Source organism: Flavobacterium salmonis (genome assembly GCF_903819435.1).
GTDB lineage: Bacteria > Bacteroidota > Bacteroidia > Flavobacteriales > Flavobacteriaceae > Flavobacterium > Flavobacterium chungangense.
The window spans coordinates 230,687-288,109 of sequence record NZ_CAIJDP010000062.1; the positions used below are offsets into that span (position 1 = coordinate 230,687).

At 34.2% G+C, this 57,423-nt stretch carries 55 protein-coding genes and 1 tRNA gene (2 of these 56 only partly in view); 27 read left to right on the forward strand and 29 right to left on the reverse strand.

What is annotated here, in order from left to right; genetic code table 11:
* The 4 genes from FLACHUCJ7_RS08380 to FLACHUCJ7_RS08395 all read left to right on the forward strand — a co-directional run.
* A protein-coding gene (locus FLACHUCJ7_RS08380) for a T9SS-dependent choice-of-anchor J family protein (protein ID WP_180908580.1) crosses the window boundary here: on the forward strand, positions 1–1,063 show its 3' portion. Its footprint begins 3,821 nt before the window's first position; only the last 1,063 of its 4,884 coding nucleotides appear in the window; its start codon lies off the left edge, out of view; it ends in the stop codon at positions 1,061–1,063.
* A gap of 49 nt (positions 1,064–1,112) precedes the next feature.
* Complete coding sequence (gene mtgA, locus FLACHUCJ7_RS08385) at positions 1,113–1,880, forward strand: monofunctional biosynthetic peptidoglycan transglycosylase (protein ID WP_180908581.1); 768 nt, start codon at positions 1,113–1,115, stop codon at positions 1,878–1,880.
* Positions 1,867–2,826, forward strand: coding sequence for a lipid A deacylase LpxR family protein (locus tag FLACHUCJ7_RS08390; protein WP_230408805.1), 960 nt, complete (start codon positions 1,867–1,869; stop codon positions 2,824–2,826). The genes mtgA and FLACHUCJ7_RS08390 overlap by 14 nt, the downstream gene beginning before the upstream one ends.
* Positions 2,827–2,934: 108 nt before the next feature.
* Positions 2,935–3,264, forward strand: a complete 330-nt coding sequence (locus tag FLACHUCJ7_RS08395) for a YegP family protein (RefSeq protein WP_031455185.1) — start codon at positions 2,935–2,937, stop codon at positions 3,262–3,264.
* Positions 3,265–3,502: 238 nt separating this feature from the next.
* Here FLACHUCJ7_RS08395 and FLACHUCJ7_RS08400 read toward each other — a convergent pair whose 3' ends face one another.
* A complete protein-coding gene (locus FLACHUCJ7_RS08400; RefSeq protein WP_031455186.1) occupies positions 3,503–4,066 on the reverse strand; it encodes a DUF6642 family protein in 564 nt (187 codons plus the stop codon).
* Between the two features lie 177 nt (positions 4,067–4,243).
* On the opposite strand from FLACHUCJ7_RS08400, the gene FLACHUCJ7_RS08405 reads away from it, so the two are divergent.
* The gene (locus FLACHUCJ7_RS08405) at positions 4,244–4,417 is read left to right on the forward strand and encodes a hypothetical protein (protein ID WP_180908582.1); all 174 of its coding nucleotides are present in this window, start codon (positions 4,244–4,246) and stop codon (positions 4,415–4,417) included.
* A gap of 51 nt (positions 4,418–4,468) precedes the next feature.
* Here FLACHUCJ7_RS08405 and FLACHUCJ7_RS08410 read toward each other — a convergent pair.
* Positions 4,469–4,542, reverse strand: a tRNA-Ala gene (locus tag FLACHUCJ7_RS08410).
* 104 nt (positions 4,543–4,646) lie between these two features.
* Between FLACHUCJ7_RS08410 and FLACHUCJ7_RS08415 the strand changes: the two genes are divergently transcribed.
* The 3 genes from FLACHUCJ7_RS08415 (at position 4,647) to FLACHUCJ7_RS08425 (ending at position 6,889) form a co-directional block, all read left to right on the forward strand.
* The gene (locus tag FLACHUCJ7_RS08415) at positions 4,647–5,411 is read left to right on the forward strand and encodes an enoyl-CoA hydratase/isomerase family protein (protein WP_078229162.1); all 765 of its coding nucleotides are present in this window, start codon (positions 4,647–4,649) and stop codon (positions 5,409–5,411) included.
* A gap of 172 nt (positions 5,412–5,583) precedes the next feature.
* A complete protein-coding gene (locus tag FLACHUCJ7_RS08420) occupies positions 5,584–6,036 on the forward strand; it encodes a 6-pyruvoyl trahydropterin synthase family protein (RefSeq protein WP_031455188.1) in 453 nt (150 codons plus the stop codon).
* A 109-nt stretch (positions 6,037–6,145) separates the two neighbouring features.
* Positions 6,146–6,889, forward strand: a complete 744-nt coding sequence (locus tag FLACHUCJ7_RS08425) for a UDP-2,3-diacylglucosamine diphosphatase (protein ID WP_078229163.1) — start codon at positions 6,146–6,148, stop codon at positions 6,887–6,889.
* On the opposite strand, the gene FLACHUCJ7_RS08430 is transcribed toward FLACHUCJ7_RS08425, so the two are convergent.
* From FLACHUCJ7_RS08430 to recJ, 5 genes are all read right to left on the reverse strand, one after another.
* On the reverse strand, positions 6,890–7,864 hold the full coding sequence (locus FLACHUCJ7_RS08430) for a cytochrome c3 family protein (protein ID WP_223255512.1): 975 nt from the start codon (positions 7,862–7,864) through the stop codon (positions 6,890–6,892).
* Between the two features lie 312 nt (positions 7,865–8,176).
* The gene (locus tag FLACHUCJ7_RS08435; protein ID WP_180908583.1) at positions 8,177–8,533 is read right to left on the reverse strand and encodes a hypothetical protein; all 357 of its coding nucleotides are present in this window, start codon (positions 8,531–8,533) and stop codon (positions 8,177–8,179) included.
* 157 nt (positions 8,534–8,690) lie between these two features.
* Entirely contained in the window at positions 8,691–9,605 is a 915-nt protein-coding gene (locus FLACHUCJ7_RS08440; protein WP_180908584.1) for an alpha/beta fold hydrolase, read from the reverse strand.
* Positions 9,605–10,885, reverse strand: coding sequence for an MFS transporter (locus tag FLACHUCJ7_RS08445; RefSeq protein WP_180908585.1), 1,281 nt, complete (start codon positions 10,883–10,885; stop codon positions 9,605–9,607). The genes FLACHUCJ7_RS08440 and FLACHUCJ7_RS08445 overlap by 1 nt, the downstream gene beginning before the upstream one ends.
* The gene (recJ, locus tag FLACHUCJ7_RS08450; protein WP_180908586.1) at positions 10,875–12,575 is read right to left on the reverse strand and encodes a single-stranded-DNA-specific exonuclease RecJ; all 1,701 of its coding nucleotides are present in this window, start codon (positions 12,573–12,575) and stop codon (positions 10,875–10,877) included. Before recJ ends, FLACHUCJ7_RS08445 begins: the two co-directional genes overlap by 11 nt.
* Before the next feature lie 231 nt (positions 12,576–12,806).
* Here recJ and ade point away from each other — a divergent pair, with 231 nt between their 5' ends.
* Positions 12,807–14,429, forward strand: a complete 1,623-nt coding sequence (gene ade / locus FLACHUCJ7_RS08455) for an adenine deaminase (RefSeq protein WP_180908587.1) — start codon at positions 12,807–12,809, stop codon at positions 14,427–14,429.
* A gap of 70 nt (positions 14,430–14,499) precedes the next feature.
* Here ade and FLACHUCJ7_RS08460 read toward each other — a convergent pair whose 3' ends face one another.
* The 3 genes from FLACHUCJ7_RS08460 to FLACHUCJ7_RS08470 form a co-directional block, all read right to left on the reverse strand.
* Positions 14,500–14,847, reverse strand: a complete 348-nt coding sequence (locus tag FLACHUCJ7_RS08460; protein WP_180908588.1) for a HopJ type III effector protein — start codon at positions 14,845–14,847, stop codon at positions 14,500–14,502.
* 93 nt (positions 14,848–14,940) lie between these two features.
* Complete coding sequence (rsmI, locus tag FLACHUCJ7_RS08465; protein ID WP_180908589.1) at positions 14,941–15,660, reverse strand: 16S rRNA (cytidine(1402)-2'-O)-methyltransferase; 720 nt, start codon at positions 15,658–15,660, stop codon at positions 14,941–14,943.
* A gap of 38 nt (positions 15,661–15,698) precedes the next feature.
* On the reverse strand, positions 15,699–16,718 hold the full coding sequence (locus tag FLACHUCJ7_RS08470; protein ID WP_180908590.1) for a hypothetical protein: 1,020 nt from the start codon (positions 16,716–16,718) through the stop codon (positions 15,699–15,701).
* Between the two features lie 229 nt (positions 16,719–16,947).
* Here FLACHUCJ7_RS08470 and FLACHUCJ7_RS08475 point away from each other — a divergent pair, with 229 nt between their 5' ends.
* Positions 16,948–17,538 (forward strand): thymidine kinase, encoded by a 591-nt coding sequence (locus FLACHUCJ7_RS08475; protein ID WP_031455200.1) that lies wholly within the window; start codon positions 16,948–16,950, stop codon positions 17,536–17,538.
* 36 nt (positions 17,539–17,574) lie between these two features.
* Positions 17,575–17,994 (forward strand): hypothetical protein, encoded by a 420-nt coding sequence (locus tag FLACHUCJ7_RS08480; RefSeq protein ID WP_180908591.1) that lies wholly within the window; start codon positions 17,575–17,577, stop codon positions 17,992–17,994.
* 66 nt (positions 17,995–18,060) lie between these two features.
* On the opposite strand, the gene rpoN is transcribed toward FLACHUCJ7_RS08480, so the two are convergent.
* From rpoN to FLACHUCJ7_RS08500, 4 genes are all read right to left on the reverse strand, one after another.
* Positions 18,061–19,521 carry an RNA polymerase factor sigma-54 gene (gene rpoN / locus FLACHUCJ7_RS08485; protein ID WP_180908592.1) on the reverse strand — a complete coding sequence of 487 codons (1,461 nt, stop codon included), beginning with the start codon at positions 19,519–19,521 and terminating at the stop codon, positions 18,061–18,063.
* 94 nt (positions 19,522–19,615) lie between these two features.
* Positions 19,616–21,061: an asparagine--tRNA ligase gene (gene asnS, locus FLACHUCJ7_RS08490; protein WP_180908593.1), complete on the reverse strand. Its 1,446-nt coding sequence runs from the start codon at positions 21,059–21,061 to the stop codon at positions 19,616–19,618.
* Positions 21,062–21,269: 208 nt separating this feature from the next.
* A complete protein-coding gene (locus FLACHUCJ7_RS08495) occupies positions 21,270–21,686 on the reverse strand; it encodes an FEKKY domain-containing protein (RefSeq protein ID WP_078229173.1) in 417 nt (138 codons plus the stop codon).
* A 27-nt stretch (positions 21,687–21,713) separates the two neighbouring features.
* Positions 21,714–24,098, reverse strand: coding sequence for an efflux RND transporter permease subunit (locus FLACHUCJ7_RS08500; protein WP_180908594.1), 2,385 nt, complete (start codon positions 24,096–24,098; stop codon positions 21,714–21,716).
* A 178-nt stretch (positions 24,099–24,276) separates the two neighbouring features.
* On the opposite strand from FLACHUCJ7_RS08500, the gene FLACHUCJ7_RS08505 reads away from it, so the two are divergent.
* The 4 genes from FLACHUCJ7_RS08505 to FLACHUCJ7_RS08520 all read left to right on the forward strand — a co-directional run bounded on the left by FLACHUCJ7_RS08505 (position 24,277) and on the right by FLACHUCJ7_RS08520 (position 28,477).
* Complete coding sequence (locus FLACHUCJ7_RS08505) at positions 24,277–24,606, forward strand: DMT family transporter (protein WP_078229175.1); 330 nt, start codon at positions 24,277–24,279, stop codon at positions 24,604–24,606.
* 45 nt (positions 24,607–24,651) lie between these two features.
* Complete coding sequence (locus FLACHUCJ7_RS08510; protein WP_180908595.1) at positions 24,652–25,413, forward strand: sensor histidine kinase; 762 nt, start codon at positions 24,652–24,654, stop codon at positions 25,411–25,413.
* Positions 25,376–26,095, forward strand: a complete 720-nt coding sequence (locus FLACHUCJ7_RS08515; RefSeq protein ID WP_180908596.1) for a LytR/AlgR family response regulator transcription factor — start codon at positions 25,376–25,378, stop codon at positions 26,093–26,095. The genes FLACHUCJ7_RS08510 and FLACHUCJ7_RS08515 overlap by 38 nt, the downstream gene beginning before the upstream one ends.
* Positions 26,096–26,206: 111 nt before the next feature.
* Positions 26,207–28,477: a cation:proton antiporter gene (locus FLACHUCJ7_RS08520; RefSeq protein ID WP_180908597.1), complete on the forward strand. Its 2,271-nt coding sequence runs from the start codon at positions 26,207–26,209 to the stop codon at positions 28,475–28,477.
* A gap of 155 nt (positions 28,478–28,632) precedes the next feature.
* Here the strand turns inward: FLACHUCJ7_RS08520 and FLACHUCJ7_RS08525 are convergent, their stop codons facing one another.
* The 3 genes from FLACHUCJ7_RS08525 to pyrH all read right to left on the reverse strand — a co-directional run bounded on the left by FLACHUCJ7_RS08525 (position 28,633) and on the right by pyrH (position 32,668).
* Positions 28,633–31,128: a DUF5686 family protein gene (locus FLACHUCJ7_RS08525; RefSeq protein ID WP_180908598.1), complete on the reverse strand. Its 2,496-nt coding sequence runs from the start codon at positions 31,126–31,128 to the stop codon at positions 28,633–28,635.
* A 118-nt stretch (positions 31,129–31,246) separates the two neighbouring features.
* Positions 31,247–31,810, reverse strand: a complete 564-nt coding sequence (gene frr / locus FLACHUCJ7_RS08530) for a ribosome recycling factor (protein WP_078229180.1) — start codon at positions 31,808–31,810, stop codon at positions 31,247–31,249.
* 150 nt (positions 31,811–31,960) lie between these two features.
* The gene (gene pyrH, locus FLACHUCJ7_RS08535) at positions 31,961–32,668 is read right to left on the reverse strand and encodes a UMP kinase (protein ID WP_180908658.1); all 708 of its coding nucleotides are present in this window, start codon (positions 32,666–32,668) and stop codon (positions 31,961–31,963) included.
* A 205-nt stretch (positions 32,669–32,873) separates the two neighbouring features.
* Between pyrH and FLACHUCJ7_RS08540 the strand changes: the two genes are divergently transcribed.
* Both FLACHUCJ7_RS08540 and FLACHUCJ7_RS08545 read left to right on the forward strand, forming a co-directional pair.
* Positions 32,874–34,097, forward strand: a complete 1,224-nt coding sequence (locus tag FLACHUCJ7_RS08540; RefSeq protein WP_180908599.1) for a DUF4272 domain-containing protein — start codon at positions 32,874–32,876, stop codon at positions 34,095–34,097.
* Positions 34,098–34,236: 139 nt separating this feature from the next.
* Positions 34,237–34,854, forward strand: a complete 618-nt coding sequence (locus FLACHUCJ7_RS08545) for a thioredoxin family protein (RefSeq protein ID WP_180908600.1) — start codon at positions 34,237–34,239, stop codon at positions 34,852–34,854.
* Between the two features lie 368 nt (positions 34,855–35,222).
* Here FLACHUCJ7_RS08545 and truB read toward each other — a convergent pair whose 3' ends face one another.
* From truB to FLACHUCJ7_RS08565, 4 genes are all read right to left on the reverse strand, one after another.
* Entirely contained in the window at positions 35,223–35,915 is a 693-nt protein-coding gene (gene truB / locus FLACHUCJ7_RS08550) for a tRNA pseudouridine(55) synthase TruB (protein ID WP_180908659.1), read from the reverse strand.
* Complete coding sequence (locus tag FLACHUCJ7_RS08555; protein ID WP_180908601.1) at positions 35,915–36,724, reverse strand: undecaprenyl-diphosphate phosphatase; 810 nt, start codon at positions 36,722–36,724, stop codon at positions 35,915–35,917. Before FLACHUCJ7_RS08555 ends, truB begins: the two co-directional genes overlap by 1 nt.
* Positions 36,725–36,826: 102 nt before the next feature.
* Entirely contained in the window at positions 36,827–37,084 is a 258-nt protein-coding gene (locus FLACHUCJ7_RS08560) for a DUF3098 domain-containing protein (protein ID WP_031455218.1), read from the reverse strand.
* Positions 37,085–37,142: 58 nt separating this feature from the next.
* The gene (locus FLACHUCJ7_RS08565; RefSeq protein WP_031455219.1) at positions 37,143–38,018 is read right to left on the reverse strand and encodes a cell division protein FtsX; all 876 of its coding nucleotides are present in this window, start codon (positions 38,016–38,018) and stop codon (positions 37,143–37,145) included.
* Between the two features lie 408 nt (positions 38,019–38,426).
* Between FLACHUCJ7_RS08565 and FLACHUCJ7_RS08570 the strand changes: the two genes are divergently transcribed.
* The 5 genes from FLACHUCJ7_RS08570 to FLACHUCJ7_RS08590 all read left to right on the forward strand — a co-directional run bounded on the left by FLACHUCJ7_RS08570 (position 38,427) and on the right by FLACHUCJ7_RS08590 (position 44,840).
* Complete coding sequence (locus FLACHUCJ7_RS08570) at positions 38,427–41,495, forward strand: leucine--tRNA ligase (protein ID WP_180908602.1); 3,069 nt, start codon at positions 38,427–38,429, stop codon at positions 41,493–41,495.
* Positions 41,496–41,964: 469 nt separating this feature from the next.
* A complete protein-coding gene (locus FLACHUCJ7_RS08575) occupies positions 41,965–42,810 on the forward strand; it encodes an alpha/beta fold hydrolase (RefSeq protein ID WP_180908603.1) in 846 nt (281 codons plus the stop codon).
* Between the two features lies 1 nt (position 42,811).
* Complete coding sequence (locus tag FLACHUCJ7_RS08580) at positions 42,812–43,285, forward strand: RNA polymerase sigma factor (protein ID WP_180908604.1); 474 nt, start codon at positions 42,812–42,814, stop codon at positions 43,283–43,285.
* The gene (locus tag FLACHUCJ7_RS08585; protein WP_180908605.1) at positions 43,272–43,862 is read left to right on the forward strand and encodes a hypothetical protein; all 591 of its coding nucleotides are present in this window, start codon (positions 43,272–43,274) and stop codon (positions 43,860–43,862) included. Before FLACHUCJ7_RS08580 ends, FLACHUCJ7_RS08585 begins: the two co-directional genes overlap by 14 nt.
* 291 nt (positions 43,863–44,153) lie before the next feature.
* Positions 44,154–44,840: a zinc metallopeptidase gene (locus FLACHUCJ7_RS08590; RefSeq protein ID WP_180908606.1), complete on the forward strand. Its 687-nt coding sequence runs from the start codon at positions 44,154–44,156 to the stop codon at positions 44,838–44,840.
* A gap of 117 nt (positions 44,841–44,957) precedes the next feature.
* Here FLACHUCJ7_RS08590 and FLACHUCJ7_RS08595 read toward each other — a convergent pair whose 3' ends face one another.
* From FLACHUCJ7_RS08595 to FLACHUCJ7_RS08605, 3 genes are all read right to left on the reverse strand, one after another.
* Positions 44,958–45,428: an Lrp/AsnC family transcriptional regulator gene (locus FLACHUCJ7_RS08595; RefSeq protein ID WP_007811264.1), complete on the reverse strand. Its 471-nt coding sequence runs from the start codon at positions 45,426–45,428 to the stop codon at positions 44,958–44,960.
* Between the two features lie 136 nt (positions 45,429–45,564).
* Complete coding sequence (locus tag FLACHUCJ7_RS08600; RefSeq protein ID WP_078229267.1) at positions 45,565–46,311, reverse strand: uroporphyrinogen-III synthase; 747 nt, start codon at positions 46,309–46,311, stop codon at positions 45,565–45,567.
* Positions 46,312–46,325: 14 nt separating this feature from the next.
* Complete coding sequence (locus FLACHUCJ7_RS08605; protein ID WP_180908607.1) at positions 46,326–47,009, reverse strand: DUF4271 domain-containing protein; 684 nt, start codon at positions 47,007–47,009, stop codon at positions 46,326–46,328.
* 106 nt (positions 47,010–47,115) lie between these two features.
* Between FLACHUCJ7_RS08605 and FLACHUCJ7_RS08610 the strand changes: the two genes are divergently transcribed.
* From FLACHUCJ7_RS08610 to FLACHUCJ7_RS08620, 3 genes are read left to right on the forward strand one after another with little or no spacing between them, the layout of a single operon-like run.
* Positions 47,116–47,841 (forward strand): polyprenol monophosphomannose synthase, encoded by a 726-nt coding sequence (locus FLACHUCJ7_RS08610; protein WP_180908608.1) that lies wholly within the window; start codon positions 47,116–47,118, stop codon positions 47,839–47,841.
* A 10-nt stretch (positions 47,842–47,851) separates the two neighbouring features.
* On the forward strand, positions 47,852–49,192 hold the full coding sequence (locus FLACHUCJ7_RS08615) for a dihydroorotase (RefSeq protein ID WP_180908609.1): 1,341 nt from the start codon (positions 47,852–47,854) through the stop codon (positions 49,190–49,192).
* A 6-nt stretch (positions 49,193–49,198) separates the two neighbouring features.
* Positions 49,199–49,714, forward strand: coding sequence for a DUF4296 domain-containing protein (locus FLACHUCJ7_RS08620; protein ID WP_078229192.1), 516 nt, complete (start codon positions 49,199–49,201; stop codon positions 49,712–49,714).
* On the opposite strand, the gene FLACHUCJ7_RS08625 is transcribed toward FLACHUCJ7_RS08620, so the two are convergent.
* The gene (locus FLACHUCJ7_RS08625) at positions 49,709–50,710 is read right to left on the reverse strand and encodes an NAD-dependent epimerase/dehydratase family protein (protein WP_180908610.1); all 1,002 of its coding nucleotides are present in this window, start codon (positions 50,708–50,710) and stop codon (positions 49,709–49,711) included. The two genes, FLACHUCJ7_RS08620 and FLACHUCJ7_RS08625, sit on opposite strands and share 6 nt — an antisense overlap.
* A 186-nt stretch (positions 50,711–50,896) precedes the next feature.
* Here FLACHUCJ7_RS08625 and tyrS point away from each other — a divergent pair, with 186 nt between their 5' ends.
* Positions 50,897–52,201 carry a tyrosine--tRNA ligase gene (tyrS, locus tag FLACHUCJ7_RS08630; protein ID WP_180908611.1) on the forward strand — a complete coding sequence of 435 codons (1,305 nt, stop codon included), beginning with the start codon at positions 50,897–50,899 and terminating at the stop codon, positions 52,199–52,201.
* Positions 52,202–52,338: 137 nt separating this feature from the next.
* Positions 52,339–52,683: a hypothetical protein gene (locus FLACHUCJ7_RS08635; protein WP_180908612.1), complete on the forward strand. Its 345-nt coding sequence runs from the start codon at positions 52,339–52,341 to the stop codon at positions 52,681–52,683.
* On the opposite strand, the gene FLACHUCJ7_RS08640 is transcribed toward FLACHUCJ7_RS08635, so the two are convergent.
* The 4 genes from FLACHUCJ7_RS08640 to FLACHUCJ7_RS08655 form a co-directional block, all read right to left on the reverse strand.
* The gene (locus FLACHUCJ7_RS08640) at positions 52,680–53,660 is read right to left on the reverse strand and encodes a LuxE/PaaK family acyltransferase (RefSeq protein WP_180908613.1); all 981 of its coding nucleotides are present in this window, start codon (positions 53,658–53,660) and stop codon (positions 52,680–52,682) included. The genes FLACHUCJ7_RS08635 and FLACHUCJ7_RS08640 overlap by 4 nt on opposite strands.
* A gap of 92 nt (positions 53,661–53,752) precedes the next feature.
* A complete protein-coding gene (locus tag FLACHUCJ7_RS08645) occupies positions 53,753–54,088 on the reverse strand; it encodes a T9SS type A sorting domain-containing protein (protein ID WP_180908614.1) in 336 nt (111 codons plus the stop codon).
* Positions 54,089–54,195: 107 nt separating this feature from the next.
* Positions 54,196–55,446 carry a hypothetical protein gene (locus FLACHUCJ7_RS08650; protein ID WP_180908615.1) on the reverse strand — a complete coding sequence of 417 codons (1,251 nt, stop codon included), beginning with the start codon at positions 55,444–55,446 and terminating at the stop codon, positions 54,196–54,198.
* A gap of 133 nt (positions 55,447–55,579) precedes the next feature.
* Positions 55,580–57,423 carry the 3' portion of a TonB-dependent receptor gene (locus FLACHUCJ7_RS08655; RefSeq protein ID WP_180908616.1) on the reverse strand. 973 nt of this gene lie beyond the right edge of the window, so only the last 1,844 of its 2,817 coding nucleotides appear in the window; its start codon lies off the right edge, out of view; the stop codon is at positions 55,580–55,582.

Here is a 57,423-nt window from a genome sequence, read left to right on the forward strand (position 1 = left end):
TTTAAAAGCCAGAAATAGTTACGAATACAGAACGCAAGGAGTCGGTCTTTCTGTGGGTAGAGGACAGAACGACTACAATATGGAGACAAATATATCAACATCGGGCTCAGGTAGACTTACAGAATATAATTATACTGATCTTTCCTATTACTTTACTCCTATGATTTCTGGTGATTACAGTTTTTTGATGAATTTTTCAAACTCCGGTGCTCCTAATTTAGTGGCAGATAAATTTGAATTAAAGGAGGGGTATAAAGCAGCTGTAGATGGAAATAAAGCATTAACTTTTTATGATTTTCAAAATGAAATTTCAGATGATGTAATTTTAGAAGAGACTACAAATTCTTATATCGATGTTGAATCTGATAGTCAATCCATCAATAATAAAATTGTTGTGATGAAAGGGAATAGCAGTTCTGATGAGTGGGTAACTGCTTCAAATAACTCTGTTTCCGGGAAAACAGCAGAAAATTCAGTTTCGGTTTGGGAATTAAACCAAAGGAGCATTACAAAAGTTAACACAAAAGTAGATGCTACAAAAGCTACTTCCTTGTTTATGAGTTTTATGTTGAAACAGACTTTTGTTAACAGTAATACCGAATCGATGTTTAGGGTTGTTGTAAACGGTAACGTTTTAGGTGAAATAATAAAACCCGAAAAAAATAGTGGAGATAATTTTGAAAAATATTTGTTTGACTTAACTCCGTATGTAGGTTCAGAAATTAGAATTTCACTGCAGCATATCGGAAAATCTTATTTAGGTGATAATGCCTATTTAGACAATCTTAGCTTTGCTAAAACGGTTGAAAGTTTATCGGTTGATAAAAATATAACGACAGATTTTAAATATTATCCAAATCCAGTAGAAAATATTTTAAATATAGAAAGTAATTCAATAATTTCGAATTTAGAAGTTTATGATGTAAACGGACAATTGCTTTTTGAGAATAAATATTCAGATTCAAAAATATCGGTCGATTTTAAACGATTTTCAGCTGGTTTGTATTTAATTGTTTTAAAAAGTGAAGAAAAGAAAGAAATTTTTAAAGTGATAAAAAAATAATTGTAAGCTCTAGTTTGGATGGTGCAATTAATAAATAGAATTCAATATAATGGCAACCAAAAAACCAATACAAAAAAAAGCAACCACAGGTAAATCTAAACCGGTTTCTAAAAAGTCAAATCGTAATTTAGTGCAAAAAATAAAATGGTTTTTCATCAAAGCTGCTTTATGGTTTTTCGGGGTTTCGATTGCGTCAGTTGTTATTTTCAAATATGTCCCGGTGTTCTTTACACCACTTATGGTAATCCGGGTAATTGAAAATAAAATGGCAGATAAAGAAGTGTATTTTGATCATAATTGGGAACCAATTGAAAAAATTTCGAAGAATCTTCAAAAAGCAGTGATCGCCAGTGAAGACGGAACTTTTTTGTATCACAACGGATTCGATTTTAAGGCACTTCAAAAGGCATATAAAAGCAATGAACGTGGCCGTAGAATTCGTGGAGGAAGTACTATTTCACAGCAAACAGCCAAAAACGTTTTTCTTTGGCAGGGAAAGAGTTATTTTCGTAAAGGTCTGGAAGCTTATTTTACAGTTCTAATTGAACTCATCTGGGGCAAAGAACGTATCATGGAGGTTTATCTGAACAGTATCGAAATGGGAGATGGAGTTTATGGAGCTTATGCAGCAACAGAATATTGGTACCGCCGTGATGCCTCAAGCTTAACACCAATGCAGGCTGCAGGAATTGCAGCAATTCTTCCAAATCCGAGAAAATTTAAAGCGACAGGTTCATCAAGTTATATTGTTAGAAGAAAAGAAAGAATTGTTCGTGAGATGCGTGCCGTTGGAAAAATCAATTATGATGGGAAGTAAAAAAGCTTTTTTTGCATTCCTGATAATGGGTACATCCTTAACTTTTGGGCAAGGAAAAACAAAAGAAATTGGGCTTATTACAGATAACGATTTGTATACTTCGTCTAAAAATGACATGTATTATACCAATGGACTGGAACTTTTTTATCGTTTTTTGTCAAAAAACAGTAATGAGAAAATCAATAAAAAAATTACTGAACTCAGAATCGGGCAATACATTTATAATCCTAGATTTATTAATGAGGAAGCGGTTACGATAAATGATCGGCCTTTTACGGGGTATCTTTTTGCAGAAGTTGGACGCAGCTTTTTTTATCAAAGTGAATCAGTTTTAAAAACAGATTTTCAGCTGGGCTATATGGGACCTAATGCTTTTGGTGAAGAAACACAAAAAAGTTTTCATCATATCATAGGGTATAAAAAAGTGTATGGCTGGGAAAATCAACTCCATAATGCTTTGGCTGTACAAGCACATATTGTATATTCTAAAAAATTATTCGCCGGTAAGCATAATGATTTTATAGATTTTCATTTTCAGTCAGAAGCGAATTTGGGGACTATTTTTACAGGGGTTTCTACGGGATTTTTAGCCCGGTTTGGTTTTAAGAAGCTACTGCCGGTTTACGATTCTAATTTGCATGATGCATCAGTAAGTTTTGAACCACAGTATACTATTCGGGAGTTTTATTTTTATGCAATTCCAAGCGTGAATTATCAGTTTTATGATGCCACGATTCAGGGCAGTATGTTTAATGACTCAAGCCCCTTGACTTTTGATTTGGAACCCTTGCGTTTTAATGCTGAGGCAGGTTTTAAGTATCGTTATAATAATCTTAATTTATCTTACTCCTTTATTTATCGTGGAAGAGAATTAAAAGATCCTGTTCACAATACCAATACAGGTTATTTTTACGGATCGATTCGTTTAGGTATTTTACTAAAGTAGTTTATAAATTCAATAATTTATGGGAAACCATAAAATCCTATTTCTAAGTTTTGTAATTTTATAGAAGTACAATAAGAATATTTCTAAACTTAAACCAAAAAAATCAGCATGGGAAAATTTGTAATTACCAAGAGAGCCAACGGAGAATTTCAATTTAATCTAAAGGCCGGCAACGGTCAGACCATTTTAACAAGCGAAGGTTATTCAACAAAGGCAGCTTGTTTAAACGGAATAGAATCTGTAAAAACGAATTCGCAGGATGATTCAAAGTATGATAAAAAAGAGTCATCAAGCGGAAAACCGTATTTTAATTTAAAAGCATCAAACGGTCAAATCATCGGCGCAAGCGAAATGTACGAAAGCATTGCAGCCAGAGATAACGGTATTGCCTCTGTAAAAACTAATGCTCCGGAAGCTACAACTGATGATCAGGCTTAGGTTTGAATTTGAAACAATATAATTGAAAGCTCTCGTAAATGAACTGCCCCCAAAAAGTTAGACACTATTTGGGGCTTTTTTATTGTAAATGTCTAAAGTTTCTTGAAAAATCGAGAATCTCTAACTTAGCCCTGATGGGAGCGGTATCCTTTTTATGGCTTTTTTAGACAGAAAAAGATATAGCGGACAGCAGGACAAAATTTCTATTTGAAAACTTAAATAAACTGCTCCTAAATAGTTAATAATACATTCTAAAATCGAGTAGTTTACAAAGATCGTAATGCTTTTCGTAAAGAGTCTCTACAATTTCAATAAGATCGTCTTCTTCCTGGCATAATTTAAAAAAAGCTTTGTCGACAGAACCGGTACTGGTAAATTTATTAGACTCTGTTCCGTAGCCGGAAATAGCTCTTGCGCCGGTAATATCCAAAAAATATTGCGCTTCCTCTTCGTTTAAATCCAGTATTTTTGAATTGGCAAAATGTAGAATCTTCCCCTTCATTTTTCCTTCGAAGATTTCGGCAATTTCTTCTAAACTATAATAGTAGTCATGAAGGCAAATATTGTTGGGTTCGCCTTTCATCACGAGATAGATTATTTCGTAATCTTTAAAATTATGGTCGTCATATAACAAAGTATTCAGGCTTTCTTCAAGTCCTTCGATCGTGTCACAAGTTTTATAAATGCTCGAAATACCCTGATTAAAAGCCATTTTTTCAAGACTTTTAACCACTTCAGTAGCCGTGTTGTTTTCTATATCTGAAACGCCTTCAAGGCAAAAAATAAATTTATCAGAATCCATGACGATTAATTTATGCAGTCAAAATACAATTTGTACTTTTAATCTTTGATAGCAATTTAATTATAATTGCCCAGATATAAAAGGCAACAAAAAACAGTTTAACACAATTATAATGTTTAACCTTTAGGTAATATAATGAAGTTTTAAAAACATTATTTTTATTTAAAAATTAAAGTAATGGAAATCAATTGGATAGTTTTAGGTATTGTAGCAGTAGTCGTTTTTGTTTTGATTGTGTTTATAAGTAAAAAAAATCAAAAAGAGAAAAAGAAATTAATGGAACTTTTAAATAATGACTTTAAAAAAGCGGATGAAGACGAACCGGATTTTGACAATGTTAGCGAAAGATGATTTTCTTAAAAGTAAAAAACCGTACTACAGTCGAGTAATACGGTTTTTTTGTGGAGAATATCGGATTCGAACCGACCACCTCTTGCCTGCCAGGCAAGCGCTCTAGCCAAATGAGCTAATCCCCCATAGCGAAAGCAAATAAAGTCAATTAATTTTCAAAAAACAAATTTAAGAGAGTTTCAGGCAAAATATTTTTCAAAACCGTAACTTTACTTTTAAAACTAATTTTATGAGTTCAGAAAATAGCAATGGAAGTTTAGAAACTTCCTTTCAAAATAAGGTAGCAACCATTCAGTTTGGACACCCGGCAAGCAATTCTTTTCCACGTGAATTATTGGATCGATTGACAGCCGAAATTAATTTGTTAAGCAGAAACGAAACCATTGCTGTAATTGTCCTGCAAAGCGAAGGTTCGAAAGTATTTTGTTCAGGCGCCTCCTTTGACGAACTTCTGACCGTACAAAATGAAGAACAGGGAACCGAATTTTTCTCCGGTTTTGCTCATTTGCTCAATGCAATGCGAAATTGTACAAAACTTATTATTGGCCGTGTTCAGGGAAAAGCCGTAGGGGGTGGTGTCGGAATTATTGCCACCTGCGATTATGTTCTGGCAACGCCGGAAAGTGCTGTGAAACTTTCGGAATTAGCTATCGGAATTGGCCCGTTTGTGATTGAACCGGCCGTTTCCCGTAAAATTGGAAAAACAGCAATGACCGAAATGACTTTGGCTGCACACGAATGGAAACCGGCAAGCTGGGCCTTACAAAACGGACTTTTTGCGTCGCTTCATAACGCGGAAGATCTGGATACAGAAGTTCAAAATTTTGCTCAAAAACTAAGTTCATACAATCCTGAGGCTTTATTCGAAATGAAGAAAATTATTTGGGAAGGTACAGAGCAATGGGAATCCATTCTAATCGAGCGTGCTAAAATTACCGGAAAACTGGTTTTGTCAGATTTTACGAAAAAGGCTTTATTGCAATTTAAGAAGTAGTTTTTTCAGAAGCAATTTCCTGCTGTCTGCTATATCTTTTGTGCCGAACCCCGGCACAAAAGGTAATTGCAAGAGCAATTCGACCATCAGGGCTAAAACCCTAAATAAGACCTTTTTCTATTAAAAGACTTTTTCTCGCTTGTATTTGCTAAATTTGCAGAAAAAACAACCGATGAGTAATATCAGAATTACAAAACAATTTAGCTTCGAAACCGGACACGCTTTATACGGCTACGACGGAAAATGTAAAAACGTTCACGGACACAGTTATAAATTATCGGTAACGGTTATTGGTTCGCCAATTACAGACCGGTCAAATGTAAAATTCGGAATGGTAATCGATTTTTCGGATCTAAAGAAAATTGTAAAAGAAGAAATTGTCGATCAGTTTGACCATGCCACTGTATTTAACGAAACTACCCCACATATCGAATTGGCAAACGAACTGAAAAATCGTGGGCATCATGTAATTCTTGTCGATTATCAGCCAACCAGTGAAAATATGGTAATTGATTTTGCAGCCAGAATTGTAGCAAGATTACCTTCAGGAATTAAACTTTTCTCACTAAAACTTCAGGAAACCGACTCTTCATTTGCAGAATGGTACGCTTCTGATAATCTTTAAAATTCCAATTCTTAATTTCCAAATTCCAACCCTTCGACTTCGTTCAGAATGAAAATAGGACTGAATTATAAAATCTAAGAAGTCTAAGATCTAACAATCTAAAATCTAAATGAAAAAAATATATTTTGCTTCTGACCAGCATTTTGGAGCGCCGACTCCTGAATTGAGTTTGCCTCGTGAAAAGAAATTTGTAGCGTGGCTTGATGAGGTAAAAGAAGATGCAGAAGCTATTTTTTTATTAGGTGATTTATTCGATTTTTGGTTCGAATATAAAATGGTTGTTCCAAAAGGGTTTGTTCGTATTCTTGGAAAGCTGGCCGAAATTCGTGATAGCGGAATCCCAATTTTTTTCTTTGTTGGAAACCATGATTTATGGATGAATGATTATTTTGAAACCGAATTGAATATTCCGGTTTATCATGATAATAAAGAATTTACCTTTAACGGAAAGACTTTCTTAATTGGTCACGGCGACGGAAAAGGTCCCGGAGACAAAGGCTATAAGCGAATGAAAAAGGTCTTTACAAATCCGTTTTCTAAATGGTTTTTCCGTTGGCTGCATCCTGATGTTGGTGTGCGTTTGGCGCAATATTTATCAGTTAAAAACAAATTGATTTCCGGAGATGATGATGTTAAGTTTTTAGGTGAAGAGAACGAATGGCTGGTTTTGTACGCCAAACGTAAACTCGAAACCAAACATTATAATTATTTCATCTTCGGACACCGTCACCTACCTATGATTATTCCGGTTGGTAAAGACTCTGAATATGTAAATTTAGGCGATTGGATTGGCTATTTTACCTATGGTGTTTTTGATGGTGAAAAATTTGAACTTCAAAAGTTTGAGAAATAATTATTTTTTAGCTGCCGCATAAATAGCTATTTTGTGTGTTCTTAACGAGTAACTGGTAACAGCTGAACTATTTGATTGCTGAAAATGAATTGCTTTTGAATCTTGTTTTGGCATATGACATTCCACACAATTATTCGTTAACCTCAATTTTGAGATTGTTTTTAGGGTTACAGCATTGTGTTGTGCGTTTTGATGACAGCTCATACAAATTTTAGAATAAGACATGTAGCTTTTCGGTGAGTCCTGATGAGGATTATGGCAGGTAATACAATCCATAGTCTGGCTTTTCTGAAAACATTTGCTTCGAGAAAGCAAACCTAATTGATTACCATGGACATCATAATTTAAAGTGTCTTTTGAGCGTTGGTTCTCTTTAAAATAATCAGAAAGACTTTCTCCGGGTTTAAATTGAAATCTTGATTTTAGTTTAGTGTGATCACCACCTGAATGGCATAGTCCGCAAGCATCTATTCTTTGCTGCCTGTTTAGATTTCTAAAAGATACCATATTTTTAGTTTTCTTTAAATCAGGAAATTTTAAATGCGTCTGAACATGTTTTTTTGCCGGTCCATGGCAACGTTCGCAATCTATTCCGTAAAGTAAAGTGTTTTTGTTCATAAAGTCATCGACTTCCATCCCCATAAAAGTATAGGTTTCGGTGCTGGCTGTAGTCACATATTTGCTTGCGATATTGGAGCTGTGACATGCAAAACATTCTTTTATTATTTTTCTGTTAAAATCAGGTTTGGTGGCTGAATAATTAGGACTTGTTGCCCAGTTGTTTATAGATTTATAATAAGAAATCGGTAGCTCATAAAATCGGTGGTTTTTCCAGTAACCGCTGGTTTGTGCATGTTTGAACCCGAAAATAACGTCAAAGGGATATGCTTTAATTTCTTTACCGCTTTTGTATAATACCTGATAAAAGGAATCATTACGCTCCTCCATGACTACTTTAGTATTCTTGTCATACACAAAAGTATTTTTGCCATTTGCAAAATATCCTAGAATGTTTTCTTTAGTAGCAGGTAATGAGGCTTTAAAATGACCACTGTGAATAGCTGTTTGGTGTTGCTTTTGATGACACTGAACACAACTTTCAGAGCTTGCATAATCTGTTCCGCGAGGCTCTGTATAATCGTCCGATTCATTTTTGCAACCTGTTAAAAATATGCCGAAAATAAAAATGGTAAAAACAATACGTGCTTTCTTTATAATTTAAATTTACTTTTTTTAAATAAATATATTTAAATTGTAAAAAAATAACTGTTAAAAAAATGATACTTCTTAATTTAAGCCTGCCCCATATACATATTCATCCAGATCTAATCGAAATAAAGTTCCTTCGACCAAGTCCTTTATTGATTTTATTTCTTTCATCGAAACTGCTAAATCTACTTGTGGCAGAGGGGTTTTGAGTAAAAATTTATGGCAGCTGTTTTTTAGCTGACAGGATTCACAGCAAGTATTTTCAATAAGACTGTCGTCAATCAAATCACAAAACTGATTCAATTCGGCAACAGAAAGATAAAATCCGGTCTCTCTAAAAACCAATTGTACTTTATCTAATATCGTTTTGTTTTCCTTTTTCCAGTAAAAGGCAACTCCAAAGTTATTATGGTATATCTGTTCAATATCTTTCATCTATAAATCCTTTATTCAAACAAATATAAATATTATTTATATTAATTCTAAATAAAGAATCTTAAAAATTGTTATTTTTTTTTGATTCCATAAGTAAAAATTAGTCCAGAGATTCATTCGTTATAAAAATTTTAATATCATTCGCAAAATATTAAAGCTAATGGAACCATTTTTTTACTTGATTTATAAATTCATCTTGTTGATCTACAAATAAATAGTGAGAACAATTTTCAATAAAAGCAAAATGATTGCTACCGGTTATATTTTTAAGCGAAGTAATTTGTACCAATGAAAAAATGCCGTCATCTTTTCCGTAAATTCCAAAAACAGGAATACGGTTAGTTTTGATTTTTTTCAAAAAAGGCCGGCTGTCAATATTGTTTTGTTTTTCGTTTTGATAAAAAAGCAATGTTGCATTTTTATTTCGGATGTTTGTTTTGAAAAATTCTCCTGTTTCATATTCAGTGTATAAATTTTTAGAATAATCCGTAGGTTTTGGCATTTTGAAAAAATTGTTTTCTCCTGCAAGTTCAAAACATCCTTTTCGATATGCTGCAGACTTTTTGTCTAAATTTTCAACATAACTTATTCTCTTCAGTTGTTCAGCATCATTACTGTATTTTTTTTGAAGTGTATTTAAAATATGGTTATACGTTTCCTGCTGCGAAAATAAACCACCGGCAAGAACCAAAGCACTAACATGCTGTGGGTATTTATTAGTGTAAAGCGTCGCTACCAAACCACCAAAACTATGACTTAATAAAATAGCCTTTTTTAAATGATATTTTTTATAAATTGAATTTAAATCCTGAAATGCTTCATCGTAAGTAAACTTTGCATTTGGATCTGCAGATCTTCCTTCGCCTCTTCTGTCATAAATAATTACATAAAAACCAGTATCTGCCAGTTTTTGTGCTGTTGTTGCTTCAAACAAAGTTGCATTGCCTCCTGGACCTCCATGTATAAAAATTACTGCTTTGTTTGTTTGATTTCCGTATGTCTTAATATAAAGATTTTGTCCCTTTGCGAAAAGAGATATTGCTAAAAATAATGCTGTTAGTAATGATTTCATTATTCCATATTCTGATGATCTTCCATATCTTTTTGAAGATCTAAATTTCTAAAGGTTGGTGAAGCCGCTCCGAAGCCTAAAACGGTTAATAATGTCATACTTCCTCCAAAAATTACAGAAATCACGGGTGTCATTAATTTAGCTGTCAAACCGCTTTCAAAGGCACCTAACTCATTTGATGAACCAACAAACATTGAGTTTACGGCCGCTACACGCCCACGCATGTGATCGGGAGTTTTAAGCTGCAGAATAGTCTGGCGAATTACTACTGAAATTCCATCAGCAACTCCGCTCAAAAATAAGGCTGCGACTGAAAGCCAGAAAATAGTAGAGATTCCGAATAAAATTATACACAATCCGAAAACAAAAATGGCGATTAAAAGTTTCATTCCGGCTTTCTTATACAAAGGAACATAGGCAGAAATTAACATGGTAATAAAAGCACCAATAGCCGGAGCTGCCCTTAATACTCCAAATCCTTCTGGTCCTACTTTTAAAATATCCTGAGCAAAAACAGGTAATAAAGCAACTGCACCACCAAACAGAACCGCAACCATATCTAATGAAAGTACACCAAGGATGGTTTTATTGTTAAACACAAATTTGATTCCTTCTTTCAGGCTCTCCATTAACGGTTCACCAATTTTTGGATTTAAAATCGGTTTTTTCTCTATTTGTGATAAAGCAATTAAAGAGAAAACAGAAAATCCAACAACTGTACACATAGACCAGTGAACTCCAATGAAATTAATTGAAAAACCCGCTACAGCCGGTCCTAAAACTGCTCCGATCTGCCAGACAGAACTGCTCCAGGTAGCAGCATTTGGATATGCTTTTTTAGGTACGATTAATGACAAGAGAGAGAAAATTGTTGGTCCAAGAAAAGCACGAACCAGTCCTCCTAAAAAAACCAGGGCATAAATAGAATATAAAATTGTATCTGATGAGAATCCGTCTACAACTTTTGGCCAGGTTAGTAAAAAGAGCCCGAAGCTAATCACAGAGAATCCGAGGATACATTTTACCAATAATCCTTTTTTCTCACGCTGGTCGACCATGTGTCCGGCAAATAATGCCATCGAAACGGCGGGTATAACTTCCATCAATCCAATAAGTCCTAACGAAAGTGGATTCTTAGTTAAACTGTATACTTCCCATTCAATCACAATAAACTGCATGGACCAGGCAAAAACCATGGCAAAACGCAATAATAAAAAAACATTAAATTCTCTATAACGTAACGCCTGATACGGGTCGTTTTTCTTCTCTTTATTCTTCATTTGTTCTAATATCTTTAAGCATAAGCTGAGTTGAAACAGTATCATTCCACTCATTTTCAGCCAGCGAATAGGCTAACTGAAAAGTATTTTGATTTTTTGTGATTTCTATTTTTTTTCCAAGTCCAAAACCTATTGCGGCAATTCCGTCTGAATTATTCTGTTTTACAAAAAGTCTCAAATGTTCATCATCTGCACCCAGAGTTTTAGCATAACCAGTATCTTTTACGTTTTGGGTTATAAAAACCGGGGTCATATTTTGCGGACCAAAAGGTTCGAATTGTTTTAAAATCCGAATTAGTTTGGGCGTAATATCCGAAAAATTGATTTCGGCATCAATTTCAATTTCCGGAGTTCTCATTTCAGGCAGAATAGTTTCTTCTACACATTTCTCAAAAGCGGTTTTGAAAGCCACATAATTTTCTGCTTTCAAAGTCATTCCTGCTGCGTACATGTGGCCTCCAAATTGCTCCAGATGTTCCGCACAGGCATCTAAGGCATTGTAAACATCAAAACCTTTTACAGATCGGGCAGAGGCTGCATATTTATCGCCACTTTTGGTAAAAACTAAAGTCGGACGATAATACGTTTCAATTAACCTTGAAGCTACAATTCCGATTACGCCTTTGTGCCAGTCTTCCTGAAAAACAACAGTTGAAAATCGTTCTTCTTCCTGATTTTCTATAATTTGCTGAAACGCTTCTTTCGTGATTTTTTTGTCTAAATCTTTTCGATCCGAATTGTATTGTTCGATTTCAGAAGCAAATTGCTGTGCCTGCTCAAAATTGAATTCGGTTAGCAATTCAACCGCATGATTGCCGTGCTTAATTCTTCCTGCGGCATTTATTCTGGGAGAAATGATAAAAACAACATCGGTAATGTCTAAAGTTTTCTTTTTTATCTGATGCACCAAAGCTTTAATTCCCGGTCTCGGATCGCTATTGATCACCTGCAATCCGAAATAAGCCAAAACTCTGTTTTCTCCCGTAATAGGGACAATATCTGCAGCAATTGCGGTAGCAACTAAATCAAGATACGAAACCAGATCTTCAATGGTTTCATTTCGATTCTGTCCTAAAGCCTGAATCAATTTAAAACCAACGCCGCAGCCGCACAATTCATCGTAAGGATAAGAGCAGTCTTCTCTTTTTGGATCTAAAATTGCAACTGCATCCGGTAGAAATTCTCCGGGTCTGTGGTGATCACAAATGATAAAATCGATGTTTTTTTCTTTCGCGTAGGCGATATGATCGATTGATTTTATTCCACAGTCTAAAGCGATAATCAGTGAAAATCCGTTGTCTTCTGCAAAGTCAATTCCTTTAAACGAAATTCCGTACCCTTCATCATAACGATCAGGAATGTAAGTGGCAATATTTGGATAATGCGATTTTAGATAAGAAGAAACCAAAGAAACGGCCGTTGTACCATCTACATCATAATCACCAAATACCAAAATATTTTCCTGATTTTCAATTGCTGATTCTATTCGGGCAACCGCTTTGTCCATATCTTTCATCAGAAACGGATCGTGGAGATGTTCTAATGAAGGACGAAAGAAATTTTTAGCGTCTTCAAAAGTTTCAATTCCACGCTGAATCAAAAGTGTTGCTACAAAATCTTCTACATTTAAAGCGGCTGCAAGATGTTTTACCTTTGCTTCTGAAGGTTTTGATTTGATGGTCCAGCGCATAAATAATTATGAATTGAAAATTAAGAATTAGGGTTTTATGTGAGAGAACAAATTTAGTTTAAAATAGCGAATCATTTTAATCTTCTTCAATGCAAATTTTAATCAAATATAAACACCTTAAGTGATCTTATATGGTTATCTGTCTTAATAAGCTATATTAAGGTCATTTGAGAAAAGAAAAAACGAAAATTTGTTATTACTTTTGATTATATCATTTTTAAAACAAACAAAATGAAAATTCAGGGGCAAATTATTGATATCCGGAACCGACGTATTTATGCTGGGGAAATCACTGTCGAAAACAAAAAAATCATTTCGATAATGGAGAAAAACCACAATGTGAAAAATTACATTATGCCTGGATTTATTGACGCCCATATTCATATCGAAAGTTCGATGCTCGTTCCTTCCGAGTTTGCAAAAATAGCCGTACTTCACGGAACAGTTGCCACCATTTCTGACCCACACGAAATCGCAAATGTTTTAGGAACGGCAGGCGTTTATTATATGATTGAAAACAGCAAAAAAGTACCGTTGAAATTTCATTTTGGTGCACCGTCTTGTGTTCCTGCTACTTCTTTCGAAAGTGCTGGCGCTATCATAGATTCAGATGGGATTAAGGAATTATTGGCTTCTCCCGACATTTATTATTTGGCAGAAATGATGAATTATCCGGGTGTTTTATTAAATGAAGAAGAAGTTTTAAAGAAAATTCAATGGGCGAAACATTTCAACAAACCCGTTGATGGTCATGCGCCGGGATTAAGAGGTGAAGCGGTTCAAAAATATATTTCAGCCGGGATTTCTACCGACCACGAATGCTTTACTTTTGAAGAAGCCGAAGAAAAATTATCTCTGGGAATGAAGGTTATTATTCGGGAAGGAAGTGCTGCCAAAAATTTCGAAGCACTCATCGATTTACTTCCAAAATATTTCGAAAACATGATGTTTTGTTCAGACGATAAACATCCTGATGATTTAATCATAAACCATATTAATTCGCTTTGCGCACGTGCAGTTGCGAAAGGAATTGACATTTTTAAAGTCTTACAGGCAGCTTGTGTGAATCCTGTGAATCATTATAAAATGGATGTAGGTTTGTTGAAAGTAAACGATGCTGCAGATTTTATCGTAGTCGAAGATTTAGTTGATTTCAAAGTGAAACAAACTTACATCAATGGCGAATTAGTTGCCGAAGATGGTGAGTCTTTCATAAAACATACTCCATTTGAAACGCCCAATAATTTCAATATCACTTCTAAAGAAATAAGCGATTTTAAAGTTTCGGGTTCGGGTTCAAAAATCAGAGTAATTGAAGCTTTGGAAGGACAATTAATTACCAATGAAATTCACCATCAATCCTTAATCGTTGATGGAAAAATCGTTTCAGATACCGAAAATGATATTCTGAAAATGGCTGTTGTGAATCGTTATCAGGATACCAAGCCTGCTATTGCCTTCATTAAGAATTTTGGTCTGAAAAAAGGCGCTATCGCCAGTTCTGTAGCACACGATTGTCATAATATTGTTGTATTGGGAACTTCTGACGAAGAAATTTGTAATGCTGTTAATCTGATTATTAAAAATACCGGTGGAGTTTGTGCCGTAAATGGTTCTGAAAGCAAAATGCTACCGTTGCCTGTTGCCGGAATTATGAGTGACAAAAATGGTTGGGAAACAGGAAAATTATACCAGGAAATTGATGCAATGGCAAAAGAATTAGGAAGCAATCTGAAAGCGCCTTTTATGACGCTTTCGTTTATGGCTTTACTGGTTATTCCCGATTTAAAGTTATCTGATAAAGGATTATTTAGCGGAAATAGTTTTTCATTTGTTGATTTGGAAATTATTTAACCATAAAGGTTAAGAAGTAACTTATTTTCTCAGTAGTAGTGAAAATTCGTTTTATCTGTGGCCAAAATAGTTAAGATTTCAAAGTCAAAGCATCTCCTTCAAACTGGATTCCATCCCAGCCTAAATTGATGAAATTTCTAATGTTTTGATGGTTTGTTCCGTTTGGATCACCTAAAACTTCTTCAAAATAAAAAGCGCCGAAGCATGCTAAAGTTTCTTCTTTGCTTAACTTTTGCAATTTTGCAAAAGAAAACAATTTGCAGGAACCTGAATTTTCACCGGCTGCGTTATGTTGTGTTCCGTTTTGAAAAGCGGTTGGAGTAAAGTTATAGTTCTCTTCAATTACTGCAATAGTTTCAGGAAATGTGATTTGTGTGGGTGTTTGTTTTACTTTTTCTAAAAAGGCTTGGATGCTCATGATTGGGATTTGTTTACTGCTTTAGTTTGTTTGCAACTGATTAAATGATTTCAAGGATTTCTAATCTGTTAAATCTATGGTTGAAATAATTTTTTATTCTTCATCATCCTTAGAAAATTTACTTTTCTTAGGTTCTTTGATTATTGTTTTTCCGGCAACCACCACAACAATTTCTCCTCTTGGAGCTGTTTTTTCAAAATGCGCTAAAACTTCTTTAGCAGTTCCTCGTACATTTTCTTCATGCAATTTTGATAATTCACGCGAGACGCAAACTTGTCTGTCTTCTCCAAAATATTGAATAAATTCGGCTAAAGTTTTGACTAATTTATGTGGCGAAACGTACAAAATCATCGTTCTGGTTTCTTCGGCTAAAGCCAAAAAACGGGTTTGACGCCCTTTTTTATCAGGCAGAAAACCTTCAAAAACAAATTTGTCGTTTGGAAGTCCGCTGTTTACTAAAGCGGGAACAAAAGCTGTTGCTCCAGGAAGACATTCTACTTCAATTTTATTTTCAACGCAGGCGCGGGTCAGTAAAAATCCGGGATCTGAAATGGCCGGAGTTCCGGCATCTGAAATTAAGGCGATGGTTTCACCTGCTTTCAGACGGGCGATTAGATTTTCGGTTGTTTTGTGTTCGTTGTGCATATGATGGCTGTGCATGTGCGTGCCAATTTCAAAATGCTTCAGGAGTTTACCGCTCGTTCTGGTGTCTTCGGCCAAAATCAGATCGACTTCTTTCAAAATGCGAATGGCTCTGAAAGTCATGTCTTCAAGATTGCCAATTGGTGTTGGAACGATATATAATTTAGACATAGTTTATTTGTGAAATGTAAAATGTGAAACGAAAAGGGTTATGAAAATTTCTTCTCAATAATTCCAAGAAAACGTTCTTCATAATCTTCTTTTCCCTGCCAGTCGCTGTAATCAGGTTTTACCATGGTTTCGATAAATTCTTTTGCTTCACTAAAACTGTCGAATGTCAATAACTGATTCAAAACACGGCTGTAATCTTCGGTATTATTTCCGAAAAGATTTTTGGTAAAGGCGATGCGATCATTTAGATCAATATGAAAACCTTTAGCCAGTTTTTCGTTTAACGGAACAGTTTTAGGTTTTACTGGTTCTGCAATTGTAGCCTGAACAGGTGCTTGCTTCTCTTGAAATTCATTTATTGATGCTGTAGGTGCAGGAGCGACATTTTTAAAATCATCTACCTTGACAAATTGTGCATCGGCATAATTAACACCCAGAATATCTTCAAACGAAATCGAAACAGCATCTGATTTTTCAGGAGTTGCTGCTTTTGGTTCTTCTGCTATTATTTCTTCTTTTTCTAATTCAAAAGCAGGTTTAAAATCTGGAATTGGTTTTAAATCGTTTACAGTTTTAAACGAAAGTCCTTCTGCAGGTTCTGTTTCCTTTTTGGTTTCAAAAATCGGTTCTTCAATTTTTTCAGCAATTTCCTCGACTACTTCTACAGGTACATCAATTATGATTTCTTGTTTTTTAGTCATTACTTCCGGAACTTCAGCAACTATTTCTGCCGGTGTTTTTTCAATGATTTCAGGTTCAGGAATAGTTTCGGCTTCAATTACAGTTTCTTCAACGGCAGTCGGAAGTGTTTCTTCAGCCTTTATTTCAGCCGGAAGATTTTCTTCTTTTTCAAAAACAGTTTCAACTTGAGATTCTATTTCACTATAACCGATAGTTGGTTTTAAATCGTCGAAATTCTCTTCGACAAATTTTAAAACCGCTAATTTTTCGTATAATTTCTGTGTTTCAAGATATAATTGATTGATATCGGATTTGTTTTTAAGTTTTAAAATTCGATGTGCAATGCTGATTAAATCGGCTTCCAATTTTTTTTTCATAACTGTTGAAATTATAGTGAATAGGGTATTTTAGTATATTTTGAATGTCTTTTTAATTCGCGAAAGAAATTCGCCTGATATTTATTTTCTGTTAATAAACGTGAGCGAATCTTCAGTTTGATAAAAATTCTCTATTTTTGAAAAAGTGTAAAACAACAATTTTCACATCGATTTATTACCAGTACAAAGTAATAAAAACTATTCATTTTTAAAGGTAGAAAAATACAAAATGTTTCTCGAAAATACAGTAAATCACAAAGAACAATTTGGTTGGATTGAAGTTATTTGTGGATCAATGTTTTCGGGTAAGACCGAGGAGTTAATCCGCAGATTAAAACGTGCTCAATTTGCCAAACAAAAAGTAGAAATCTTCAAACCTGCTATTGATACCCGCTATCATGATGAAATGGTAGTATCTCATGATTCCAATGAAATTCGCTCAACTCCAGTTCCGGCTGCTGCTAATATTGCAATATTAGCTCAGGGCTGCGATGTTATCGGTATTGATGAGGCTCAGTTTTTTGATGATGAAATTATTACAGTTTGTAACGATCTTGCGAATCAGGGAATTCGTGTGATTGTTGCCGGTCTGGATATGGATTTTAAAGGAAACCCTTTCGGACCAATGCCCGGACTTATGGCAACTGCAGAGTATGTAACCAAAGTTCACGCAGTTTGTACCAGAACCGGAAACCTTGCCAATTACAGCTTCCGTAAAACCGATAATGATAAATTGGTAATGTTGGGTGAAACAGAAGAATACGAACCCTTGAGCCGTGCAGCATACTTTAATGCAATGAAAAAAAGTCAGGAGAAATAATGAAGCCCTAATGTTTTATGCCTTAACACTACTAACATGAGAAAACAGAATATTTTATTTTTAGCAATCCTTGTAATTGCAATGGGCATAGCGGGTTATTTTTATTTTTTTATTGCTGAAAATACTGAAGAGATAAATATTGAAGCAACCCAATTGGTAGAAAAGTACAATAAAAATTGCCCGTTGACTATTCAGGAAGGAATTCGTTTAGATAGCGTAAGTTTACATGAAGAAAGGATTGTTAAGTACAATTTGACTTTGTTGAATGTTGTAAAAGAAACGGCTGAAGTAGATATAATAAAAAAGGAAATTGAAAAAAGTCTGATCAGTACAGCAAAAGAAAATACGGGATTTCAGGTTTTCAGGGATAATGATTATACTTTGGCGTATAGTTACAGTGATAAAAATAAAGCATTTTTGTTTGATGTGAAGATATTTCCGGATCAGTATAAATAAGCTTTTAATCTAAATAAAAACCCGACACAAATTTAAATTCTGTCGGGTTTTCTATTTTATAAAAAATTAAATCTTCTTTCTCATTCGGGCAACCGGAATATCAAGCTGTTCCCGGTATTTTGCAATAGTTCTTCTTGCAATTGGATACCCTTTTTCTTTTAAGATTTCAGCCAGTTGATCGTCTGGAAGCGGTTTCTTTTTATCTTCTTCTTCAATGGTATTTTTAAGAATTTTTTTGATTTCTAAAGTGGAAACATCTTCTCCCTGATCATTTTTCATTGCCTCAGAGAAAAATTCCTTAATTAGTTTTGTCCCGTATGGTGTTTCGACATATTTGCTGTTGGCTACACGCGAAATCGTTGAAATATCCAAACCAACCATATCGGCAATGTCTTTTAAGATCATGGGTTTTAGTTTGGTTTCGTCGCCGTCCAGAAAAAATTCTTCCTGATAATGCATAATCGCATTCATGGTCACAAAGAGTGTTTCCTGACGCTGTCTGATCGCATCGATAAACCATTTAGCCGAATCCAGTTTTTGTTTGATAAACTGAACCGCATCTTTCTGTGCCGTCGATTTATCACGAGAATCTTTATACGTCTGCATCATTTCCTGATAATCCTTAGAAACGTGCAGGGAAGGAGCATTTCGTCCGTTTAAAGTTAGTTCCAGTTCGCCATCAACAATTCTGATCGCAAAATCCGGAACTACATTTTCTGTAACTTTATTATTCCCTGTAAATGAACCGCCCGGTTTAGGATTCAGTCTTTCGATTTCGTGAATTGCTTTTTTAAGCTGTTCGTTAGAAACGCTGTATTTCTGTAATAATTTGTCGTAATGTTTCTTCGTAAAAGCATCAAACTGATTCTCTATAATATCAATCGCCAAATCAACATATTCTGTTGGTGTTTTATGTTTTAACTGAAGCAATAAACATTCTTGTAAATCACGTGCTCCAACCCCCGAAGGTTCTAATTCGTGAATAACATGCAGCATTTTTTCGACCATTGTTTCATCAGTGTAAATTCCCTGAGTAAAAGCCATATCGTCTACAATATCCGGAATGCTTCTGCGAATGTAACCCATATCGTCAATACTTCCAACGAGGAATTCAGCGATTTCGCGCTCTTCATCATTCAAAATAAAAGTATTCAGCTGATTGATCAAATCCTGATGAAAACTTATTGGCGAAGCAAAAGGTGTTTCACGTTCTTCTTCGTCTCCATAATTATTAACCTGAGTCTTGTAATCAGGCGTATCGTCGTCACTTAAGTATTCGTCAATGTTAATGTCTTCCGCTTCGATTCTGTCAGATTCCGCATCATCATAATCGTCGTAGTCTTCATTGGCAAATTCATCGGCTTCATATTCATCTTCCTGTCCTGCCTCTAAAGCCGGATTTTCGTTCATTTCTTCCAATAAACGTTGTTCAAAAGCTTGCGTAGGCAATTGAATTAACTTCATCAGCTGAATTTGCTGTGGAGATAATTTTTGGGATAATTTTAAATTTAAAAATTGCTTTAGCATTATTATGTTTAATCGTTTATTTGTTTAATTGTCAATTTGTCAATTCGTGAAAATCGGTTAACCGAATGAACGATTAACCGATTAAATTTATTTCTTAAAATTCCGCGCTTCCAGGAGTTCTAGGGAAAGGAATTACGTCTCTAATGTTTGTCATTCCAGTTACAAACAATACCAGACGTTCAAATCCTAAACCGAAACCTGCGTGTGTTGCGGAACCAAATCTTCTGGTGTCTAAGTACCAGTATAATTCTTCTTCGTCGATTTCTAAGGCTTTCATTTTTTCAACCAAAACATCGTAACGCTCTTCTCTTTCAGAACCTCCGACGATTTCTCCAATTCCAGGGAAAAGGATGTCCATTGCACGAACCGTTTCTCTTCCTGGTTCGGTGTTGTCGTTCAAACGCATGTAAAACGCTTTAATGTTTGCCGGGTAATCAAATAAAATTACCGGACATTTAAAGTGTTTTTCTACTAAATAACGCTCGTGTTCTGACTGTAAATCAGCGCCCCATTCGTTGATTAAATATTGGAATTTCTTCTTTTTATTTGGAGTTGAATCTCTTAAAATATCAATTGCTTCCGTGTACGAAACACGTTTGAAGTTATTCTCCAAAACGAAGTTCAATTTCTCCAACAAAGCCATTTCGCTTCTGTCTGCCTGTGGTTTTGATTTTTCTTCTTCAAGAAGTCTTCCTTCTAAGAATTTCAAATCGTCTCCACAATTGTCTAAAGCATATTTAATTACGTACTGAATAAAATCTTCAGCCAAATCCATGTTGTCATCCAAATCGTTGAAAGCAACTTCCGGCTCGATCATCCAAAATTCTGCCAAGTGACGGGAAGTATTTGAATTTTCTGCTCTAAAAGTGGGTCCAAAAGTATAAATCTGACCCAAAGCCATTGCAAAAGTTTCTCCTTCTAATTGTCCCGAAACCGTTAAGTTAGTATGTTTTCCGAAGAAATCTTTTTTGAAATCAATGTTTCCTTCTTCATTTTTTGGAAGATTATCCAAAGGCAATGAAGTTACCTGAAACATTTCTCCGGCACCTTCCGCATCAGCTCCGGTAATGATTGGTGTGTTTACATAAACAAAACCTTTATCCTGAAAATATTTGTGAACTGCAAATGACAATACAGAACGCACACGCATAATCGCACCAAAAGCATTTGTACGTACGCGCAAGTGAGCATTTTCACGTAAAAATTCTAAAGAGTGTTTTTTAGGCTGCATCGGGAATTTCTCCGCATCAGAATCTCCTAAAATTTCAAGTTTGTTAACCTGAATTTCGTATTTCTGACCCGCACCTTTACTTTCAACCAAAGTTCCAAAAACAGAAACCGCAGCTCCGGTCGTGATTCTTTTTAAAGTTTCTTCCGGTGTATTTTCAAAATCAACAACACATTGTATATTATTAATGGTAGAACCGTCATTTAGCGCAATAAACTGATTATTTCTAAAAGTTCTCACCCATCCTTTTGCATTAACCTCCTGAAGCGTCGTCGTACTGTTTAATAAGTCTTTAACTTTTGTGTGTCTCATTTTTATATATAATGTTGAAATTAAATTATTTGTTGCGTAATAACTGCAAATATAAACGATAATTATTAAAATTAGAAGCTGTTTCCCGCTATCCGCTATATCTTTTTAGGCAGATCATTTACGATAAACAAGATATTCCCGATTGCCTGAAAAGGATGTCGCTTCTATCGGGGGCTAGGGACTCGTTTTCAAAAGAATCAATTATTTTTCATTTTTGTATGGCCTTCTTAAATTTCTTAAATCCGGAAATATCTTTTCTTATTTCTTTCATCCATTTTTTTCCATATTTTAAATATAGAAATTCGAAGACTACTTGATTATAAATACTTTCAACGGCTTCACTTGGAGCTATGCAGCCATAATTGAAAAAGTATATCTTAAATTTTCTTTCAAATTCTTGGTCTGATGGCGAAATAAGTTGATTCATTCCTCCTCTTAAAAGTAAAAAGGGTGTGTGATTTTCTATATCAGATTTAGCTAATTTTCGAATTTCATCATCTCCATCTGCAAATTCTACTTTGCTGGCTCCACTTAAGTTTAATTGTTCGTCGCTCAATATGTTTTCTTGCCCATACGAAAGGATAGAAAATAAAATGCAGAATGATAATATTGTTTTTTTTATCATGTAAATGACATTAACTTATAATCCGTGCTAATTCGTGAAATTCGTGTTTCCTTCAAATCCTTCCAAATCCTCTTTCTTAGCTTTCTTCTTCTCAAAAGTCAAAACCAAAGCCGGTAAAACCAATAAATTGGCAAACATCGCAAACGCCAGTGTGCAGGAAATCAATGCACCAAGCGCTATTGTACCGCTAAAACTGGAAAGCGTGAAAGTAGCAAATCCTAAAATTAAAACTACAGAAGTATAAAAAGTACTAATTCCGGTTTCTCTCAAGGCACTGAAAACAGATTTTTTTACTTTCCCGTTGCTTTGAATTAAATCATGTTTGTACTTCGCCATAAATTGAATCGCATTATCAACCGAAATTCCAAATGCAATACTGAATACTAAAATCGTTGAAGGCTTAAGCGGAATTCCAAAATAACCCATTAATCCGGATGTAATGCAAAGCGGTAAAACATTCGTAATTACCGATGCAAAAACCATTTTGAACGATCGGAACAAATACAACATCAAAATAGCAATCACTAAAATCGCAAAAATCAGCGATTCAATTAAGTTGTCAACCAGATATGATGTTCCTTTTTGGAAAACCAAGGCTTTTCCGGTAACAGTAACTTCGTAACGGTCTTTTGGGAAAATCTCATCAATTTTTGAATGTAATTTTTTCTCGACTTTCGCCATTTCATCCGTACCAATATCTTTCATGAAAGTCGTGATTCTGGCATATTGTCCTGTCGAATCAACATAGGCTTTCATTAAATTGTCTTTGCTGTTTTTAGTCGCATTTTTAGCATAACCCAAAATAAAGGTCTGTTCCTGCGAAGTTGGTAATTGATAATATTCAGGATTTCCGTTATAGAAAGCCTGCTTTGAATATTTAACCAAATTCACAATCGAAACAGGTTTTGCCAATTCAGGCATTTCTGCAATTGTATTTTGCAGTTCATCCATTTTACGAATAGTTGAAGCCTTCATGACACCTTTTTTCTTTTTGGTGTCAATCATGATTTCAAGCGGCATGACACCGTTGAACTCTTTTTCGTAGAATAAAATATCTTTAAAAAAAGAAGCGCTTTTTGGCATTTCACCAATTAAACTCCCAGAAACCTTCATTTGAGCAACTCCAATAACACTGAAGACCAAAAGCAAGCCGTAAATCGTATAAATTACTTTTCGTTTGTTTCTGACCACATTTTCTACAAAATCCAATAAAGTCGAAATGTAGGTTTTCGTTAAATGATATAAATGTTTTTCTCCCGGAACAGGCATGAAACTGTACACAATCGGTACAATTAAAAGCGTCAATAAATAGACAGAAATCACGTTAATCGAAGTTACCAGACCAAATTCAAAAAGCAAATCATTTCCGGTAATCATAAACGTAGCAAAACCAATCGCCGTAGTTAAATTCGTCATTAAGGTCGAAACTCCAATTTTCGAAATAATACGCTGTAAAGCCTTTGCCTGATTGTTATGCAGTTTAATTTCCTGCTGGTATTTATTGATCAGGAAAATGCAATTCGTGATTCCGATTACAATAATTAAGGGTGGAATGATTGCCGTTAAAACTGTAATTTTATAATGAAATAATCCAAGCGTTCCAAACGACCAGATTACACCTACAATCAAAATACAGATTGAAATAAGCGTTGCTCTAAACGAACGGAAAAAGAAAAAGAAAATCAGCGAAACGGTTAGCAACGCCGCACCAATAAAAAGCCCGATTTCGCCTTTCATGTTATCAGCATTGATCGTTCTGATGTATGGCATTCCGGAAACACGCAAATCGATTCCGGTAGTTTTTTCGAATTTATCGATTTTTGGAACCAGGTTTTCCAAAATAAAAGTCTTTCTTTCGGCGGTATTAACCAGCGCTTTATTCATGTAAATGGCCGAACGGACGCTTCCGCTTTGTTTGTTAAAAAGCAATCCTTCGTAAAAAGGTAAATTATTAAACAAATCGTGCTGAACCGTTTTTAAATATTCCGGATCAACTGTTTTACTTTGATCAATAAAGGGATTAAGAACGAATTTTTCATTCACCGTGTCTTTCTCTAACTTTTTTAAATCATTTAGAGAAACCACCAAATCCACTTCTTTAGATTTTTTTAAACCTGTCATCAATTCGTTCCAGGCCGCGTAATTTTTTGGCGTAAAGAATTCTTTATCCTGAAACCCAATTACAATCAGGTTTCCTTCTTCACCAAATTTATCCAGAAATTTTTGATACTCTTTGTTTGCAATGTGATCTTTTGGAAGCAAATTGGCTTCGGTATAAGTCATCGATAGGTTTCTCCATTGAAAAGCGAGGAAAATTGTAACTGCAATAACAAAAACCAATATAATAATTCTATTTTTAAGTATGATTCGGGCTAATTTTTCCCAGAATCCAACTTGTATAGTGTTTTTCATAAAATTTGTAAAATGGATGCAAATGTAATGAAAAGTGCTATAAATGATTAATAAAGAGCTTTGTTTTTGCGATTTGTTAACATTAATTAACAGTATGTTTTTTTACGATATTCATTGTTTTCTGTCATTTGTATAATAGCTTTTCTCATCTTTGTATTCAATTTTAAAAAGAATAAAAATGAATTGGATTTTATTAATCATTGCCGGACTTTTTGAAGTGGGTTTTGCCTCTTGTTTAGGCAAAGCCAAAGAAACGACAGGGATTATTTCAACCTATTGGATGGTTGGTTTTTTTGTTTGCCTTTCAATAAGTATGCTTTTGCTTTATAAAGCCACACAGGTTTTGCCAATAGGTACTGCTTATGCTGTCTGGACAGGAATTGGTGCTGTTGGAACCGTTTTAGTTGGAATTTTGATTTTTAAAGAACCGGCAACTTTCTGGAGAATATTTTTTCTTTCAACATTGATTGCTTCAATTATTGGGTTGAAGTTTGTTTCCAGTCATTAAAAAATTTATACAGACTAATCAGAATATAAATAAGTAATAAACAACATGGAGGAAAACAACACCATCACATTTATTTTTTTAGCGATTATTTTATTGCTGATTGTCATCATTGGTTTCATGGTGTATCAATTAATGCAGTCTAAAAAAGCAAAAGAAGATGCTGAAGAAAGTTTTTATGCGCTGGAAAGAAAAGTGAATGACCTGCAATTGGAGACTTTGGAGTCCAAACTGAATCCGCATTTGTTTAAGAATATTTTAAATTCTATTCAGTCGCATGCATATCAGACTTATTTTGCTTTGGATAAACTGGCGAATGTTCTGGATTATATTTTATACGAAAGCAAAAAGAAATTTGTCACGGCGAAAGAAGAGATTGATTTTGCATTGAATCTAATCGAAATCAACAAAATTAAAATCAGCCCGCTTTTTGAGCTAAAGATCAAAACGAATATCAACAAAGAAGATAAATTATACGATCAGCCTTTATTAGCACCGCTAATTTCAATAGATTTAATCGAAAATGCTTTTAAACATGCTGATCTGCAGAGTGCCGATGCTTTTATTTCGGTAGTTTTTGAGTTTAGAGACAATGCTTTTTTTATGACGGTTTCGAATAAAATATCGGATAAAAAAGTACTGAAAAAAGAACGAGGCGGTTTAGGAAATACAACTTTGGAACACCGTTTAAGAATCATCTACAAAAACAACTTCAAACTCGAAAGGTTTACAGAAAACGATATTTATATTGCACATTTAAAAATAGATTTACTTGAATACAAAACTGAAATGCTTGCTACTGGACGATGAGTTACCAGGATTAACGTACCTGAAAATGCTTTGCGAACAAATTCCCGAAATTGAAATCGTAAAAACATTTAATAATCCGGAAAAACTGCTTGCCGAAATTTCGGATCTCGATTTTGATTTATTAATATCAGACATCGAAATGCCCGGAATTGACGGTTTGCATCTGGCAGAAATGATTCAGAATAAATTAGTGATTTTTTGCACAGCATACAAAGATTATGCGGCCGAAGCTTTTAATATTGATGCCGTAGATTATATTACAAAACCGGTAAAACTGGAGCGATTGCAAAAAGCAATTTCAAAAGCTTTTGAGCGATTCAATAAACCCGAAACAGCTAAAAAATTCATTCAGCTGAATACCGACAAGGGAAAAACTTTGTTGTATTTTAATCAGATTCAGTACATTAAAACAGCTATCAGCGACAGTCGTGACAAAACAGTTATTTTGACAGATGGAAGTTTTTTGAATTTAAAAAACGTAAAATTTGATACACTTTTAAAAGAATTGCCGGAAACTGATTTTTGTCGAATTAATAAAAAAGAAATTGTAGCGGTAAAAGCAATAAAATTTTTTAATCATAACGAGATTGTGTTGCATCATTTAGAAAAGAATGACAAAAACAGTACATTAATTCTGAGTGAAACGTATCGTTCTGACTTTTTGAAAAAGGTCAAAATCTAACTTATTACAAAGTTTTTCGGACTTGTTACATAAATTGAAAATTAGCTGTAAATTTACTTTTTCACAACCTTTGCAGTACTGATATTTGCCCCATAATTTAAAATACGGGTTATGAATAATATTAAAAATTCTTTATTCTACGTTACTGTTATTGGTGGTTTTACTGCTCTGATATATTGGGTAATTTCAAAAGGTGCTTCACTTGAAGCAGGCCGTGGAATCATTCATAAAAAAATCGAAAGCAATCATTGGAATGACTTTTTAAATTCAATGATTGAGAACCTGCAGCATCCTCTGGCAATTTTACTGGCTCAAATTGTAACTATTATTTTAGCAGCACGGTTATTTGGCTGGATTTTCAGAAAAATTGGGCAGCCATCAGTAATAGGAGAAATGATTGCCGGAATTGTTTTAGGACCCTCTTTGGTCGGAATGTATTTTCCGGAATTTTCAGCAGCTTTGTTTCCAAAAGAATCTTTAGGAAATCTGCAATTCTTAAGTCAGATTGGTTTAATACTTTTCATGTTCGTAATCGGAATGGAGCTGGATTTGAAAGTGCTAAAAAATAAAGCACATGAGTCTGTGGTAATCAGTCACGCCAGTATTGTCATTCCGTTTGCTTTAGGACTAAGTTTAGCTTATTTCATTTACGGTACTTTTGCGCCTGAAGGCGTAGAATTTGCTTCTTTTGGTTTGTTTATGGGTATTGCGATGAGTATCACGGCCTTTCCCGTTCTGGCCAGAATTGTTCAGGAACGGGGCATGCAAAAAACAAAACTCGGAACCATTGCCATAACCTGTGCCGCTGCCGATGATATTACGGCCTGGTGTATTCTGGCAGTTGTAATTGCAATTGTAAAAGCGGGTTCCTTTACAAGTGCTTTATATGTTATAGGACTGGCTATTTTGTATGTGATTGTCATGCTTAAGGTAGTGAGACCATTCCTGAAACGAGTAGGCGATTTAAATTCGACCCGCGAAAGTCTGAACAAACCTGTAGTTGCTATTTTCTTCATAACACTTTTGTTTTCTTCATACGCATCAGAATTAATTGGGATTCATGCTTTGTTTGGAGCATTTTTAGCCGGAGCCATTATGCCGGAAAACAATAAATTCAGAAATATTTTTATTGAAAAAGTCGAAGACGTTTCTATCATCGTTTTATTGCCTTTATTCTTTGTGTTTACTGGTTTACGTACACAGATTGGTTTGCTTAACGATCCCTATTTATGGAAAGTCACGGCTGTAATTATTGCAGTTGCAGTTGTTGGAAAATTCTTTGGAAGTGCTTTTGCAGCAAAATTCGTTGGACAAAACTGGAAAGACAGTTTGGCTATTGGAGCCTTAATGAATACACGTGGATTAATGGAATTGGTCGTTTTAAATATTGGTTATGACCTGGGAGTTTTATCAACGGAGATTTTTACGATGATGGTTATTATGGCTTTGGTTACTACTTTTATGACTGGCCCGGCCTTAGATTTTATTGGTTATATTTTTAAGGATAAACCAACAATAGTACCTCAGGAAATTGGAAACAAAAGCAAGTACAAAATTCTCCTTTCGTTTGCAACTCCGGAAAGAGGGAAAAAACTTTTGCAAATCGCCAATAGTTTGGTGAAAAAACAATCGGATAACTCGATTGTAACGGCAATGCACTTGTCTTTAAGTACCGAAATTCACTCTTTTGATGTCAAAGACCATGAACGTAAAATGCTGTTTCCGGTTATCGAAGAATCTGAGCGTTTGAACCAGAATATGGTAAGCGTTTTTAAAGTAACAAATGATATTGATACCGAAATTATAGACACTGCAAATCAGGGAGAATATGATTTGTTGTTGGTAGGGTTAGGGCAATCTATTTTTGAAGGAACTCTGCTTGGTAAAATATTAGGGTTTACATCGAGAATTGTAAATCCGGATCGTTTGATCGATAAGTTTACCGGAAAAGAAGGTCTGTTTGAAAACTCTCCCTTTGATGAAAGAACACGCCATATTATTGCCAAAACTAAAATGCCGGTTGGAATTTTTATTGACAAAGATCTGGAAGAAGTAGACCGCATTTTTATGCCTGTTTTTAGTAAAGAAGATTCTTTTTTGATTGATTATGCAAAGAAATTAATTAATAATAACGGTTCGCAAATTACAGTTCTCGATGCTAGTGGCGAAGTAAAAAGTACCCGGGACATGCAGGAAAGTATTCGTTCGATTGAACAGATTGCACCAAACCACATTATGATTATGCACGACAGAACCATAAAAAAAGAGTTTTTAGAAACTCAAAATTTAATGATTATAAGTTTAGACAGCTGGAAAAAACTGATTGAATCTCAAAGTATCTGGCTGAATAATACGCCATCAGTTTTAATTTTGAAACCATAAGGTTTTTTTAATTCCAATATAAAAATCCCAAATTCCAATTTTATGATTGGGGTTTGGGATTTCATTTTATGCAAATGTTTTACCACGCTTTATTGTTTTATCAAGTGGAACTTCTTTTGGGTGGAATTTGGGATTTAAAAAGATTGGAATTTAATTTACAATCCCAAATCGATAACATAAGAAATTTTAACGGCAATGTTATCCTCGAATTTTGGTAATTGATTTGGTCCGTATCGGTAAAAACCGCCTAAACCAAAACCTTTGTAAATTTTGTTTAACTCAATCCCGGATTCAAAGAATCCTTTTTCCAGGGTTTTATAAGCTGGGCCAATATGCTGCTCAGGATTTTGCATGTGTCCCCAGGCCATTCGGGTTACTAACACCAATGAGGGACGGACTTTTTTCATTATTTTAATTCGGTTGAAACCGTGTTTGACTTGAAAAAAGGCATACTGATTAGAGAAAAACTCATTAAAATACATGGTTTCAAAACTGTTTCTTCCGGAAAAAGTAATACGCTGAATAATCGTTTCTTTATTAAGATTGTTTGGCATAGTGTTGTACAAATGGGTTATAGGTACATCGCCTGTAGCAAAGCCTCCCTGCAATAAAAAGCTGGTTTTCTGACCGTTCAGATATTTTTTTTCATATTCAGTTTTAAAATCTATTTTACTGAATGTAAAATCATTATCTAAAACATTTGGCAAAGACTGTGTATATTGAAACGTAAATCTTGGAAATCGCTTTTCAGTTTCGTTTCTGCCTGTTGGTGTCTGCATAAAATCACTAAACGGTGCCCAAACTATCGAAAGCATTGTTGTGGTCATCACATAGCTTGAATATAATTTTCCGTTTAAATTAAAAAGATAATCAAATTTAGGTTCGATTTGATTTCTTGATATTTCTAAAACAGCTTCTGTTTTTGGAATAATTTTAGTTTGAAGATTAGTTTTCCAGCTAATATAATGGTAGAAAGTACTAATGTTAATAGGGCGTGGATCATAAATTTTAAAAACACGTTTGTCGACGGCAAAAAGAGTGCTCGCAATTTCCCTGACATCATCAGTATAAGATCCGTTTAGCCAGGTATTAGTGTTTTTGTCCAATAAAACTCCAAAGCCCAAATTGTATTTAAAGTTTCCATCTTTTGTACCATAGGCACCATAGCCTTCAATCCTGAAATATTTAGAAAAACGTTCGTTTGTAATGCCTCCAAGTCCAAGTCTGAAACCTTCATAGTTATTATAGCTGATGATTTTTTTCAAATCAAGATCTGCCGGTCCTATTGGATAAAAACCATTAATGATTTTCCTGCCTATTCCTAAGCGTTTTTCGATTCTGTTACGAACAGACAGGCTGTCTAGTAATAAATAGGTTTTCTGACCTTTCAAATCAAGACTTTCTTTTCGGTATTGGTTCCAGAAATCTTCTGTTTTTTTGCTGGCATCATCTTCAATTTCGATATAAAGCGATGGGTTATTTATTGGGGTAGTTGTATTGTAGTGGATGTCGAAATTATTGCTTTCAGAAAGTAAATAAGTAAAATCGGAAGCACTTTTTTCTCTAATTTCAAAACCTTCTTCTATATCTCCGTCAAACTGGATAGTGCCGCCTAAAATTTTAATATCATCGTCATTTTTCCCTTTTACAATTTTAAAAGTAGTATTGCCCGGGAACCAGATTTTTTCTTCGGGCACATATTCAAATTCATGGACTCCGCTAATGTCGAGAACCCCTTTTATACGCATGACTGCTTTGGCAATGGCATAATTTTCCTGATCAATATATAAAACACCTTCTAAGCCGGATGCTCTTCTTTTTTTCTTGTTCTTAAAATGGACCATAAAGGTGTTTCGGCCCTGAATAGCAACAGTGTCTAATAATTTATAATTGTAATCTTTTAAAGCATCATTAGAAATAGGATTATTGTATTTGGTTTCAAAGAGTTCATATTTAGGATCATAAATAGAAATTGACTGTAAATTGAAAGCAATAATTTCGTAAACAGGCTGCTTAAAACCTGCCATCTTTGTACCCAGAATGGTTTCTTTGAGTTTTTTGTTTCCGAATTGATATTGTGATAGTTTTTCTGTTTGAAACAAATGCTGTTTGCTTATAAGTTCTTTAAATTTATAGTCAGAAGAGTCAACATTAATTCTTTTTTTCTTTAAATCTTTATAAGCCGCAGAAGAGTCAATTCTGCCTTTGATTGAGTCAGGATTTGCTGTTACAATCAGTTTGCTATATGTTTTATACTCAAAACTATTTAATTTTTTTTGCGGGTTATTATTGTTTTTATTGCTAATAACCTTTCTTAAAATTGCTAATGCAGGATTCTCATTCGAAATAATAACTTCTTTGAGATTGTCTGTTCTTTGCTTAAGCGAGATTGGATAAAACTTTTTATTGTCTGAAACGGTGATTGCTTTCGTTTGATAACCAATATACGAAACAGTAAAAGAAGTAATTTTTACTTTAGAAGAAAGTATAAATTTTCCATCAACATCCGTAATCGTATTGTTATTGTCTGAAGTAGTGATAGTAGCAAACGGAAGAGGTTTGTTTTTAGAGTCGTTTACAATTCCGTTTATTTGAAATTGCGCATGTAGAGTCAGCGTAAAAAACAAAGTTAAAAAACAGAATAGCTTCATATAGTGTAATATGGATTCAAAACGATAAGAATGTATTTTTGGTATGCAAAAATAAGAATAAAAAAATCCGTCTGGTATAATTTTAACCAAACGGATTCTTAATTTTGTGACAAATAAGTTACACTTTCATGATTTCGGCTTCTTTTGCGGCCAATAATTCATCAATTTTTTTGATGTAAGCATTCGTTAAGTTCTGAACTTCTTCTTCTGCAGATTTGCAAATATCTTCAGAAGTTCCTTCTTTTTCTAATTTTTTAATGTCGGTGTTGGCATCTTTACGAACATTACGTACACCAATCTTAGCATCTTCGGCTTCAGCTTTTGCCTGTTTTGCCAATTCTCTACGGCGATCTTCTGTCAAAGGCGGAACGCTGATTATTATTACATCCCCATTATTCATCGGATTGAAACCAATATTGGCAACCATAATTGCTTTTTCGATAACTTGCAGCATATTTTTTTCAAAAGGCTGCAGTGTGATTGTTCTTGCATCAGGAACACTGATTTTTGACACTTGAGAAAGAGGTGTTGCTGATCCGTAATATTCTACAAAAACACTTCCTAACATAGCTGGAGAAGCTTTTCCTGCACGGATATTAAGAAACTCTTTTTCTAAATGTGCAATAGAACCATTCATTGATTCTTCAGTACTTTCTAATATAAAATCAATTTCTTCACTCATTTTTTTAGATTTTTAGATTTTCGATGATTTAATTTTTAAACTAAAGTAAATCACCTTATGCTAACTAATATAATTTATTTTTAAAATTGTTATTCAAAATTAGAGACCTCAAAAGTCTAAATCATTGAACGTCTAACAATCTCCGATGTTTTAAATATTAACTACAGTTCCGATGTTTTCGCCCTCGCAGATTTTTAATAAGTTTCCAATTTTGTTCATATCAAAAACAACGATTGGTAGTTTATTTTCCTGGCTCAAAGTAAACGCAGTTGTGTCCATTACGTTTAATCCTTTTTTAAGGACATCCTCAAACGAAATAAAATCAAATTTTACTGCCGAAGCATTTTTTTCAGGATCACAATCATAAACACCATCAACACGGGTTCCTTTTAGAATAACATCAGCATTAATTTCTATTCCTCTTAAAACAGCTGCTGTATCGGTAGTAAAATATGGGTTTCCGGTTCCGGCACCAAAAATTACGATTCTTCCTTTTTCAAGATGACGGTCGGCTCTTCTTTTGATGTAAGGTTCTGCGATAGACTCCATTTTTAAGGCAGTCTGCAGACGGGTTTTCATTCCTTTGTCTTCAAGTGCACCCTGTAAAGCCATTCCGTTAATAACAGTTGCCAGCATTCCCATATAATCACCTTGTACTCTATCCATACCGGCACTTGCTCCTGCAACTCCTCTAAAAATATTTCCACCTCCAATAACAATAGCAATTTCTACTCCCTTACTGTGAATTTGCTTAATTTCTTCGGCATATTCGGCTAATCTTTTAGGGTCAATTCCGTATTGTAAGTCTCCCATTAACGCTTCACCGCTTAGTTTTAGAAGAATTCTTTTATATTTCATGTGTGTTGCTTTTGTTTCTGCAAATATAGACATATTCTGTTTTTTAGAAATAATGTTTACAAAAATAATTTCTCTCTATATTTGAATGAAATTCTTTTATTTTTGTAAGAATTGTTTTTGTTTTTTTGGTTTAAAATTAAGAAGCAGATGACTCTTCCTTTTAAAAAATAAATAAATATAATAACTTAAAACTAAGATAAAAATTATGATTTGTACACTTTATTCTCATCAAATTGGTTTTGATAAAATAGTTGAGGTACTCAGGAGCAGTTATCCCAAAGCTACTATTACAAGTACCAGTCAGGATGGATCTCAAATTGCTTCAATTGAAACTAAAGATGGTTTCTTTAGTTCCGGAAGCAAGCTAATAGTTCAATACAGAGAAAGAAAAGAACCATCTTATCAGCTGCCTGAAACTGATGATTCTCCTCTAACCGGAAATCTTAGAGGTTTATATGGATATGTAGATTCTTTAGACTCCAATAACGAAAAAGTAAAATCGTTATTTCTTCATAAAATTCAGACCTTGAATTCAGAGTTTTCAATTACTCAGCAAAAAGGGCAGACTAAGAGTTTAAAAGAATTGCTTCAAAAGTTAGCCAAAGATTTTGAAGCTGTATTATTTGTACAGCCCAAAACAATAATCAGTCAATCTAATGAACAGCATTTTCTGGATGAAAATTTAAATCTAATCCTGGATATTAATGGAAATTGTGAAATTGAAGGTTTAGAAGTAAAAATTAACAGCATTTATTATGACAAAGAACTTGTAGAAATAACTGAATTTCAGAAGGAATTGAAAACAAACAGCGAAAAAATTCTGCGGGAAAAGGATATCAAAATAAATAATTATCTGCCTTATATAGAGCCGGAGCAAGATGTTGTTCTCAGAACCCCAAAAGAAGTAGCAGTACGTGTTTGTGTTTTGGCTATCACTAATTTGGTGGCTTTTGATACTATCTCGAATGGAGAAGCGATCGAATATCTTCAGCATTATAATTTATGGGATTTTGTTACCCCAAATGAAAAAGACTTTTTAGCGAATCCGACGGAACAGAAAAAAAGTAATGAATCATGGAAATGTGAATGTATTTGGACTTTGATGTTCGCATTAAATAAGATTGAGGATTTAGGATTTCCCGATAAACTATGCAGTTTAAATGACATTCCGGCAGAGGAATACCCTGTAGCTCCGGATCGAGATCCGAATGATTTTATTAATTCTGTTTTTGAAACCAAAAGCAAATCAGAAATATTGAGATTAAACGATTTGTATTACAGATTAGACTGGGCGTGTGTGGATGCGAGGTTAAACGGAGAAGAGATGACTGCGATTCATCCGGGAGTGGTGTACGAACGGCACTATGCTTTAAACTGGCTGATAAATTATGGCGAAGCCGATTGGGATGATGTAACGTGTGATACCTAGAATTGTAATAACCGCTTTTCATTAAAAGTAAGAATTGCTAATGACTTTTGTTTAAGAGATTTATTCTCTTTATTATGACAAAAGTCATTATTTGGGCTTTATTAAATTGCTTAAATTTATCAGACCTAAAACAAAGAACATGAAAAGTATTGTAGCCAAAGCATTATTCCATAGTTATTCCTATGTTGAATATAGAAAATTAGTTACCGATTTATTATCAGAAGGGAAATCAACCGGAGATGAACAGTCTGAAAGTTTAAGGCATTATACTAGTTTGAATGAAGCCAGAATGAATCGTCTGGATAAAACCATTAAAATTTCCGAAGATGTAATTTCGAAACTGCAAAATTTAGACAAACATTATATTTGGATGGTTATTTCTGAAGGATGGTGTGGCGATGCTGCCCAAATACTTCCTGTCTTAAATAAGATGGCTCTAGCATCGGAGAAAAGAATTGACCTTCGAATTGTTTTAAGAGATCAAAATGAGGAATTAATGGGCCAGTATTTAACAAATGGGGGCAAAGCAATCCCAAAAGTTATTGTAATCTGTAAAGAAGCCGGAATTGTGCGGACACACTGGGGACCGAGACCAAAAGGAGCGACAGAGCTGATGGCAAATTACAAAAGGGATTTTGGTGTTATCGATGAAAAAATCAAAACCGATTTGCAATTGTGGTATTTAGCAGATAAAGGAATTTCGGTTCAGGAAGAATTGCTCAATATTATGGAGAACATCAGGTATAATCGATTATAACCTTTATAAATATTATGAAACTCTAAAGTTTGAATTTGTTAATACGCTGAAAACAAACAATATAATGTTAAAAAAGTAGTAAAATATTTATTTTTTAAATTATATTTTTGTATCTTGCTGCCATAGATCCCATTTCTATTATTTGACTTGCTTTTTTTATAGGTGTCTTTACTAATTAACCATTAAAAAATTCACTATTATGAAGAAGTTATTCGAAAAGTTCTATGATTTATTTTCAAGATTTTTGTTTGGAGGAAAAAATATACCGCATTATTAACTGCGTGAAGTATGAAATAATATTATTTTTATCCAAAATTAGTTTAAGCACATTACTCCCGTCTTATTTGTAATGTGCTTTTTTTTATTCTTTAAATGCTTTCTTCAAACATCATAATATCAATAGCATCTTTAACATCGTAATCACCAATTTTAGTTCGGCGCAAAACGGTCAAATGGGAACCTGATCTAAGGGCTTTTCCAAAATCAAAAGCTAATGACCGAATATAAGTTCCTTTGCTGCAAACTACCCTAAAGTCAATTTCAGGCAATTCAATTCTTGTAATTTCAAATTCATGAATTGTGGTTTTTCTACTGGCAATTTCGACAGTTTCTCCCGCACGTGCATGCTCATACAAGCGAACCCCATCTTTTTTAATGGCTGAAAAAATAGGTGGTTTTTGATCGATTTCACCTAAAAACTGTTTTACCGTTTCATAAATTAAATCCTGATCAATATGATCTGTTGGAAAAGTCACGTCGATTTCAGTTTCCAGATCATATGATGGAGTAGTGGCTCCAATGTAAAACGTTCCGGTATATTCTTTTGCCTGCCCCTGAAGTTCAGATATTTTTTTTGTGAATTTCCCTGTACAGATTAATAAAAGTCCTGTAGCTAAAGGATCTAATGTTCCGGCGTGACCAATTTTAAACTTTTTTGGAAGTCCAACTTTATTAATTAAAAGGTATTTTAATTTGTTAACAGCCTGAAAAGAACTCCATTTTAAAGGTTTATCAATCAGTAAGACTTGTCCGTTTAAATATTCTTCGGGTGTTTTCAAAATTATTTATTTAAGGAAAAATACGCCAATAAAAGTATTCCAGCCACAATTCTGTAATAACCCCATGGTTTAAAACCGTATTTTTTGATGATTCCAATGAAAGATTTTATAGCAATAATGGCTACTACAAATGCGATTACGTTTCCAATCAAAAATAATTTCAGATTCTCAGGGGATTGTGTCAATAATTCGTAACCTTTCAGTTGCGAAACTTCATAAGTTTTTAATAACAATGAATAGGTTGTAACTGCCAGCATTGTAGGAACGGCAAGAAAAAACGAAAATTCCGCAGCAGTCTGCCTGTCTAATCCTTGCTGCATTCCGCCAATTATAGAAGCGGCAGAACGGCTTGTTCCGGGCATCATAGCAAGGCACTGCCAAAAACCGATTGTTACGGCTTTTTTTATTGTAATATCTTCTTCGTTAATAATGGTTGGATTTTTGAATTGATTATCAATAAAAAGCAATACAATTCCGCCCAGTATTAAAACAATAGCTATCGGAACAGGATTTCCTAAAACAGCATCAATTTTGTCATCAAATAATTTTCCTAAAATCAATGCGGGAATAACAGCACAGGCCAGCTTAACATAAAAATTGATTTTACTGAAGTCAAAAAATTTCTTCCAATATAAAACAACAACGGCCAAAATAGCCCCAAACTGAATAGATACCTGAAACAATTTTACAAAATCATCTTCCTGTATTCCGAAAAAAGAACTTGTAAAAATCATGTGTGCTGTAGAGGAAACAGGCAGATATTCTGTTAATCCTTCAACTATTGCAATAAGAATTGCTTGTAATGTATTCATTAATTTAGATTTTTAGATTCTTAGATATCTTAGATTTTAGACTTTTTTTAAAGATTAATCGAATAATCTAAAGATCTACAGTCTAAGAAATCTAAAAAAAGTCTATTTAGATTTCTTGAAGATAGAATAAATCGTGATTCCAAAACCAATTAAAACAGTTGTTGGAGCTAAACGAATACGTCTGAAACTAAAAACATCTTCATTGAAAACATTTGGATCAGTACTTCCTCCACCAGACATTAAAAAAAATCCAAGTGCGATAACGCCAATTCCAATCAATAAAATTTTGTAATTGATGCCGTCAAAAAGAAATTCTTGTTTTTGAGGTTGTTCTTGTTCTTCTTTAATATTATTTTTCATTATTATCTTTTTGTCACCCTAAGCGAGGTTTAAGGGTATTTTTTTATTAAATCTAAAATTAATAAAGATCGTCTGTTCTTAAATTCAGGAATCTTTGTGTAGCAAAATGTGTACTGACCCAGGTAATTAAAACGCCTAATCCAAAGACAGCTAATAGAACCAATCCTATTAAGGCTTTGTCTTCTAAAATTCCTAATCCCGGGAAATTAGTTTCAACATACATTAAAAGAGCAATCAGGGCAATGATAGCTAAACCAGCTCCCAACATTCCAAGTTTTACACTACGCACTACAAAAGGCTTACGAATAAAGGCTTTTGTCGCTCCAACCATTTGCATGGTTTTAATAATAAATCTATTTGAATGAATGGATAAACGCAAGGAACTGTTGATTAATAAAACCGCAATCACCGCAAGGAAACCGCTGATAATCAAAATCCACATACTTACTTTTTTGATATTGTCATTTACTAAGTTTACTAGTTGTTTGTCGTAAACAATGTCTTCGATCATCGTGTTTTTACGTAAATCGCTTTCAATTCTTGTGATACTGTCTCTTTCAACATAATCTGCTTTTAAATGAATATCGTAAGAATTCAATAATGGATTTTCTCCTAAAAAGGTCAGGAAATCTTCGCCAATGATATCTGTATGTTCTTTTGCCGCTTTTTCTTTTGTAACGTATACATACGATTTTGCAAAAGGAGCTCTTTTTAATTCGGTATCAAATGCCTTGGTAACACTATCTGTAGCTTCGTTTTTAAAGAAAACTGTCATGGCGATTTTTTCTTTAAAATCATTGGCCAGTTTTTTTGAATTAATAATGAATAATCCCAGTACTCCCAAAAGGAATAAAACCAAGAATACACTTAATACTACCGAAAAATAAGAGGAAATTAACCTGCGCTTTTGAAATTTATCAAAGTTAGAACTCATAGTCTGCTTAAATTATGTGGTAAAAATAATAAAGAATTTCTTTATATGAAGTTAATAACGAACTTTTATACCATAAATGTACAATTAGATATTGAAATACGACACCAGAGAAATGTTTTGACCGGAAAGGCCGCAAAGATTTTTATATTTTGTTACAGTAAAAACACAAAGTTCGCATTAATTTATACTGATTAAGCTTTTGCCAACTTTACGGAATAGCTGTAATCACACAGTACAATAGTACGTGTTTTTACTTAATTAAAATACGTAATTTGTTATTTTATTTGTTTGCCAATGAAATAGCTTTGGTACAATCTGTAATAAATGTAAATTTGCCAACTTATAATCCAGTCACAAAGAGAGGAAAGCCTTAGTATCTTTGCAACTTAGAACCTTAGTAACTTAGAAATGAAATACAATCCAAACGAAATAGACGCCAAATGGCAAAAGTATTGGGCAGAAAATCAAACTTTTGCAGCAAAAAATAACTCTGAAAGACCTAAACATTATGTTCTCGATATGTTTCCTTATCCATCTGGAGCAGGGCTTCATGTGGGGCATCCGCTGGGTTATATTGCTTCAGATGTGTATTCTCGCTTCAAAAGACATCAGGGATTTAATGTTTTGCATCCAATGGGTTACGACAGTTTTGGATTACCGGCTGAGCAATATGCAATTCAGACAGGTCAGCGTCCGGAAGATACAACTCGCGTAAACATTGATGGAGGTGTTGATAAAGAAGGAAAACAAATCGCCGGATACAGAAAACAATTAGATAAAATCGGATTTTCATTTGACTGGGCGCGCGAAGTGCGAACCTCAAATCCGGATTATTACAAACATACACAATGGATTTTTATTCAGTTATTCAATTCATGGTACAATAAAGATTCTGACAAAGCCGAAGACATTTCGACTCTGACCGCTATTTTTGAAAAAGAAGGAAATGCGAATGTAAATGCTGTTTGCGATGATAATATCGTTTCTTTTTCGTCAGGCGAATGGAATGCATTTTCGGCAGATGAGCAAGAGAAAATATTACTACAATACCGATTAACGTATTTGGCAGAAACAGAAGTAAACTGGTGTCCCGGTTTAGGAACTGTTTTGGCAAATGACGAAATTGTAAACGGAGTTTCGGAGCGTGGAGGCTATCCTGTCATCAGAAAAAAAATGACACAATGGAGTATGCGAATTTCTGCTTATGCCGAACGTTTGCTTCAGGGGCTAAATGATATCGACTGGAGCGAGTCAATAAAAGAGTCTCAAAGAAACTGGATTGGAAAATCTGTGGGGGCGATGGTAAAATTTAAAGTCAAAAGTCAAAAGTCGCAAGTCGAAAGTGAAGCTGCACTTTCAGACTTTCGACATTCGACTTTCGACTCTTTTATCGAAGTTTTCACAACCCGTCCTGATACCATCTTCGGAGTTACTTTTATGACTTTGGCTCCGGAACATGATTTGGTGGCTAAAATTACCACTCCGGAACAAAAAGCAGCTGTTGAAGCGTATATCGAAAAAACAGCTAAACGTTCTGAGCGTGAGCGTATGGCTGATGTAAAAACCATTTCGGGAGTATTTACAGGAGCGTATGCGGAACATCCTTTTACAAAAGAAGCTATTCCGGTTTGGATTGGTGATTATGTTTTGGCTGGTTACGGAACTGGTGCTGTAATGGCTGTTCCTTGTGGAGACGAAAGAGATTACGCTTTTGCAAATTTCTTTAAAGGACAAAACGGAATGCCGGAAATCAAGAATATTTTTGCGAATGTAGATATTTCTGAAGTGGCTTACGGTTCGAAAGACAATGTAGAGATCGCCAATTCGGATTTCTTAAACGGATTGAATTATAAAGAGGCTACTAAAAAAGTCATCGAAAAATTAGAAGAAATTGGTCAGGGAACCGGAAAAACAAATTACCGTTTGCGTGACGCGGTTTTCTCTCGTCAGCGTTATTGGGGTGAGCCATTCCCGGTGTATTATGTTAATGGACTTCCAAAAATGATCGACGCACAGCATTTGCCAATTATTTTGCCTGAAGTTGAAAAATATTTACCAACCGAAGACGGCTTGCCACCATTAGGAAATTCTATTAAATGGGCATGGAATACAGTAATTAATGATGTTGATTTTAATGAAAAAATTGACAACAAAACCATTTTTCCGCTTGAATTGAATACGATGCCGGGCTGGGCAGGAAGTTCCTGGTATTGGATGCGTTATATGGATGCTGATAGTGAAGACGAATTCGCTCGTAAAGACGCATTGAAATATTGGGAAAGCGTAGATTTATACATTGGAGGAAGCGAACACGCAACCGGACACTTATTGTATTCTCGTTTCTGGAATAAATTCTTAAAAGACAAAGGTTTTGCTCCAACTGAAGAGCCATTCAAAAAACTGATCAATCAGGGGATGATTTTGGGGACTAGTGCTTTTGTTTATAGAGTTCACGGTGTAATAGAGTCTGATCCAAATGAAGGATTTAGTATATTAAACTCAGATATGCCTACTTTATTCATCACAAAATCGATATATGATAAAATTAAAAAGGGTGATGAAGATGAAAAAGAGAAGGTAAAAGAATTTTATTTAAATCAGATCAAATCTGCATTTCCAAATATTTATATTAATTTGGGGAACTTAGAGATATCTGAAATCCATGCTGATGTTTCGATGATAAATTCTTCGGATGAGTTGGACATTGAAAAATTCAAAGCATGGAGAGAATATTACGCTAATGCAGAATTTCTTAAAGAAGAAAACGGAAAATACATTGTAGGCCGCGAAGTTGAAAAAATGTCAAAATCAAAATACAATGTTGTAACTCCGGATGATATTTGTGCTGAATACGGTGCTGATACATTACGTTTGTACGAAATGTTTTTAGGTCCGTTAGAGCAGGCAAAACCCTGGAACACGGCGGGTATTTCTGGTGTATTTGGTTTCCTGAAAAAATTATGGAGATTGTATTTTGATGACAACGGTTTAATCGTAAACAACGACGAACCAACAAAAGACAACTTAAAATCATTGCACAAAACCATTAAAAAAGTAGCTGAAGATATCGAGAATTTCTCTTTCAATACTTCGGTTTCTCAGTTTATGATTTGTGTAAACGAATTGTCTTCTCAAAACTGTCATTCACGTGCCATTTTAGAGCCTTTAGCCATTTTGGTTTCGCCTTATGCACCGCATATCGCAGAAGAATTATGGTCGCAGTTGGGACATACAACTTCAATTTCTGATGTTGCTTTCCCAATTTTTGAAGAAAAGCATTTGGTGGAATCTGAAAAAGAATACCCGGTTTCTTTCAACGGAAAAATGCGTTTTACGATCAAATTGCCTTTGGATTTAACCAAGGAACAAATCGAAGAAATCATTATGAAAGATGAAAGAACGTTGCGTCAATTAGATGGAAGAACACCAAATAAAGTGATTATTGTTCCCGGAAGGGTTATCAATTTTGCGATTTAATAAATCAATTTTCAAATATTTTAAATTCCAAATCCCAATTTTTGTTGGGGTTTGGAATTTTTTTTGTGCGTGTTTTTTGCTGCCAATTATACTAATTTTCACAGATTTTTTTCTAAAACACATAGTTTGTCATTCCGAGGGACGAGGAATCTTCGCGAGAAGCTCCGCAATCAATGTCGCCAATCTTTGTCGAGCTACTTGTGGAGATTGCTTCGCCAGTTCGCTATCACTCGTGTCCTCCTTCGTCGGAATGACAAAAATGCGAAGTTCTTGCGTTAAACCCTAGCCAACACCCAGTTTGTCATTCCGACGAAGGAGGAATCTCCGCACGCAAATCACGTCAGAATTTCCGTTTCAATATTGGAATTTGGAATTTTTTTATTGAAATTTTAATTTCAGTTGTAACATTTTAATAGTTCTCGTATCCAAAGGGCGGATCCGATTAATTAACAACTTAAATCTATTAAAAATGAAAAAGTATATTTTGATTATCGCCCTTTTATTTTCTGTATTATGTTTCAATGTTTTTGCACAAACCAAATCATATCCTTTTGAAGTTCTTAAAACCGGAAAAGGGAAACAAGCTATACTATTTATTCCGGGATTTGCTTCTTCCGGAGAAGTCTGGAACGAAACCAAAACCGCATTCGAAAAAAATTTTACTTGCTACACATTCACAATGGCTGGTTTCGCGGGAGTAAAACCACAGTTAAATCCATCATTCGAAAACTGGAAAACAGAAATTGCTAATTATATCCAAAACAATAAAATTGAAAAACCAATAATTGTTGGACACAGTATGGGTGGCGGATTGGCGCTTGCTATCGCTGCCGATTATCCGGAATTGATTGGGAAAATTGTGGTTGTGGATGCGCTTCCGTGTCTGGCAGCTTTGAGTGATCCTTCTTTCAAATCAAAAGAAAACAATAATTGTTCTTCAACTGTAAACCAAATGACGGCGATGAATGAAACTCAGTTTTATGAGATGCAGAAACAAACCATGCCGAGACTTTTACAGGATGCTACAAAACTGGAATTGGTTGTGGGTTGGAGTGTAAAATCAGACAGAACCACTTTCGGACAAATGTATTGTGATTTTTATAATACCGATTTGAGAAACAGGATTGCACAGATAAAATGTCCGTCGTTAATTTTATTAGAGTCTTATTTTATAAATTTAAAACCTATAATCGACGAACAATATAAAAACCTGAAAACAGCTGATTTTAAATACGCAAACAAAGGCCTGCATTTTATAATGTATGATGATACAGCATGGTATTTGGAACAATTAAATCATTTTTTAAAATCGTAAGATGGAATTCGAAGAAATCTACAAAACATATTGGGACAGGATTTTCAGGCTTTGCATGGGATTTGTAAATGATTATGATGCTGCTCAGGATTTGGCTCAGGAAACTTTTATCATTGTATGGCAGAAGCTGGAAACTTTTAGAAACGAATCGGCTATTGGAACCTGGATTTTCAGGATTGCTTCTAATACCTGTTTAAGGCAGATCGAGAAAGAAAAACGTTTTCCAAAATCAGACTTGCCTGTTCATCTTTCGGAAGAAAAGCAAACTTCAATTGAACCACAAATTCAGTATTTGTACAAATGCATAGCCGAATTGCCCGAAACAGAGCGTATCATTATTTCACTGGAACTGGAAGATGTAAAGCAGGCAGAAATTGCAAAAATCGTTGGACTTTCTGAAGCTAATGTTAGAGTGAAAATTCACAGAATAAAAGAAAAACTGACTCAAAAATTCAAAGAAAATGGACAGCAATAATATAGATTTTAAAGATTTATGGAAAAAACAAACCGTAAATCAGCCCAATATAGAGGATTTGATGGCAAGGCTAAAACAATTCAAAAAAGCAGGTTTGAGAAGTTTATGGAAAACCAATATTCTGCTTTTTGCCACATCTGCTTTTATTATTTTTATTTGGTACTATTATCAGCCGCAATTTATTTCGACTAAAATCGGAATCGTTTTGGCAATCGTGGCAATGATAATGTATGTGGGATTTTACAATGGCTTATTGCGTATCTATAAAGATATTGATACAAACCAAACCAATCAGGAATATTTGCAAAAACTAATTTTAATTAAAAGAAAACAACAATTTATGCAGTCTACTATATTGAGTTGGTACTTTGTTTTACTTCTTGCGGGAATTTGTTTGTATATGTATGAATACGCTTCAAGGATGACTGTTTTTTATGCGCTGATTACATATGGCGTAACCTTGCTTTGGATTGGTTTTAACTGGTTTTATATGCGTCCGAAACAAATTAAAAAACAACAGGTAAAAATTAATGATCTGATTATAAATTTGAAAGATATAAATAAGCAATTGGATTAATAAAATCAATATTTTGAAATTGCTTCGCCTGTACGCTATCTCGAGTCCAAATTCCAATTTTACGATTGGGGTTTGGATTTTTGTTTCAATATAGTTTGTCATTCCGTAGGAATCTTACGGTTCGATTGACTTAATGTTTAGATTTCTTTGGAGTAATAAGTTTGTGTTTAGTTTTTTGCGAAACAATTCATAATTAAAATCTAAAGTTGTGTGTCATTTTGACATTTTACAAAAATGGTTCGTAAATTGTTGTGATTTTACAAGACAAAACATAAACTAAAAAATATAAATATGGGAAGAGAATATTTAATTCTCGCCGGTGCGATAATGCTGATTAGCTGGCTGGTGAGTTCAAAGTTAAAGAGTAAGTTCGAGTTGTATTCGAAACTGCAATTGCAAAACGGAATGAGCGGAAAGGAAATTGCAGAAAAAATGCTGGCTGATAATGGTATTCGTGATGTTCGTGTAATTTCGACTCCGGGACAATTGACAGACCATTATAATCCGTCAGATAAAACGGTTAATTTAAGTGAAGCAGTTTACAATCACAGAAACGCGGCAGCGGCCGCTGTTGCAGCACACGAATGTGGTCACGCCGTACAGCATGCCCTTGGTTATGAATGGCTGACAATGCGTTCAGCATTAGTTCCTATTGTTAGTGTAGCATCAAATTATGTACAATGGATTTTGCTGGCCGGAATCCTTATGATAAGAACTTTTCCGCAGTTATTGTTAGTGGGTATCGTGATTTTTGCAGCAACAACTTTATTTACTATTATAACATTGCCAGTTGAATATGATGCAAGTAATCGTGCGCTGGCTTGGTTGGAAAATAAACGAATGTTGACACAACAAGAACAGGCCGGTGCAAAAGATGCTTTAAAATGGGCTGCAAGAACTTATGTTGTAGCGGCTATTGGTTCTATTGCTACGCTATTGTATTATATTTCGATTTACTCAGGAAGCAGGAGGAATTAATTTTTAATGTGGCAATTTAGATAATTAGTCAATTAGATAATTTATAGAAAACCCGACAGATTTTTAAAAATCCGTCGGGTTTATAGTTTTATATGTAGTTTTTTTAAATTATCTAATTTACAATTGTATCTGTCTGTCAATCTGCTGATCCAGCGAAATAAACGTTTCAGTTCTCGAAACCCCTTCAATTGCCTGAATTTTGGTATTTAAAAGCTGCATCAAATGTTCGTTGTCTCTACAAATGATTTTAATCAAAACCGACCAGTTTCCTGTGGTGTAATGGCATTCCAGAACTTCAGGGATTTTTTTTAAATCTTTTACAGCTTCAGAGTTTCGGGAGGCTTTATCTAAGTAAACTCCAATAAAAGCCATCGTGTTATAGCCTAATACTTTAGGATTTACAGTAAATTTTGATCCTGAAATCACACCTGATTGTTCCAGTTTCTTTAACCGCTGATGAATCGCGGCTCCGGAAATGCCAATTTTGTTTGCAATTTGTAAAATAGGTTTTCGGGCATCATCCATTAAATAACGAAGGATTTCCTTGTCGATACCGTCAATTTCGATTAATAGCGAGTTGATTTTCATAACTTGTAATTTGAAACTAATCCTGCTAATTTGGTTTAGAATAGAAATCAAATGTAGTTAAAATGGGTGGAAATAAAAATTCCAAATTCCAACATAAAAAGTTGAAATTTGGAATCTAAGTTGTAAATAGTAAGGATTATTTTTTATTTGCCTCACTAATATATTTTTCTAAAGCCATTGTCATAGAAGGAGTTTCAGGAGTCGGGGCAAGAATATCAATTCTTAATCCGTGGTCTAATGCTTCTTTTTGGGTTGTGCTTCCAAAAACAGCAATTCTGGTATTGTTTTGTTTAAAATCAGGAAAGTTTTTAAACAAGGATTTGATTCCTGTTGGACTGAAAAACGCCAAAACATCATAATAAACATCAGCTAAATCTGATAAGTCGCTCATTACAGTTCTGTAAAAAATAGCTTGTGCCCAATCTACTTTTAATCCGTTTAATGTTACAGGAGCATCTGCGTTTAACTGATCAGAGGCTGGAAGCAGAAATTTTTCGTCTTTGTATTTTTTTATAAGTGGTGATAAATCTGCAAAATCTTTAGCACCCACGTATATTTTACGTTTTCTGTACACCACATATTTTTGCAGGTAAAATGCCACCGCTTCTGATTGACAAAAATATTTCAATCCTTCAGGAACTTTGTAGCGCATTTCTTCAGCTACCCTGAAAAAATGATCAACCGCATTTCGGCTCGTTAAAATGATCGCAGTATAATGATTAAGATCGATTTTTTGTAACCTAATCTCTTTTGCACTAACTCCCTCCACATGAATAAAAGGTCTGAAATCAATTTTTATTTTGTGTTTCTGTTGGAGCTCAAAGTAAGGGGAGTTTTCCACTTTAGGTTCAGGCTGTGACACCAAAATTGTTTTCACTTTCATATTATAAACATTTACTAAGCCACCTCTTTTGTAATCCAATAATAAAGGAAATAATAAGGGGCTATTTCAAGAGCGCAAAGATATAAAATAAAATAAAATAATTTGTTGATTATTGTATTTTGATAAGTTTTAATTGAAATAAAGTAGGAAAACATACTTATACATGCCGAAACCCCTATTATTGCTAGTGGTATACTCTTAGGGACATTGTTATTATAAAACAAAATTGCATTAACAGGGAGTATCAGAAGACCAATGTATGTTCTGTAAGTTGCTTTTTGCAGGTTAAAAAGATCAACAAACTCATCAATATTGAAGGCAGTTCCTATGATTTTTTCTATTAAATACTTCGCTAAGATAAAGTAGGTTAGTAAAGTAGCAATCTGTGTGAAAAGCATCCAGTCTGATTTTGTAGCATATCCTGATTCGGGAAATTTAAAAATATGCATCGTCAACTGTATAAAAAAAGCATACGAAATAATTTGTACAAAAAACAAACCTACAGTAAAACTGCTTTTTAAATGCGAAACGTCACGATAAATTTTTACATATTTATCTGAGAAAATAAGTTTTGTAAACTCACTAAATCTATTTTCATAAGCAGATTTAGTAATGGCAACAACGGCAAAAGCCAACACAAATAAAAGTGTTGCCCAATCTTTGTTTTCTATAATTCTGGGATGAAGCTGTTCAATCATAACGATACAAAATTAGTAATTTTTTGTCTCAATACTTTTATTATACATTTATTATGAATCAAATGCTATAAAAAGTTTACTTTTGCGGTGAAATTACGCAGAAAAAATGAATGATTGTATTGTCATAATTCCTACTTACAACGAGATTGAAAATATTGAAAGCATAGTACGTGCGGTGCTTTCGCAACATAAATCATTTCACCTTTTAATCATTGATGACAATTCGCCGGATCATACCGCTGATAAGGTGGTAGCGCTTCAGGAAGAATTTCAGGAAAGACTGTTTCTTGAAAAAAGGGCAAAAAAATCAGGATTAGGGACGGCTTATGTTCACGGTTTCAGATGGGCTTTGGAACGTAAATATGATTTCATTTTTGAAATGGATGCTGATTTTTCACATAATCCAAATGATCTTGAAAAATTATATGATGCCTGTCATTTTGGTGGGGCTGCTTTAGCTGTGGGTTCTCGTTATGTTACAGGTGTAAATGTGGTGAACTGGCCTTTAAGTCGTGTGCTAATGTCTTATTTTGCTTCGGTTTATGTGAAGTTTATTACCGGAATGAAAATTCATGATGCAACAGCAGGTTTTGTTTGTTACAAAAGAGAGGTTTTGGAAAAGATAAATCTCGATAAAATAAAATTTGTCGGGTATGCTTTTCAGATCGAGATGAAATATAGAACTTATTGTGCTAAATTTGAAATCACAGAAGTTCCGATTATTTTTACAGATCGTACCAAAGGAGTCTCGAAAATGAGCAATGCTATTATTAAGGAAGCGATACTTGGAGTTATTTCTCTTCGATTAAAAAAATTATTCAATACATTATAAAAGAACGGTGATGAACAGGATTTTAATTAAAAATGCTAAAATTGTAAACGAAGGATCAATTTTTGAAGGGGATGTTTTAATAGAAAACGACTTAATTGTTGAAGTTGCAGACAGCATCAGCCTAAAATCATCTGATTGTAAAGTAATAGATGCTGAAGGAAGTTATTTGATTCCGGGTGCAATTGACGATCAGGTACATTTTAGAGAACCGGGATTAACACATAAAGGAGATATTGAATCTGAGTCAAGAGCTGCGGTTGCAGGAGGAATTACTTCCTTTATCGAACAGCCCAATACGGTTCCGAATGCTGTTACCCAGGAAATTTTAGAAGATAAATATCAAATTGCTTCCCAGAAATCTTTTGCGAATTATTCGTTTATGATGGGAGCAACCAATGATAACCTGGAAGAAGTTTTAAAAACTAATCCAAAAAATGTTGCCGGAATCAAGATTTTTCTTGGTTCTTCAACCGGAAATATGCTGGTAGACAACGAAGCGACTTTAGAAAGAATATTTTCAAGCACACCAATGTTAATCGCCGTTCATTGTGAAGATGAAACTACAATTCAAAATAATCTTGCAGCTTACAAAGAACAATATGGGGATGAGGTTCCGGTAACGGCGCATCATTTAATCAGAAGTGCGGAAGCTTGTTATATCTCCTCTTCAAAAGCAGTGGCTTTGGCTAAAAAAACCGGAGCACGTTTGCATATTTTCCATCTTTCGACTGCGAAAGAAATGGAATTGTTTACGAATAAAATTCCGTTGGAAGATAAAAAAATCACAGCAGAGGTTTGTGTACATCATCTTTGGTTTACCGATGAGGATTATAAAACAAAAGGGAATTTCATCAAATGGAATCCGGCTGTAAAAACGGCTAATGACAGAAAAGAACTTTGGAAAGCTTTAAATGATGGCCGTATCGATGTTATTGCAACGGATCATGCACCACATACAAAAGAAGAAAAAAGCCAGTCTTATTTAAATGCCCCGTCAGGTGGTCCTTTAGTACAACATGCTGTTATAGCTATGTTTGAAGCGCATCATCAGGGTAAAATCAGCGTTGAGAAAATCATTGAGAAAATGTGTCATAATCCGGCGAAGATTTTTAAAATCGAAAAAAGAGGTTTTGTAAAAGTAGGGTATTATGCTGATTTGGTTATTGTAAACCCAAGTTTGCCTTGGAGCGTAAAACCGGATAATATTTTGTATAAATGTGGGTGGTCTCCGTTTGAGAATTTTACTTTTAAATCAAGAATTACACATACTTTTGTAAATGGCGAAATGGTTTATAACAACTTTAAAGTAAAAGATGTTCGTGCCGGAAAGCGACTATTATTTAACAGATAAACAGCAATGAAGAATTTTGTATTTATACTATTGGTTTTATTTCTTTCTGTAAGTTGTAAAAAAGAGCTAGTCAAAGAACCTGCTAAACTTATCGCGAAAGAAAAAATGATTGATATTATATATGATTTATCTCTTTTGGATGCTATAAAATACCAACAGCCTTTATCGCTGGATTCGGTTGAGTCCAACCCTAAGAAGTTTATTTTTAAAAAATACAAGGTTGATAGTCTTCAATTTGCTCAAAGCAACATCTATTATGCCGCTGACTATGATAACTATAAAGAAATGTTTGATGAAATAAATGCAAGGCTGGATAAAGAAAAAAAAGTTATCGAAAAAAAGATAAAAGCAGAAGAAAAAAAGGCTGCTAAAGCTAAAAAAATAGCAGAGGCAAAAAAGGCTGCTGAAGCAAAAAAGAAAAAATTAAAAGAAACTCCTAAAGATTCTGTAAAGAAAGTCATAAAAAAAATAAATGTCGACTCTGTAAAAAGAAAGAAACGAGTTCAGCATAAAGGATTATAATTTTGATACTTCGTTTATGTATTGATTTACATCTAAAAAAACCGTTCCCAGAGCGGTTTTTATTTTTTCATTAGAGTATAGGCTTTTAGAATAAGAGGCTTTTGCGGCTGCTTTTGTCAGGCTTCTTTTTTGAAAAAGTAAAGTTGATACTATTCTATCTGCAACACAAAGTAAATTCATAAATATTGGTTTTGCGTGAATTGTTGGTTTTTTTACCTTTAAAGCATCAGCAATTGTATTTAGAACATCCCTGAAAATAATATTATCTGCAATTAGCGTGAAACGTTCGTTTTTTATATTGCTTTTCATTAATTCAAATGCAATTTTTACGACATCATTTATAGCAATAAATCCGGTATTTCCAAGGGTGTAGAATGAAAGTCCTTTACTTACTTTTATATACAGTACATTGCTTCCGTATTCGAAAATTGATTTTGTTGAAACGGGAGCTAAAATTACTCCGGGATTTATAATAATTACATCCAAACCTTCCTGAACGCCTCTCCAGGCTTCCATCTCTGCACCATATTTTGAAATAGCGTAGTCGCTGTGAGGCTTTTCCGGATTCCAGTCAGTTTCCTCGGTGATGTAAGTTTCGTGTGGCTGTAAATCTCCTAAAGCTGCAATTGAACTTACATAACAGAATTTTTTTACTCCTTTGGCTAAAGCAAAATTAACCATATTGGCTGTTCCTTCGATATTGGTTTTCCGAAGTGCATCTTCATCTTTTGGATTAAAAGAAATCAAGGCAGCACAATGGTAAACATATTCTATTCCGATAAAAGCAATCTCCAGAGAAGGAACGTCCAGAATATCGGCTTCAAGCCAATTGATTTTTTCAAATAAATCACCTTTTTTATACAATTCAAAAACAGATTTTGTTTTTTGGATATTGTTTTGGCTGCGGTAAATAGCCCGGACATTTTCTCCATTTTCAATTAAATGAAGCAATAAATGTGCGCCAACTAAACCAGTTCCTCCTGTTACTAATACCATTTTGTAAAGATAAGTTTTTGGCTGAAAGGTGCAAAGTTACAGAGGATCAAAGTTGCAAAGGTTTTTAATTGCTTTTTGAATTTGCCATTGAAATTTGCCATTGCCATTGCTTTTTGAGATTGTTATTGCCATTGCTTTTTGATTTTGATATTGACATTGATTACATTTGCGCAAAAATATTTTAAAATGAAGAATCTAGTTGAAGAATTAAAGTGGCGCGGTTTGTACCATGATAGCATGCCAGGAACGGAAGAACAATTGCTAAAAGAGGTAACATCGGCTTATATTGGTTTCGATCCAACGGCAGATTCGCTGCATATTGGCAGTATGGTTCAGATTATTTTGCTGGTTCATTTAAAGAATTTTGGTCATCAGCCTGTTGCTTTAGTGGGTGGTGCAACCGGAATGATTGGTGATCCATCCGGAAAATCTGATGAAAGAAATTTGCTGAACGAAGAAACTTTAGCTAAAAATGTTGCCGGAATCAAAAGCGTTCTGTCTCGTTTTTTAGATTTTAATTCAAAAGAACCAAACGGGCCAATCATGGTGAATAACTATGACTGGATGAAAGAATTCTCGTTTATTGATTTTGCCCGTGAAGTTGGAAAACGTATTACGGTAAATTATATGATGGCGAAGGATTCTGTTAAAAAAAGAATCAACGGAGAAGGCGAAGGAATGTCTTTTACAGAATTCACCTATCAGTTAATTCAGGGATACGACTTTTATCATTTATATAAAAACAACAACTGCCTTTTGCAAATGGGAGGTTCTGACCAATGGGGAAATATTACCACAGGTACAGAATTAGTGCGCAGAATGGGTGGTGAAGGAGCTAAAGCATTTGCTTTAACTACTCCTTTAATCACAAAAGCAGATGGTTCTAAATTTGGTAAAACTGAAGGAGGAAATGTTTGGCTTGACGCCGATAAAACTTCAACGTATAATTTTTACCAATTTTGGTTAAGAACAACAGATGTTGATGCTGAGAAATATATTAAGATTTTTACTTTCTTAGATAAAGAGACAATTGATTCTTTAATTAAAGAACATACAGAAGCTCCGCATTTGAGAGTTTTGCAAAAGAAATTAGCGGAAGAAATTACGGTTTTTGTACACGGAAAAGAAGCGTTAGAAGATGCAATAAAGAAATCTGAATTTGTATTTTCAAATTTTACAATTGAAAGTTTAGTTGAAGAAGGAGAAGAATTCTTTAATGATATATTCTCTGAATTTGACCAGCCAGTTATCAAAAGATCAGAATTGACAAACGGAATTGATGCTGTATTGGCCTTATCCGATTTAACTCAGATTTTCCCGTCACGTGGTGAAGCCAGAAAAGCTCTTGCAAGCAATGCGGTATCGGTGAATAAACAGAAAATTCAGGTTGAAACTTTATTGACTTCAAAAGATGTATTTTTTGATAAATATATTCTCGTTCAGTTTGGTAAAAAGAAAAAATATTTTGTTGTAAATATTGAGAATGATTAATGGTTTAGAGTCCATTAAATTACAATCGGTATTATCAAAAGTCCCAATATCTCGAAAGAGTGGTTGGGATTTTTTTATGAAGTAAAAAAATAAAAGCAATGACTATTTTTAGTAAGTTTATCCCTTAAAACAATATTATGATTGGAATTTTACTAATTTATTGGATTTGGAAAGCGTTTAGTAATTTAGCCATTGAGAACGATAAAAATAAATGGAAATATTTCTTTATTGGATTAGGATCGTACTACGGAATAACTTTTTTGGCGGCAATTCTGTATGTGATCATAATTGCTGTTATAAACGGAATTGACGCTTTGGATGATGAAAGTTATTATAACTCGGGACTAGATTTTGTGTTTGCTATTTTGGGAGGTCTGGGGTGTTATGGAGTCTATAAATTTTTAGAAAATAAAGGACTTGAGGAAAAAGAATTATTGAGAAAAGAAGGTATTGATAGTATTGGGCTAGCAGAAGAAAATTAAAGAACCATCAAATTACAGCCACGAATATCAGAATTATCAAAACGTCCCAATACCTCGAAAGAGTTGTTGGGATATTTTTTGCCTAAATCCTGCGTAGCGATAAAGGAACAAGAGTTGATATTGGCCAGATCAATAACATTGATTCCGCCTGTTTTTCCGTCTTTCACGTATGTTAGAGCATCTTCCGGATCGCGCATTAGAACATGCATCCACGAAGGGCATTCAAAAACGCCTTCGCCTAAAGAATAAGCCTGTGCTAAAAGTTCGGTCATACCATATTCTGAATGAATAGAAGAAACACCAAAACCTTTACAAAGCTGTTCGTGTAATTCTTCGCGAATCATTTCTTTACGTTTGCCTTTCATTCCACCCGTTTCCATAATAATGGTATTTTGAAGCTGAAATTGATGTTTTTCAATCAAATCTAATAATGCATAAGTAACACCAATTAAAATTACATTTTGTCCGGATTCGTCTAAAGCAGTCAGTTTTTTAATTAAGTCATCGTGATTGTGTAAATAAAACCCGCTTTCAGACTGATTGGATAGTTTTATTAAGTCTTCAACCATATAAATTAACGAAGAGCCATCACGTTCAAGATAAGACGGTAAAAGGGCTAAAACAACGTAATCTTCGATATTGCCGTAAAATTGAGAAAATCCGTTTCGGTAACTTTCTTCGTAAAGGTAAACATCGGTAACCAAATGTCGGCTTGTAATCATTCCGGTAGTTCCGCTGCTGGTAAAAGTTACTTCCGCAAGGTCTGAATTAGAAACAACTTCATGACTTTTAAAAAATTGGATTGGCAGAAATGGAATTTGTTCCAATGATTTTACCTGCTGTGGATTTACTTTTAAAAAATCACAGAAATCACGATATACTTTATTATTCTCGTGCTGAAAACGAAACACTTTTAGTGCTATTTTTTCAAATTGTTTCTGACTTGAAATGGTAAATATATCGTTGGCTGTAATCAAAACTTTTTTTGTGCAAAGGTATAAATAATTGTAGGATGTAAAAGCAATAAAAAAGCCCCAAATTATTGGAGCTTTATGTGAATTTTTATGTTTTACCGAACAATTAACTTTCGTGTCGCCGAATTGTTCTGTTCGCTTATTTTGATGATATAAACTCCTGGAGTTAAATCCGGAATGTTTAATTCTTTTGTTGTCAAGTGTGCCTGAAAAACCTTTTTTCCTAATACATCAAAAATAATAATCTCTTTTTCTAAATCATTTTTAGAAGTAATATATACTTTTCCGTTTGTAACAGGGTTAGGGTACAAGCTAAGTCCCTCTATGGAAACTGCATCACGAGTTTTTGGCGATTGCTTATCCTGAGCTGAGCTGCTAACAGTAAAGAAAAAAGCCAGTAAGAGAGTAATATAAAAGTAGTTTTTTGCCATCGCTTTATTTTGGTTGAGTAAATATACAAAAAAAGTTTTCAAATATTACGCCAAAAAAAAACATCCTAAATATTTAGGATGTTTTTAACAATTTATGTAAACTAAAATTATTGCTTTGATGGATTGGGATTGCTCATTAGATTGCTCAATAAATTTACTCCGTCAACAGTAGCCCATGCACCAGAAGTTAAAGTAGCTCCTGTAGCTGTAGTACTAGTTGTCCAGTTTGATGCTGGAACAAAACTAGCTGCAGTTACTGTGAATGAAGCTGGAACTCCTGAAATAAAAGTAATAGGAGAGTTAGTAATTTTTACGTTGTTTAATTTGATTTTTCCTCCCGCAACTTGGTGGTCATAAGTTACTTTGTCTTGTATTTGAATTGCACCACCACTAATAGCCTTATTTTCACCTACAGCCGCTTGGCTAATATAACCATCAATCACGATGTTGCTGTAATCACCATTTCCTTCTTTTTTAAATTGAATAGCATCCAGTTGAACTTCACCTTGTGATTCCGTAGTTGTACCAGCAGCTCTTTTAAGAGTGATGTTAGTAACTTTTGGCCAGAACGCATTATCAACACTTTTAGATTCTACTTCTAAGCCGTAGTTAGCAACACCTGTTTGATAAGCATACCAGTTTGTATTGTTTTGACCTCTCCATCCATCTTGCCAGTCAAAAGAGTCATCACTGTTTCCGTAAGATATTGAGTTAGTTAAGCTTACAGTTCCTCCGTAAAATTCAAAACCATCATCATTACCTTTGTAAGATACTAAGTGATCTAATGTTGTTCCTGATCCAACAGAGTAGAATGAGAATCCGTTATTTTCTTTACTGTTAGAAGTGATTACTTGTCCGGCATATTCAACTCTTACATATTTCAATGAACCTCCGTTGTGTGCTTCATTTGAACCTCCGTATGTCAATCCTAAACCATCTTCCGAAACAGCTGTTTGTGGAGCAGCAGCAGTTGCAGAGTTTACAATTGGAGCATCACCATACATAATAATTCCAGCCCAAGAACCTCCTATTTTTGATTTTTCAGTAAAAACGATTGGAGCGTCTGCGGTACCATTAGCAATTAGTTTTCCTCCCTTTAATATAATAAGACCATTTTGTCCAGTAGATTTGTCGCAAGTAATTGTAGAACCAGCTTCGAAAGTAAGAGTTACACCTTCGCTAACTTTTATCATCCCTTTTAAGGTATAGTTACCATAAGCATAAGTTGTATTTGCTGTAATATTTGAAGATATTTCTCCGACTACTGGTTGTTTTATCGGTGTGCTGTTATCATTGTCACTTGAACATCCTGTAAAGATACTTCCTAAAACTGCTAAGCAGAATACTAATTTTTTCATAAAGTGTGATTTTTTATTTGATTTTTAATCTTCAACAAATTTAATATGAGTCTCTTTATGATCTATTTAAGAGAATGTTATCAAATTAACACTTGTTCTTTAAGTTTATGTTTTGTAATTGTTAAGTGTTTTTTTAAAAGGTATAAGATATATTCATAGAGAAACCAACTCCTTTTTTGTATTCTCTTACTGTTAAATCTCTTTCAGTGATTTCAAGTCTGCTCTTTTCACCCATTTCTATTTTATAAGATGGGTTTAATATGTTGTCTACAGAAAGTTTAACATCAAATTTGTCTGAAATTTTGTTTTGCCAAATAAAATCAAGTTTACCAAATGGCATTTCATAATAATTATCTAATTTATTTGTTCCTACAGCATAGATTCGTTTACTATAGACATTGTACACCATAGTCATAGAACTTTTCCATTTTTCACTAAACTCAGTATCGTATTTAAGATCGGCATTTACTATCCAAGGAGATGCTCCCTGTAGTTTTCTGGAAGGGTTCTCATCTGCTGCGATAGTTTCGGGATTGTTAACTCCGTTTTTAAAAGTCTTTTCAATAGTTACTTTTGAATCCATTAATGACGCATTAGCACCTAAAGAGAAATTAGATAATGATTTTGAAATTCTTTCGAATTGAAATAAAAACTCGAATTCAGCACCATATAGTAAAGCTTTTTGAGAGTTACCGTATGTCATAATCTGTCCACCGCTTCCAGCTGAGTTTGTAAATAATCTTTCAATAGGGTTTTCTATTATTTTACTGAAAATTGTGGCAGAAATTAATTCCTTATTGGTTGGGAATAATTCGTATTTCAAATCAAAGTTATAATTGTCACTATTGATTAATAAAGGATTACCTTGTTCTATGGTGCCGTCTGGATTCACAAACTCAAGAGGATAAGACTCCATAATTACAGGTCTTGTAATTGTTTTTGAGGCTGCAAATCGTAAGTTTGAATTCTCATTTAAAATATATTTTGTGTTTAAAGATGGCAAAAAATCTGTTTTATCATTAGTTATTGTTTGATAAGGATCTTCAAAACTTCCCGCTTCTTTGTATTTTGTATCTCTATGAGTCTGTTCAACTCTTGCACCTACATTTAATTCAATTTTTTCAGAAAATTTGAAGGCAAAGTCTAAGTATCCAGCGTTAATAAACTCCTCTAACATTGCTTTGTAAGTTGGGTTCGTTCCATCGCTGTAGGTGAAATTATTGTTTAAAATCTCATTTTTTAAAGTTGAATCAGGAGTATTAGTTGAGAAAGTAACACTATTTGAGTTTAGTCTTTGTGATACAAGAAATCTAAATTCCGATCCCATTTTATTCATGTAACCACTATATCCTGCTGTAAGTTTGTGTGATTTGCTTAGATCTTCATTTCCAAATTTCCAATTATATTCCAGTAAGCCAGAAATGTGATTATCACCTTTAAAATTAAGATATTGTCTAACTATACTATTTCCAGAATAGCTTATCGAAGTTGTGTTATCGTCAACCTTAGTACCGCTGAAAGATTTTCTGTCAGGTAGTTCGTATTGTGTTGTAGAGTATGAAATACCTGATTTTATAGTGTGTCTTTCGTCCTCAGTTATTTTATAATTGCCAAACAATTGTGTGTTTAAAAAAGTAGACTCTTGTAATTGGTTCATTCTTATAAAACCATTTGGTTGGTTTACATTAGAATTTGTGTAACCCAGCTGATCTTGTATTGAATTTTCGGTCGATTTTAGATAGGTGGTGTTTGATGTAAGAGAAAACCTTTTTGTTTTATAAGTTAAAGCGGCTAATACAGAAGAGTTTGTTATAAATTTATACTGTGTTGTAACTAAATCATTACTGTAGTTTCCTTGCCCTGGATTGAAAAATCTATCTGCACCACTTCTTATCTGAAATTTATTATCATAGTTAAGTGAAATCAAATATTGAAATACGTTTTGGTTTTTCCCTATATTGAATTTTTCAGAATGAG

Bases quoted from the DNA above. Each gene is read 5' to 3' on its own strand.
- FLACHUCJ7_RS08570 (WP_180908602.1), top strand. From the start codon at position 38,427: ATGAAATACAATCCAAACGAAATAGACGCCAAATGGCAAAAGTATTGG.
- FLACHUCJ7_RS08555 (WP_180908601.1), bottom strand. From the start codon at position 36,724: ATGAATACATTACAAGCAATTCTTATTGCAATAGTTGAAGGATTAACA.
- mtgA (WP_180908581.1), top strand. From the start codon at position 1,113: ATGGCAACCAAAAAACCAATACAAAAAAAAGCAACCACAGGTAAATCT.
- FLACHUCJ7_RS08585 (WP_180908605.1), top strand. From the start codon at position 43,272: ATGGACAGCAATAATATAGATTTTAAAGATTTATGGAAAAAACAAACC.
- FLACHUCJ7_RS08415 (WP_078229162.1), top strand. From the start codon at position 4,647: ATGAGTTCAGAAAATAGCAATGGAAGTTTAGAAACTTCCTTTCAAAAT.
- FLACHUCJ7_RS08620 (WP_078229192.1), top strand. From the start codon at position 49,199: ATGAAGAATTTTGTATTTATACTATTGGTTTTATTTCTTTCTGTAAGT.
- FLACHUCJ7_RS08595 (WP_007811264.1), bottom strand. From the start codon at position 45,428: ATGAAAATCAACTCGCTATTAATCGAAATTGACGGTATCGACAAGGAA.
- FLACHUCJ7_RS08610 (WP_180908608.1), top strand. From the start codon at position 47,116: ATGAATGATTGTATTGTCATAATTCCTACTTACAACGAGATTGAAAAT.
- FLACHUCJ7_RS08575 (WP_180908603.1), top strand. From the start codon at position 41,965: ATGAAAAAGTATATTTTGATTATCGCCCTTTTATTTTCTGTATTATGT.
- tyrS (WP_180908611.1), top strand. From the start codon at position 50,897: ATGAAGAATCTAGTTGAAGAATTAAAGTGGCGCGGTTTGTACCATGAT.
- rsmI (WP_180908589.1), bottom strand. From the start codon at position 15,660: ATGTCTAAATTATATATCGTTCCAACACCAATTGGCAATCTTGAAGAC.
- FLACHUCJ7_RS08600 (WP_078229267.1), bottom strand. From the start codon at position 46,311: ATGAAAGTGAAAACAATTTTGGTGTCACAGCCTGAACCTAAAGTGGAA.
- FLACHUCJ7_RS08480 (WP_180908591.1), top strand. From the start codon at position 17,575: ATGAGAAAACAGAATATTTTATTTTTAGCAATCCTTGTAATTGCAATG.
- FLACHUCJ7_RS08520 (WP_180908597.1), top strand. From the start codon at position 26,207: ATGAATAATATTAAAAATTCTTTATTCTACGTTACTGTTATTGGTGGT.
- FLACHUCJ7_RS08500 (WP_180908594.1), bottom strand. From the start codon at position 24,098: ATGAAAAACACTATACAAGTTGGATTCTGGGAAAAATTAGCCCGAATC.
- FLACHUCJ7_RS08545 (WP_180908600.1), top strand. From the start codon at position 34,237: ATGAAAAGTATTGTAGCCAAAGCATTATTCCATAGTTATTCCTATGTT.
- FLACHUCJ7_RS08445 (WP_180908585.1), bottom strand. From the start codon at position 10,885: ATGAAGAATAAAGAGAAGAAAAACGACCCGTATCAGGCGTTACGTTAT.
- FLACHUCJ7_RS08645 (WP_180908614.1), bottom strand. From the start codon at position 54,088: ATGGCAAAAAACTACTTTTATATTACTCTCTTACTGGCTTTTTTCTTT.
- FLACHUCJ7_RS08525 (WP_180908598.1), bottom strand. From the start codon at position 31,128: ATGAAGCTATTCTGTTTTTTAACTTTGTTTTTTACGCTGACTCTACAT.
- FLACHUCJ7_RS08475 (WP_031455200.1), top strand. From the start codon at position 16,948: ATGTTTCTCGAAAATACAGTAAATCACAAAGAACAATTTGGTTGGATT.
- FLACHUCJ7_RS08625 (WP_180908610.1), bottom strand. From the start codon at position 50,710: ATGGTATTAGTAACAGGAGGAACTGGTTTAGTTGGCGCACATTTATTG.
- FLACHUCJ7_RS08405 (WP_180908582.1), top strand. From the start codon at position 4,244: ATGGAAATCAATTGGATAGTTTTAGGTATTGTAGCAGTAGTCGTTTTT.
- FLACHUCJ7_RS08650 (WP_180908615.1), bottom strand. From the start codon at position 55,446: ATGAAAAAATTAGTATTCTGCTTAGCAGTTTTAGGAAGTATCTTTACA.
- rpoN (WP_180908592.1), bottom strand. From the start codon at position 19,521: ATGCTAAAGCAATTTTTAAATTTAAAATTATCCCAAAAATTATCTCCA.
- ade (WP_180908587.1), top strand. From the start codon at position 12,807: ATGAAAATTCAGGGGCAAATTATTGATATCCGGAACCGACGTATTTAT.
- FLACHUCJ7_RS08440 (WP_180908584.1), bottom strand. From the start codon at position 9,605: ATGAAATCATTACTAACAGCATTATTTTTAGCAATATCTCTTTTCGCA.
- FLACHUCJ7_RS08420 (WP_031455188.1), top strand. From the start codon at position 5,584: ATGAGTAATATCAGAATTACAAAACAATTTAGCTTCGAAACCGGACAC.
- FLACHUCJ7_RS08470 (WP_180908590.1), bottom strand. From the start codon at position 16,718: ATGAAAAAAAAATTGGAAGCCGATTTAATCAGCATTGCACATCGAATT.
- FLACHUCJ7_RS08460 (WP_180908588.1), bottom strand. From the start codon at position 14,847: ATGAGCATCCAAGCCTTTTTAGAAAAAGTAAAACAAACACCCACACAA.
- FLACHUCJ7_RS08540 (WP_180908599.1), top strand. From the start codon at position 32,874: ATGATTTGTACACTTTATTCTCATCAAATTGGTTTTGATAAAATAGTT.
- FLACHUCJ7_RS08565 (WP_031455219.1), bottom strand. From the start codon at position 38,018: ATGAGTTCTAACTTTGATAAATTTCAAAAGCGCAGGTTAATTTCCTCT.
- FLACHUCJ7_RS08400 (WP_031455186.1), bottom strand. From the start codon at position 4,066: ATGGATTCTGATAAATTTATTTTTTGCCTTGAAGGCGTTTCAGATATA.
- FLACHUCJ7_RS08425 (WP_078229163.1), top strand. From the start codon at position 6,146: ATGAAAAAAATATATTTTGCTTCTGACCAGCATTTTGGAGCGCCGACT.
- FLACHUCJ7_RS08495 (WP_078229173.1), bottom strand. From the start codon at position 21,686: ATGATAAAAAAAACAATATTATCATTCTGCATTTTATTTTCTATCCTT.
- FLACHUCJ7_RS08395 (WP_031455185.1), top strand. From the start codon at position 2,935: ATGGGAAAATTTGTAATTACCAAGAGAGCCAACGGAGAATTTCAATTT.
- FLACHUCJ7_RS08505 (WP_078229175.1), top strand. From the start codon at position 24,277: ATGAATTGGATTTTATTAATCATTGCCGGACTTTTTGAAGTGGGTTTT.
- FLACHUCJ7_RS08580 (WP_180908604.1), top strand. From the start codon at position 42,812: ATGGAATTCGAAGAAATCTACAAAACATATTGGGACAGGATTTTCAGG.
- asnS (WP_180908593.1), bottom strand. From the start codon at position 21,061: ATGAGACACACAAAAGTTAAAGACTTATTAAACAGTACGACGACGCTT.
- pyrH (WP_180908658.1), bottom strand. From the start codon at position 32,668: ATGAAATATAAAAGAATTCTTCTAAAACTAAGCGGTGAAGCGTTAATG.
- recJ (WP_180908586.1), bottom strand. From the start codon at position 12,575: ATGCGCTGGACCATCAAATCAAAACCTTCAGAAGCAAAGGTAAAACAT.
- FLACHUCJ7_RS08390 (WP_230408805.1), top strand. From the start codon at position 1,867: ATGATGGGAAGTAAAAAAGCTTTTTTTGCATTCCTGATAATGGGTACA.
- FLACHUCJ7_RS08615 (WP_180908609.1), top strand. From the start codon at position 47,852: ATGAACAGGATTTTAATTAAAAATGCTAAAATTGTAAACGAAGGATCA.
- FLACHUCJ7_RS08510 (WP_180908595.1), top strand. From the start codon at position 24,652: ATGGAGGAAAACAACACCATCACATTTATTTTTTTAGCGATTATTTTA.
- FLACHUCJ7_RS08605 (WP_180908607.1), bottom strand. From the start codon at position 47,009: ATGATTGAACAGCTTCATCCCAGAATTATAGAAAACAAAGATTGGGCA.
- FLACHUCJ7_RS08590 (WP_180908606.1), top strand. From the start codon at position 44,154: ATGGGAAGAGAATATTTAATTCTCGCCGGTGCGATAATGCTGATTAGC.
- frr (WP_078229180.1), bottom strand. From the start codon at position 31,810: ATGAGTGAAGAAATTGATTTTATATTAGAAAGTACTGAAGAATCAATG.
- FLACHUCJ7_RS08635 (WP_180908612.1), top strand. From the start codon at position 52,339: ATGATTGGAATTTTACTAATTTATTGGATTTGGAAAGCGTTTAGTAAT.
- FLACHUCJ7_RS08435 (WP_180908583.1), bottom strand. From the start codon at position 8,533: ATGAAAGATATTGAACAGATATACCATAATAACTTTGGAGTTGCCTTT.
- FLACHUCJ7_RS08560 (WP_031455218.1), bottom strand. From the start codon at position 37,084: ATGAAAAATAATATTAAAGAAGAACAAGAACAACCTCAAAAACAAGAA.